Origin of the sequence: Shinella sp. 838 (genome assembly GCF_029623935.1) — a bacterium.
Taxonomy (GTDB): domain Bacteria; phylum Pseudomonadota; class Alphaproteobacteria; order Rhizobiales; family Rhizobiaceae; genus Shinella.
Window position 1 is genome coordinate 1 of sequence record NZ_JARSBQ010000004.1, and the last position, 56,547, is coordinate 56,547.

Below are 56,547 nucleotides of genomic sequence, written 5' to 3' on the forward strand. Positions count from 1 at the left end.
GACCGCCCTGCCGCCCCAGAACCGATCCTGGCCCCCAAGCCTCGCCGTCCTCCTCGTCATCGGAACCATAACCGGCGCAGCCATCGGCCTGACAATCGCAATCGCAAAGGGCATCTGGCGCGAAATCAAAAACGACAAAAATAATACAAATATCGCAGGGAATGTAAATTCCGGGAGCTTGGGCACAGCAACCTGAAAACTGGCTGCTCTCCTTTTCTGTTTGGCTAACGGATGCCGGAGTATTTTGACACGGCTTGTCATGCGTTTGTCCCGATTTAAAAGAGTGCGCCGGTCTGATTGCACGGTGTATGCGGCTGGATCGGAGATTTCACTTGACCTGCCAAAGTTTGCAACTATCAAGTGTTATATCATTTTTTTCATCAGCCTGAGATAAAGGAATCGTGTGAGCACAATCGATATATTAGTGCCTGCAAATGACGTTCGGCGCATCCATCTTCTTGTTGCCGATCGCCTTGCCGAGAAGGGCCACGATATTGTGCTCGCAGGGGTGGAAACACCCGATGAACCCCGCATGCTCAGCAATATTCTTAGGGCAGAAAGAAGAACATTGCGGATTCGCGGCAACGATCTTTTCGATGTCGTGTCCACTGTCGGACTGTCCTCCTCCCGTGCCGAGGCAGCGCTGCGGATAGATCTGACGGCGAGCGGGCGGAGTTTCGCATCGCCGACACTTGAACCGCGCTTCAACGGTTGTGCTTCCGTCGCGTCCGCCGCGAAAGCGTTGATGCAGGGATGTTTGCCCAGGATCGATATCGTTCTCAACGACGATGAGGCCATTGGTCATGCTGCGCCCATGGTCGACAGTCGCCTGTCGCTCGTCCGGGGGCTGGACGATGTTCTGGCGCGCATGCTTACCCTTTTGGTGGATGCGGCGGATCGCTACCTCAGGAGCGGGGCGCCGGCAGAAACACCCTACAAGCGCGTCACGCGATCGCCTCAGCCGACGGCCGGGCAGTTGCTCAATGCCTATATGTTCTCGATGATGCCGCGCCAGCTGGCGGGCGCGGCTCAGCGGGCACTGTTCAACATACACCGCTGGGATACGTACTATCGGTTCCACAAGGGTGTGCAGGTGGGCAGCACGGGGTCGTTGACGGGCGAGCCCTGGGCGATCCTGCCGGATGGCGGCAATCGCTTCTATGCCGATCCGTTCCCGTTCGACTGGAACGGGCGGCACTTCATTTTCGTGGAGGATTTTGCCGACGGGGATACGAAGGCCGTCATTTCCGTGGCGGAAGTGTTTCCCGATGGCAGGGCGAGCGTTCCGCGTACGGTCGTCGAGGAGCCGCATCATCTGTCTTACCCGCAGGTTTTCAGCCGCGACGGTGAAATCTGGATGCTGCCGGAGAGTGCGGCGGGCGGCGGTCTCGTTCTGTATCGTGCGGCATCGTTTCCGGACGGCTGGGTACGACACGCCGTCCTGATACCGGATCGTGCGCTTTTTGATGCGACGCTCCTGGAGCACGAGGGGCGCCTGTGGCTGTTCGCCAGTGAACGCGACACCTATGGGAGCGCTGCGGACACACTCGTGGTGTATTATGCGGACCGTCTGGATGGCGAATGGACGCCGCACCGCAGCAATCCGCTGCAGATAGACCGGGCCGCCGCCCGGCCCGGCGGGAGTTTTATCGGTGTCGGCAACCGCCTCGTATTGCCCTTGCAGGATGGAACGCAGGAATACGGCGCCGGCCTCGGGCTTGCCGATCTTCTCGAGCTGAACGAGGAGAGGGTGCGCCTTGCGGCCCCCGTTCCCATTCCGTCCCGTGACAAAGCGATTTCAAGAATACACACGCTCAACAGCAGCGAGCATCTCGAGGTGATCGACTGCAAGGTTCCACGGTTTCGCTGGAGCCTCAAGAGCCCGAGGCGCCTTGCTTCCCAGTGAAGCAAGGCGTTTTGTCAACCCGGAGATGGATGGCATCCGCTAAAGGACTTGCGCTGCTCATGCCAGGGTGCCCCGCTTCCGGGGCGAGGGGCTTTCTCTGCGCCTGTAATCTTCTGCGCCAGATTTTTGACGTTACAGGCCGCCACCCGACTGCGTGCCCTTGATGGCCGACCGGAGCCAGCCAAGCGTGCGATAGAGCAGCGAAACGGGCAGCGGGAAGGGCTTTCTCATCACGGCGGCCTTCTTGACATAGCGATCGATACGCCAGGTCGCCCAGGTGCCGGCCTTGAAATAGGCCATGTCGCCGCTGGTCAGCAGGCGCGCACTGCCGTCCTCGGCTGTCACGTGAACCTCGCCCTCGAGGATGACCACCATCTCGTCCCATCCGAAGAACCAGCGGAACTGGCCGGCCGTGCAATCCCAGACCGCCATCGTGGCATAGGTGTCCGCCGGCCGGGAGTGAAGCGCGGCGCGGGCAACGGGATTGCCTGCCATGACCCAGTCGGGGTTGATCGGGCGCGGCTCCATCGGCAATGCATTGGAGCTGGCCGCAACGAACACGTCCGGCTCGGCGCGGTCCAAAAACTGGCCTCTGTACATTCCTGCTGCAAGTGCTGCGGTGGCGGTGAAAATATGCCAGCTCATGGGGTCCCCTTCGTCTTACTTCAGCGGAGCATAACGCGGCCGGGTCAGCATGCCGTTTATGCGAAAGGTAAAGTTGTAATTGTTTTCACTTCAATGGCGAAAGCGCAGTCGCGGACGGGCCAAAGTTGAAGAATTGGCAAAGACAATGCGCGGTGAATGGCAAATGTCGCCGCGTCCGTTCACGTTCTCGTCATTTGCCGCTCAAGCCTTAATTGCAAGAAGGTGTGTTTACGCTTTCAGAAGGTGTCATCCCTAGAACGGTTCGACAGGAACGGATTTTCGATTGAGGAAATGCTGAAGCTTTGCGCCATTGACGAGGCTCGCCTGGAAGCGGCCGAGACCCTGCTCTCGAAGGGGTTCCCCTCCCGCTCTCGTGCTTTCTGGCGCAAGGGACTGCGCAGGCTTGCCGATCAGAACAGGGCGGCCGGCCAACCGTCGGTTGGCTTCTTTCTTCTGGCGGGGGAGACCCCTGTCGGCATCCTTCTGACGATCTCCCGATGGGATGCGCAGACAGGTCGAAGGATCGTGAATCTTTCGAGCTGGTACGTGGAAGAGAATCATCGCTGGTCCGCCACACGTCTGATCATGGCAGGTTTGGCCGACAAGGAAGCGATCTACACGGACCTGACGCCGACCCCCGCCGCCGTTGAAATAAACAACCGTTTCGGATTCCGATCGATAGGGTTCGATCTTTCCCTCGTCGTCCTTCCCTGGCTGGCGCTCGCTGGTCCAAGGCAGGGGCGGCTTCGACCGCTCGAAGCTGTTCCGGCAGGCGCGCTTGCCGAAACCCTGCTGCGGGATCTCAGAAACCATCTGGCCCTCGGATGCATCGTGGTCGCGGTCGAAGTCAACGGGCGTTACCATCCGATCGTGCTCAGCGTCACCTCGCGCAAGCGCATTCCGGTCGCGCGGGTTGTTTTTGCCGAAAACCAGGACATCGTCGCTGACAATCTCGGGGCGCTTGCACGCCTGCTTGTCCTGCGTGGGGTGCCGGTTCTCGCGCTCCAGGTCGAGGAAGGTCGCAACGTCCCGTATGCCTGGATCTGGAAACGCGGCCTTTGCTACCAAGTGAAGGGCGATTGGGACGACAGATTGATCGATGAGCTCTATTCCGAGCGCGTACTTCTGAAGATGTAGCCGGTGAGAGGCAAAGGAAGAGGAGACGGACGATGCAGAGTGCAGCAGTCCCCACAGACGACATCAGCGCCGAGATCCACGCCTATATCGATCGGCGTTTTCCGGCACTCGCGCCCGTTGCGCCAGACACGGCACTGCTTGACGGCGCGATCGACTCCCTTGGCTTTCTCGAGCTGATCATGTTCCTCGGCGAGCGCTTCGGGGTCTCCATGGAGGATGACGGGTTCGATTTCCAGGAGCTGGCGACACCCGCAAGCCTTGTGCGCTTCGTCTCGCAGGTTCGGGCGTGACGGGATCACCGGTTCTTCTTCATCACCTTCTTGTCCCGCATGCCGAGAGCGGCAGGCGTGCGCTGGTTCATGGCGAGAGGGAACTCGACTATCGCGCCTTCCACGAGGCTGTCGAGCGCTTTGCCGCGGCGCTGTTGCAAGTGGGCGTCGAGCGCGGGGACCGCGTCGCGATCTTCCTGCCGCGCGGTATCGAAGAATGTGTCTCCATCTTTGCGGCCAGCCGGGCTGCCGCCGTTTTCGTGCCGATCAATGCGCTGCTGCGCGGTCCGCAGATCAGCCATATCGTCGCCGATTGCGCGGCGCGTGTCGTCGTTACCAGCCGCGAGCTTGCGCCGATGGTCGCCGAAAGCCTGCATGGCGTTGCCGAAGCGCATATCCTGACCGTCGAGGAAATGGCGGAAGCCGCGCCTGTGGCTGTCCGTGAAAATGCCATCGGCGAGGATCTTGCAGCGATCCTCTATACATCGGGCTCTACCGGGCGGCCAAAGGGCGTGATGGTGTCGCACCGCAACCTTCTCGCCGGCGCGCGTATCGTGCGCACCTATCTCGGCATCACGCCGGAGGAGCGCATTCTTTCCATCCTGCCGTTCAGTTTCGATTATGGCCTCAACCAGCTCCTGACCGCGGTAGAGCAGGGGGCGACGACCGTCATCCTGACGTTCCGCTTCGGTGACGAGATCGTTCGCGCGTTGCGTGACCACAAGATCACCGCCCTTGCCGGCGTGCCGACCATCTGGGCGATCCTGACGAAGGCTGCGCCCCTCCTGCACAAGACCGCCTTGCCGGATTTGCGCTACATCACCAACTCTGGCGGGGCAGTGCCTTCGCAGACGGTCGCGGATCTGCGCAGGATGCTGCCGCAGACGAACGTCTTTCTGATGTATGGCCTCACCGAGGCTTTCCGCTCGACCTACCTGCCACCGGAAGAGCTGGACCGCCGCCCGACCTCGATCGGCAAGGCGATACCGGAATGCGAGATCTTCATCGTGACCGAGGATGGCCGCCGCGCGAGGCCGGGCGAGCCCGGCATCCTCGTGCATCGTGGACCGACCGTTTCGCTTGGTTACTGGAACCGGCCTGAGGAGACGGCCCGGGTGCTGCGGCAGAACCCGTTCCGCCCGCGGGATGAGGGCGGTGACATCGTCTGTTACTCCGGCGATCTGGCCGTAGAGGACGAGGACGGCTTCTTCTCCTTCATCGGCCGCAACGATGCGATGATCAAATCCTCGGGCTACCGCATCAGCCCGTCGGAGGTCGAGGAGGCGATCATGAGCACCGGGCGCTTCCGCCAGGTTGCCGTCATCGGCCTGCCGGATGATTTTGCCGGGCAGAAGCTCCATGCCGTGGGCGTGGCGCTGGAGCCGGATGTCAACGCGGCGTCGGTGTTGCAGGCGGTCGCGGGCAGGCTCGCGGCCTATATGGTGCCGCGAGGCCTCGAATTCGTCGAGGCTTTGCCGGTGACGCCGAACGGCAAGGTGGACTACCGGCAACTCGTCAGGGAGCGCACGGAAAATGGCTGATCCCGCGGTGAAGATGACGCGTCACGGCTACCCGCTTGCGACAGAGCTTTTCGAGGTGCGAGGCGACGACCTCCATGTCGGTGAGCTTTCCGTGCGCGAGATCGTCTCGCAGATGGGGTCGCCCGCCTATATCTATGACGGTGCGGTCATGCGCCGGGCCTATCGCCGGCTGGCCGCTGTACTCGACGGTTTTGCTGCCATCTACTACTCGGCCAAGGCCAATCCGGCCCGCAGCGTCATCCGTCTCTTCATCGAGGAGGGGGCGGGCGTCGAGATTGCCTCGATCGGCGAGTACCACGCGGCCATTGCCGCCGGTGCAAAGCCGGAGCGGATCCTCTTCGCCGGGCCCGGCAAGCGCCATGCGGAACTTGCGGCGGTTATCGACGGCGGGATTGGTGAAATCCACATCGAAGGGCATGACGAGATCGCGCGGCTCCGCGCGATCGGCCGGCCGGTCCGCGCCTCGCTGCGCATCAATCCGGTTCCAGCCGTTCAGGTGGGCGCCATGCGCATGGGCGGCAAGGCGACCGCCTTCGGCTTCGATGAGGAAGACCTCGATGCGGCGATCGCCGCCGTGCTTGCCGTGCCGAACATCGAACTCGTCGGCATCCATGTTTATGGCGGCACGCAGATCCTCGATGCGGCTGCGCTGATCGAAAGCTGGCGGCATGCCGTCACGCTGGCCGCGCGTGTTGCCCGCACGAGCGGGAGACCGCTTGCCACGATCGATCTCGGCGGCGGCCTCGGCATTCCCTATTATGATGGGGACAGGCCGCTCGATCTTGATGCCGTTGCCGCGGCCATTCCCGATCTGACGGAACTGATACGCTCCGAACCGCTGCTCGCTGGTGCGCGGGCCATCGTCGAGCCGGGGCGCTTCCTTGTTGGTACGGCGGGCCTCTATGTCAGTGAAATCAACGCCGTCAAGACGTCCCGCGGCGTGCGGTTCCTTGTCCTGGAAGGTGGCATGAACCACCATCTGGCGGCTTCCGGCAATCTCGGCCAGGTCATCAAGCGAAACTATCCTGTCGTTGCGCCTGCCCATATGGCGGCTGGACCGGATCTGCCCGCAACGGTGGTCGGCCCCCTTTGCACGCCACTCGATACGCTCGCGCGTGACACGGGGCTGCCGGCGCTTGCCGCCGGGGACCTCGTCGCCGTTCTGCAATCCGGCGCCTACGGCCTGACGGCGAGCCCGGGGCATTTCCTCTCCCATCCGGCGCCGGCGGAAGCGCTGGTGGAAAACGGCAGGATCGAACGCATCGCCCGCTAGAGTCCGTCAGCTTCATACTGACGGGCTCTAGCGTTCTTTGTTTTCATTTGCCTTTTCGGGAAAACCGGGTTCCACTTTTTCCTGACAAACTCTAGGGGCGCTACAGCTCTTCCAGCGTGTCGCCGAAGCGCTCGATGCCGCGCAGGCGTGTGCGGCCGGCGGGGCCGGCGCGCTCGATCGCGCGCGTCGTGATGAGGTGACAGACGGCCATGACCGAGACGTGGTTGAACAGCGGTCCCGGCGCGAGCGTGTGACAGCGAAAATGCCAGGTGGCACTCGCCCGATGGGTGACACCTTCATCGGTGAGGTAGAGCAGCTTGGCGCCGCTCTTTTCGATCGCGGTCAGGATGCTGTCCATCTGCGCCACACGGCGACGCAGGCCGAAGACGATGGCGACATCCTTCTCCGTCACGCTGACGAGGTGTTCGCCGAGCGTCTGGCCGGCACCGGGGATGGCGACGATGTTTTCCACCACCTGCGTCATCTGCCATTGCAGGTAATCGGCAAAGGCATGGCTGCTGCGAAAGCCGACCACCCAGGTCTTGCGCGCGGCCAGGATCGCGTCGGCGACGGCGTCCACCTGCGCATCGGTAATGCTCGAGAAGGTGCCTTCGAGATTGGCGATGCCCTGGGCGACATGAGCGCCAAGCGACTGCGCGCCTGCAGCATCCGTCGAGGTGGCGAGGAACAGGCGCGATCCGGTCTCGCGCTCGTCGCGCGCATGGCGGCGGGCTTCCTCGTAGTTCTCGTAGCCGAGCCGGCGGACGAATCGTGTCACGGTTGCATTCGAGACCTGGGCCAGCTTTGCGAGCTCCGATGCCGAATAGCTGGCAAGCTCTCCTGGAAAGTCACAGACGAAGTCGCCGAGTCGCCGCTCTGCCGGATGCAGGTCGTCAAGCGCATCACGCACGCGAAACAGGAACGAACGATCCGTAGAGCCCATCGGAGCCACCGCCTTTCACTTCGAAATCAAGCTTGTAACGGACTTGCAGGACTACGCAAGAATGCCGCTGGGGCCGGGACACAAAGTTTCTTGAAAAAATCATTTCTCGCATGTATTATAAGAAAATTGATTTTCATGCTGATGCCAAGAGGAGGAGACTATGGCAGCAGAAGGTATGGTGCAGTCCGGCAAATCATCGCCGGCCATTCGGCAACTGGAGGGCGCGCTCACCCGTATCGGAGTGACGCGTGCGCACAAGCAGATCATCGCGCTGGTGCTGATCGGCTGCCTGTTCGACAGTTTCGAACAGAACACGATCGGCGTATCCGGCCCGCTCCTGAAGGAGCATTGGGGGCTGACGGGTACGGATATCGGCTTCCTGAACACGATTACTTTTGGCAGCGCGGCCATCGGCCGCCTGCTTTCCGGTATCCTCGGCGATCGCTACGGCCGCCGTGTCATGCTCACTGTCAATCTCTTGCTGTTTTCGCTCGGCTCCCTAGCCTGCGCGCTGGCGCCGGACTTCATGTTCCTGTGCATCGCCCGGGCCATCGTCGGCTTCGGCGTCGGCGGCGAGATTTCCACCGCCGTCACCATGCTGTCGGAATTCTGCTCGCCGAAATTCCGCGGAACGGCGGCCGGGCTCGTCAATGTGGGCGCGGGCGGCTTCGGCAATTTCCTTGCCCCTGTTTATGGTCTGATGATCTTCAGCATCTTCCCGGGTGAGGATAGCTGGCGCTGGCTCTTCGCCTCGCTTGCGCTGCCGGCCCTGCTGGTCGTCTTCTACCGCCGCTATGTGCCGGAAACGCCGCGCTTCCTCACCTCGCAAGGGCGGATAGACGAGGCGAACAAGGTGCTCTCGGTGCTGGAATCCGGTTCGCTCCGGCCGAAGAACCTCGTGGTCCGCGAATATCTCTCGAAGGACAACGAGCAGGATGCGCCGCGCGCCAAGGGCGCCTGGAAGGAACTGTTCCGTGCACCCTTCCTCGGCCGCATCGTGCCGGTGTCCATCGCCATCCTGATGAGCTACGGCGCCCAGCTTTCCGTTCTGACCCTGATGCCCGTCATCTTCATCTCGATGGGCTATACGCTGCAGGGCAGCCTGCTCTACAGCATGATCATCCAGAGCGGCAGCGTCCTCGGTGCCATCGCGGCCTCGATGTTCGGCTACTACTTCCCGCGCAAGCGCGTCCTGACCGTCGGTGCGATCTGCGCCTGCCTTGCCGCGCTTTCCATCATGCAGTTCGGCACCACCATCTATCTGGTGCTGTTCTTCGGCGCGCTGTTCCAGTTCTTCGTGCTTCTCCTGAACACGTCCATCTGGATCTATGCGCCGGAACTCTTCCCGACCCGCATCCGCGCCTTCGGCGTCGCCTTCATCCTGGCGGCAGGCTCGGCTGCCGGATCCTTCGTGCCGACCATCTCGGGTGCGCTGTTCGACAGCTACGGCATGGGTGGGGTCTTCGGCCTCGCCGCCGCCATGTACGCCATCTTCGCCATCTGCATCCGCCTCGGGCCGGAAACCTATGGCATGTCGATGGAAGACATCACGCAGCGGGCGGACGCCACCACGGCAAGCGACAACCTCGTCGCAGAGCCCGCAAAAGCAGGAGCCTGACAAGAGCATGACCCCGCACATCCTGTTGATCAATCCCAACAGTTCCGAGGCCACCAGCGAGATGATGCACGCCATCGCGCTGGCCTCTTCGGCGGGCCGGCTGGTGGTGAAGACCGTCACCGCGCGCCGCGCGCCGGGCATGATCGTCACCCCCGAGCAACTGGCCGCCTCTGCCGCTGAAGTGGTGGAACTCGGCACCGCGCACGGGCGGGATTGTGCGGGGATCATCGTCAGCGCCTTCGGCGATCCCGGCCTTGCGGAGCTTCGTCGCAAGGTCGCGGTCCCGGTGGTGGGCATCTGCGAGGCCTCGATGATCGAGGCTTCGCGGGGCGGCCGGGCCTTCTCCGTAGCCACTTCGACGCCTGACCTGATCGAGGCCATCGGCCAGCGGGCGCACGATCTCGGTCTTGCCCATCTCTACAGGGGGATCCGCTGTACCGAGGGCGACCCCGTCGCGCTTGCATCCGATCCGAGCTTGCTCACCGAGGCGCTCTCCGGTGCGGTGCACGCGTGCATCTTCGAGGACGGAGCCGAAGCCGTCATCATCGGCGGCGGCCCGCTCGGCCAGGCGGCAGAAAAGCTGCGTCCGCGCTTCGATCAGCCCGTGCTCGGCCCGATCCCCTGTGCGGTCGAGCGCATCATCGGCCTCGTCAACGTGGCCAGCGATGCGCCTCAGGCGGCAGAGAGCTAAACTTCGACTGGCCGGGCATGCTCGGCCTTCGTGCCAAACACCCGGCGATACCGTTCGATTTCGGCGGGATCGCCGGTTGCTTTCAGCGGATTGTCCGAAAGCTTGACCGCCGGCCGGCCGTTGGCACTCGTCACCTTGCAGACGAGCGAGATCGGATCGAGCCCGCTGCCGCCATCCGGATCGCAGCCGCGGAAATCGTTGGTGAGATTGGTGCCCCAGCCAAAGCTCATGCGCACCCGCCCATGGAAATGCCGATAGGTTTCCTCGATCGTATCGACATCCATGCCATCGGAGAAGATCAGCAGCTTTTCCCGCGGATCGCGCCCCTTGTCCTGCCACCAGCGGATGATCTGCTCGCCGCCGGCGATCGGCGGGGCGCTGTCCGGCCGGAAACCGGTCCAGTCCGCCACCCAGTCCGGCGCCTCGGCCAGGAAGGCAGTGGTGCCGAAGGCGTCCGGCAGGGCGATGAGGAGATTGCCGTTGTAGTGCTGCCGCCACTCCTCCAGCACCTGGTAGGGCGCGGCGGCAAGCGCCTTATCATTCTCGGCCAGCGCGGCAGCGACCATCGGCAGTTCATGCGCATTGGTGCCGATGGCCTCGAGGTCCGCATCCATCGCGAGCAACACGTTGGATGTGCCGATGAAGCGCTCGCCAAGCCCTTCCTTCAGGGCCTCCACGCACCAGCGCTGCCACAGAAAACCGTGCCGGCGGCGCGTGCCGAAGTCGGAGATGACGAGATCCGGCAGATGCCGCAACCGCTCGACCTTCTCCCAGAGCCGGGCCTTGGCGCGGGCATAGAGCACGTCGAGCGCAAAAAGCCCCTTGTCGCGCATCGCCGCCCGGGATTTCAGCTCGTTGATGATGACGAGTGCCGGGATCTCCCACATGCTGGTATGGGTCCACGGCCCTTCGAAATGCAACTCGTACTGCCCGTCCACCTTGCGCAGCTCGTAGTCGGGCAGGCGGAAGGCGGCGAGCCAGGCGATGAAGTCCGGGCCGAACATGCGGGCCTTGCCGTAAAAACTGTTGCCCGCCAGCCAGATCAGTTCCTTCTTGGTGAAACGAAGCTCCCGGGCATGGTCAAGCTGTGCCCGCAGCTCCCCTTCGTCGATGACTTCGGCAAGCCGCACGGTTTTCGTCCGGTTGATCAGTGAAAAGGTCGCTTGGACATCCGGATGCAGCTGGCGGATCATCTGGAGCATCAGCAGCTTGTAGAAATCCGTGTCGAGCAGGCTGCGCACGATCGGGTCGAGCCGGAAATTATGGTCGTAGGTGCGGGTCGCGAAATCGGTGACGGCCATCCGGCTCCTCCTGAACGATGCTCGAGAGGGGTATAGCGCACCGCCAAACGCTTCGGAATGCTTCTCTGGCTTCAAGAGCAGTACGGGCAGCATCCGGGCTGATGTTTGGGGTCGGGAGTCTTGCGCACTCTCTTGGGGCATGGGTGACCTCGACACGAGGCCGCCACCCATATCGCCTGTAAATCCCCGATGCTCAGATGGAGATGACGGCTTCGGCACCGATGCCGCGGATCGTGCCGTGCGGTGTTGTCTCGGGGGACGTGCCGGCAGACGGAAGAAGGCGGATGCTTTTCACGTTGCCGGGGGCCAGATGGAACCAGTTGTCGGAAGGCCGGAAGCCGTCGATCTCGATGGCGACCGACTGGGCGAAACGATCGGCCGAGAGGTCGAGCAGCCAGCCATCCGTGTCCTGCCGGAGCGTCGCCGTCAGGCTGGCGGAAAAGAACGCCTCTGCCCGGCCGAGCGGAAAATGGAAGGCTTCCGCGGCCACCGTCCCGTCCGTATCGATGAGCCGGCCGACCGTGACGTCATGGGAGGGCGGGCCGAAGCGGAACGCGTAGGTCGTGTCGAAGAAGGCGCCGAAGAGCGCGGTTGCCGGCAGCGTTTCGGCGGAATGCGGGGCGAGCGCGATGTCTCTGCGACCGGAGACCACCGGCTGCCGTCCATGGCGCAGGCAGGAAAGCTCCAGCATCAGCCGCCGCTCCTCCGGGCCGTCGTTCCTTACATGGATGTCGAGGCCGTTGGTACCTTCGTCACAAAGCGTGATCTGCACGGGCCGGAAGGCGCGGCGCAGCGCATGCCAGGCGGATTTCGGCAGGCCGGTCGCATCGACGATACCCCAGCCGGCGCCGGGCAGTAGATCCTGGAACGTCCAGACGAGCGCGCCATTGCAGGTGGATTGCTCCCGCCGCCATTCGGCGAAGATCGCCTCCATCACTTCGCCGACGACGGCGCGGGAGAGATCGAGATAGCGGGCCGGGTCTTCGCGCCGCAGACGCGCCGGCTCGTGTCTGTAAAGTTGGGTGAGGTAATGGTCGCGCACATCCTCGAAATCCCAGGAGGCGCCGCGGTCGCGCGGCACGCGGGCCTTCCAGCGCGGATCGTGCACGGGGGGCACGGGCAGATGCGCGTCGAGCGTTGCCTGTTCCGGGACATTGGCGAAGGCGAGGCTTTCGGCGGAAAAATGCACGTTTGCGCGGCGCGCATCTTCCAGCGGCCGGCAATAGGCACCGACGCCGTAATAATGCGTGACGCCGGCACCGGGCGAAAAGGGCATCGCCCCGCCGCTCGGCGAGTTCTCGACATAGGGCACATCGGGACGATGGGCGGCAACGAGCGCGGGCAGGATATCGAGCGTCAGCGGCCCCGCCCAGGCCGCCTCCGGCAGGCCGAGCATCGCGGCCTGCTGGTCGATCTCGCTGCCGCCGCAGAGCACGGCAAGCGACGGCGAAGCGGCGGTGGCATCGAGGAACTGCGCGACTTCGGCCCTGACATTTTCGACGAAGGCCGGATCGTTTGCCGGGTAATCGAAATTGGCGAATTGGAAATCCTGCCAAACGAGAAGGCCGAGCTCGTCGCACAGCGCGAAGAAATCCGGCGTCTCGTAGGCCATGGTGCCGCCGATGCGCAGCATGTTCATGTTGGCCTCGGCCGCAAGCGTCAGCAGTGGTTCGTAGCGCGCGCGCGTGCCCGGCAGATCGACGATATCGGCATTGGTCCAGACCGCCCCGCGGCAGAAGATTTTCACGCCGTTGACATGGAGAGCAAAGTCGCGGCCATCGGCGCCGCGATCGATCTCGATGCGGCGGAAGCCGGTGCGGCCGAGTTTTTGGCGCGCACCGCCCACGACGAGGGTGATGTCGTGGAGAACCGGATTGCCATGGCTGCGCGGCCACCAGGCCTCGACATCGGGAATGGTGAGGCTGGCGCTAAAACTGTGCGTGCCGTTCGGGATTGCCTCGACGGCAACGCCTGCACATTCCACGATCGGCGCGACCGCACCCGGAAGCGCGAAGCCGATCTCCAGCTGGCCCTTGCCGTTTTCGTGAAGGCGTGCGGAGAGGCGGATTTCGGAGGCAAAGGCCGGGCTCGGCCGCGTGAGGCGCACGGGCCGCCAGGGGCCGGCGGTGTGGACTTCCGGGCACCAGCCCGGCATGCGGCCGAGCAGAGTGGTGCGCACGAGGCGCAAGCCCTGCGGCGTGATCATCTGCGGCCGCCAGCGGGCGCGGGGGCCGCGTTTTTCCAGATGCGGTTTCAGCGCGCGGAAGCAGAGAGCCAGGCGGTCGTTGCCGGTGAAGGTGACGGGCAGGCTGTGGCGCACGAACATGCTGTCGGAGGAGAGAACCAGCGTACCGTTCCACCAGACCTCGGCGATCGTCGCGAGCCCGTCGAACTGCAGCAGAGCCTCGCCGGGTGCTTCGCCGGAGAGATCGAGCGTGTACCAGGCGTCGAGATGGTCGAGCGGCTGCGGGGCGGTACGGTCGAAACGGCCGGCCCGTTCGAGTGCACCAGCAACGGTCCCGGGCACGGGAGCGTCGAGGAAATCGGAAAGGCTTTCCAGCGCCGCGGGATCAGCCGCAGCGTTGGCCACTGTCAGCGCCATCTGCCAGCCGGTGGAAAGCGCCTTTCCGGTTTCGGGCATTCCGTCTTCCTTCAGTCGATGCGGGTGGCCAGTTGAGCCATCAGACTATCCCACGCTTCGATCGCCGGATCGAGTGCCGTTGCCAGCGGATCGAACTTCCTGCGCGTCACGGCACGGGCAAGCTGGAACTGCACGGACTTCGCCGTTTCCGAAATTTTGCGCGCGGCCTCGGCCGCCTCGTTCAGGCTGCCATCCGGCGCGAGCCAGTCGAGATGGCTGCCGGCGAGTTCGAAATTCGCGCCGAGCTGGCGCAGCGTGTTGAAGGCGTATTTGTGGAAGAAGCCGAAGGGGCGATCGGCCACCGCTTCCACCTGGCCCGGAAAGGCCTTTGCGAAGGCCGCCACCGGATTTTCGGCGGGGCGGCGGGCGAAATGCACGGCGGCGAGGCGTTTTGCCTCGCGGCGCAGATGGGTCTCGTCCGGCCGCTTTTCCGGGAATTTGGCGAATTCCGTGTAGGGCAGGAAGGGCAGGTCGTCGGGGCCGTCGTTCAGATGAAACAGACCGTCGAAATCTGCGCCTTCCAGCCGGAAGAAGCCGGCATTGTGGAAGTAATCGAGCCGCTTTGCCTGAAGGTCCAGCCGGTTGATCGCCACCGTCGTCTTGCCGTGCTCCTGGCCGTAGGCGACGCCGCGCGTATCCGGCATGTAAAAACTGTCCATCTCGACAAGGCAGAGGCGGCCGCGCGCGATCTGCGTCGCGACGTGGCTTTCCACCGTGTCGAAAATGGCAAGTTCCGTGCAGCGGATGCCGTAGAGCGTTTCGAGGTCTTCCAGCGGCACCTTGAAGAATGTGAACTGGTCGCCCTCGAAATCCTGGGTCAGGGAGAAGCCGAGCATCGCCTCCGGGGCGCTCCCGAAGGCGTTCAGCACCTCGATCCAGAGATCGACGTAGCAGTTCGTCTCCGGCCACATGCGCTCCGCATCGTGCAGCGCGTGCGGCCGAAAGGTCTCGGGGTCTGCCCCGGGGAAGACGGCAGCCATGCTTAGTCCTGATATCCGAGCGTCTTGCGGACGTCGTCCGGCCAGGCGGCGATATCCATGCCGTGGCGGGCGAAGAGGGCAAGTGCGATGCGCTCCAGGCCAAAACCGACGCAGGCGGTGTGCGCGACGTCGCCGTTTTCGAGATTGAGCCCCCATTTCGCGCCAAAGGCGTCCTGGTGATAGTTGAAGCTCATGCAGGCGGTTGGCTTGGCGGTCGAGGTCACGGGGATGAGCAGCTCGAACTTCAGGTTCTGGTCGCGCTGGTTGTTGGCGAGCATGCGGCCGGCGCGGCCGAAGAACGGGTCGTTGGCCACATCCATCGTCACGTCGAGGCCGACTTTCGCCATCATCTCCAGGCCGCGGTCCATCCAGGTCTGGCGGAAGGTCGTCACATGCTCCTGCGTGCCCATGCAGACATATTCGCGCATGCGGAAAAGCTGCTGGCGGGCCGGGTCGTTGGAGGGCTCGTGGCGGAAGCAGTAGGACTGCAGATCGTAGAGGCCGCCCTTGGCCGGCAGGCGGCCGCGTTTGGCGATCGTCGGATAGAGCGGATAGCAGGCCGCCGGCGTTAGCACGATGTCGGTCGCCTTCTGGTCCTTGGTCCAGTCGCCGCCGACCTCCATGCATTGCAGGAGGCTCATGTGGTCGAGCTCTCCGCCGCAGAAGCTGTGCACGGTGCCGGCAAGCTGCGGAAAGCTCTTCATGTAGCCCGAGGTTTCGAAATGCGCGCGGTTCATGCCCGGCGGAAAGCGCATCGCCTCCGCGCCGTCGGCGCCGCCATAGGCGTCGATCAGCCGCTCGAAGCGGGCGATGACGTCCTCGAAGGCGCCGCTGCGGCCGTAAAGGCCTTCGACGCCGGTGTCGATGAGGAGGCCCGAATCGAAGAGCCGGTCGAGAAGGGAGGTCTGCATGTCCATGGTGTCACCCGATCAGGCTGGTGTCCTGCTTGTGCACAAGCAGGAGGTTCGACGTGTTGCCGAGGATGCGGTCGTTGGAGATCATGAGCTGGGCGGAATGCGCGTCGCGCAGATGCCGGCCGAGGCTGAAGGGCGTGCCGTTCTTGTAGCCCATGATGCCGCAGATCAGCATGGCCTGGTTGATGATGGTGAGGATCGTTTCGGAGGAGGCGATCTTCACATTGTTCATCGCCACGGCAAAGCCCATGGAGGAGAGGCGGTCCGGATCGGCCTTGGCCGCTTCATATTCCTTGAGGCCCGCAATTGTATTCGATTTGACGAGCTGGAGAAGATTCGAGGCTTCCGCAAGCCGCAACGCGCCGGGTGGTGTCACGCCGGGGCTTTTGCGCGCGGCGGCGCGCACGAAGGCCTGTGCACGGGCGACGGCGTTGACGGCGATGCCGTACCACACTGCGCTCCAAAGCAGGTGCGAGGTTGCGAGCATCGACTGGGCGGCGATCTCGGCAAAGGGTTTTGGAAGGATCTGCGCCTTCGGCGCTTCGCCCTTGAACAGCCAGCCGTCCGAGCAGGTGCCGCGCATCCCGAGCGTATCCCAGACATGGGTTTGCGCGAGCGTATACTGGTCCCTGGTGAAGACGGTCATCACCTGGTCGGTCGAGGCGGCGTCCGCATGGGCGCGCGAGGTGATGAGGATCGCGTCGGCATGGGCACCGTAGGAGATGACGGTGGCGTCCTTGGTAAGGCGGCAGGTGTCGCCGGTAATCTCGATGGCGCAGATGCTGTTGCGCAGGTTGCCGCCGATGCCGCCCTCGGTCGTTGCCGAGGCGAGTAGAAGCTGTTCGTCGGAAACGCGGCGCATGAAGCCCGAGTGCCAGGCATCACCCGCGCCGTGTGAGACGAGGCTCGACAGCTTGATATGGTGCATGGCGAAGACCATGGCGGCGGCCGAGCAGGTCTGGCCGAGCACCGAGCAGATTTCGGCGATTTCAGAGACGGAGGCGTCCTCGCCGCCGAGCGCGGCGGGAATCTGGATGGAAAGCAGCCGTTCGGCGATCATCGCATCGACGGCTTCCCGCGGGAAGCGGCCCTTGGCGTCCACGTCGTCGGCATGTGCTGCGGCCACGGCGGAGACGCGCTCGGCGCGTTCCGTCAGCCCCTTTCCGACGGTGAGTGTCATTCGGCGGCCTCCGTGCTCCCGACAAGGCCCGACACCGCCTTCGTGATCGCGTCGATGCTTTGGAAGGACTTGCGGTTGAGCAGGTTGTCGGGGAATTCGACGTCGAAGGCGTCTTCGATGCCGAGCATCACCTGCACGGAAGCAAAGGAGGAGAGGCCGGCTGCATAGAGATCGGCATCGTCCGCGAGCTGATCGACCGGCGTCGGCAGGCCACCGTGTTTCGCTAGGATATCACGAATCTTCTGCTTCATGGTCTTCTCCGTCGTTTTCATTGCCGGCCGGACAGCGGGCTCTTGGCTTATCGTTCCTCAAAGGCATAACCGACGGTTGATAAGATCGGCTGAAAGGACATGGATAAGATTTCGTGAAGCGGGTGGGATTGCTGGATTGAACCGAGGCGTACCATTGCGGTGCTTTGTGAAGAAGGTGGTAACAGTCCCGGTTTTTCAGGGCGTTGGAGGAAGTGTGTTATGTCCTGAAATGGTGCGTCCCGCCGGCGTAAAAACTCCGTTAGCCATAAACGCAGGACGTGTAGGATTGAATGACAAAGAGGGTTGAAGTGGCCGTTTCCGGCGGTTCGGGAAGAGCGGTTTGCGGTTGCCAACGACGATGCGACCCTTCGGTATCTGGATCGACATCGTCTTTCAGCGCCTGCGCCTGAAGCCGACGGCAGCCTTGAGCAGCCGGTCGTGGCGCTCCGGTTGAACTCTTGCCGGAGGTGCTCTTTCGGGATTGGGAGGCGGGATATGGGCGACCTCTGCCTCGTACAGTGAAGAAAAGCCGTTTCGGAGGACTACAAAAGTTGTCGCCTGAGCAGCGCCTCGAGCCAGTCGGCGAAGACCTGCAACCGACGGGAGAGGTGCTGGCGGTGCGGGTATAGCAGGGCCATCGGCATCGGCTCGGCGCGGTGATGGGGCATGATCTCGACCAGTTCTCCGGCTTCCAGGTGTCCTCTGACGTCATAGGCCGGTATCTGGATCAGTCCGAGGCCGGCGAGACAGCAGGCGATATAGGCCTCCGCACTGTTGACGGTGACGCGTCCCTGCATCTGCATCCTGTGCAGCGTCCCGTTTTCAAGCCATTCCCAGTCCTCGACCCGACCGCTGGAAGGCGAGGCGTAGTTGATCGCCCGGTGATCCCGGAGATCGTCTGGCGTGTGCGGCGTTCCGTGAAGCGCCAGATAGGCCGGGCTGGCGACGTTGATGAGCGGCAGTCTGCCGATCGGGCGTGCGATCAGGCCGGAATCACCGAGCGAACCGACGCGCAGAACGCAATCGACGCCGTCTTCGACGAGATTTACCGCGCGGTCGGTGACGCCGAGATCGATGTCGATCTCGGGATAGTCGTCAAGGAAGCCGGGCAGGGCCGGCGCGACGATCAGGCGTCCTATCCGGCCGGGCACGTCGATTCGCAGCTTTCCCGATGGCCGTGCGGATGTCTGGCGGAACAGGTTTTCCGTGTCCTCGACATCGGCGATGACGCGCTGGCAGCGTTCGTAGAAGGCCACGCCGTCCTGGGTCGGGGAGACCTTGCGCGTGGTGCGATAGAGCAGCCGCGCGCCGACGCGGCCCTCCAGTTCCTGAACGGCTGCCGATACGGAAGAACGGGCAATCCCCAGCGTATCGGCGGCGCGGGTGAAGCTTGCCTGCTCGACGACACGCGCGAAAATGCGGAACAGATCGATACGGTCCACGTGTTCTATCCACTCGATTGCACGGAATTTCTGACAAGTGATGTCAGAATGGCCGTCTTTATCGGCTGATCCTAGACGATATGTTCTTCCCAAGAAAGCGATCGCTCATGTGATCGCGGAACCGGCAAAGGAGGCCGCCCATGACCGACCACAGCATCAAAGGCAAAACCGTCATCATCGCCGGAGGCGCGAAGAACCTTGGCGGGCTGGTCGCCCGTGACCTCGCGGAGCATGGCGCGAAGGCGATCGCAATCCACTACAACAGCGCCGCCAGCAGGGCGGAGGCCGACGCCACCGTGGCCGCCGTCAAGGCCGCGGGCGCCGAGGCCGTCGCCTTCCAGGCCGACCTGACGACAGCCGGTGCCGTCGAAAAACTGTTCGTCGATGCGGTCGCTGCCATTGGCCGGCCGGATATCGCCATCAACACGGTCGGAAAGGTGCTGAAGAAGCCCATGCTCGAGATCAGCGAAGCCGAATATGACGAGATGAGCGCCGTCAACGCCAAAACGGCCTTCTTCTTCATCAAGGAAGCAGGCCGGCATCTCAACGACAATGGCAAGCTGGTGACGCTCGTCACGTCCCTGCTCGGCGCCTTCACGCCCTTTTATGCGAGCTATGCCGGCACCAAGGCGCCGGTCGAGCATTTCACGCGGGCCGCGTCCAAGGAGTTCGGTGAGCGCGGCATCTCGGTAACGGCGATCGGGCCGGGCCCGATGGATACACCCTTCTTCTATCCGGCCGAGGGAGCCGATGCGGTCGCCTATCACAAGACCGCCGCAGCCCTGTCGGGGTTTTCGAAAACCGGCCTCACCGATATCGAGGATATCGTCCCCTATATCCGCTTCATGGTTTCCGATGGCTGGTGGATGACCGGCCAGACCATCCTCGTCAACGGCGGCTACACGACGAAGTAGGGGCGAGGGGCGGCCTTCCTCCCACGGGATAGGCCGCCTTCTGTCCGCCGGGATGGTCGTGGCGGCGCATTCCGGTTTTCGGGATCACGCGAGGCTGCGGACGGGAGCGGTGCTCTCGCGGACGATGATCTCGACCGGCAGGATCGTCTCCGCGGGGATATCCTCCGCCTTCTCGCCATTCATGAGTTGCAGCAGCACGGTGGCCGCGGTCTGGCCGGCACTGTGCTGGAGGATGCGGACGGTCGTCAGCCGGGGGCGGATGAGGTCGAGAAACGGCATGTCGTTGAAGCCGGTGACGGAAACCTCGCGCGGGCAGTCGATGCCGCGCTCGCGCAACTCGTCGATCGCGCCCAGTGCAAGACGGTCGTTGGCGCACAGGACGGCCGTGAATTTCCGGCCCGGTACCAGGAGATCCCGGATGCAGCGTGCGCCCTCCTGCTCGTCGAAGCGCCGGGCGGTTGCCACGAGGTCGGGGCGGAACTCCAGTGAAAGGGCAGCAGCGGCGTTGCGGAAGGCGGCAAGGCGAAGCTGGCCGGTCGACAGGTCCTGCGGACCGGCGAGATGGGCAATGTCGCGATGGCCGAGATCGCGCAGGTGGCGCAGCATCTCGCAGATGCCGGCGTCCTCGTCGTTGATGATATAGGGAATCTGCGAGTTCTCGACCATGCGGTTCAGCGTCACCACCGGCAGGCCTTCGGCTGCGGCCCGCGCGATGGACGGATCGCTTCTCAACACGGCCGCGTGAATGATGCCATCGACGCCGCGGTCCCGCAGCACGTCGACAAGACGGCTTTCCCGATCCCGTTCACTATCGGTATTGACGATGATCGATGCGTAGCCCAGCGGCTCGAGAACGCTCTCGATACCGCGCAGGATAGGCGGAAAGATCACGTTGGTGATGTCGGGAATCATCACGCCGACGGTCATCGTGCGATTGGTCCGAAGCCCGGCGGCGATGCGGTTCGGCCGATATCCCAGGGCATCCGCCGCAGCCTGGATGCGGCTGGCAACCTCCTCCGTGATCGACTTGCGCTCCACAGGATCAAGCGCCCGGGAGACGGTGGATACGTGTACGCCTGTCTCCCGGGCGATATCCTTCAGCGTAACCCGTTTCTGCCGCATCTGATCCCCTCTGATTTTTCCATATTAGCAGATGACGGATGGCGCACGCAATCGTTTGCGAAAATCCTTGACCAAACGCAAGTGCCATGATACCTCATCTTCGCAATCGATTGCATGGACGCTTGGAGGAGAGTTCCTGCATCGGGCAGATACCGGTTCGTCGTAGAGGGCGGCCGGCAAAATACCCCTAATGATCCCGGACGGGGAATGCGGCAGCGTCCGCTGGGCTTCCTTTACCGGGCACGAAATTTAGCCGGGTTCCCCGCGGTGGGCGCCCGGTCGCGGATACAATCGATCGCTAACGGGAGGAAGGCGTATGAGATTGAATACATTGCTCGCGGCAACGGCCGCTGTGGCGATTACGGCCAGTGCGGCCCATGCGGAAAATCTGAGGATAGGCGCTTCGCTGCCGATTACCGGGGGACTCTCGGTCAGCGGCGAAAAACACAAACGGGGCTACGAGCTCTGCACGAAACTGATCAACGAAGCCGGCGGCATTCTCGGCCGGCAGGTCGAGCTGATCGTCAGCGACAACCGGTCCGATACGGCGACCGCGATCAACCAGTACGAACGTTTCATCAATGTCGATAAGGTCGAGGCGGTATATGGCACGTTTTCGAGCCGCCTGACCTTCCCGGTCGCCAGCATCCTTTCGAAATACAACATGGTGCACGCCATTCCCTCGGGCGGGGCGCTGCGCATCTACGAGCAGGGCTACAAGAACCTGTTCTACTTCCAGGTCAACGCCGCTGAATATACCGGCAAGGACGTGGCCGCGGTTATCAAGCAGCTCATTCCGGCCGGCGAAGCGCCGAAGAGCGTGGCCGTGGTTTCAGCGGACGACTTCTTCGCCAATGCCATCGAGGCGGGTCTGCTCGGGCAGAAGGTGAAGGACCCCGCGACCGACAAGGAGATCGCCGATCTGGCACCCGGTTACCTCGCGGATGCGGGTATCGAGGTCCTGATGAAGGAGAAGTGGCCGGAGGAAGGTTTCAACGACTGGCTGAACCTTGCCAATTCGGTCAAGCGCTCCGGTGCCGAGATGGTCATCGGCCTCACGGCATCGGCGGAAGAAGCGGTGCAGTTGACCCGCAGCCTCAAGACCGTCGGCGCCACCCCCAAGCTGGTCTATCTCAGCCAGGGAGCGCAGACGGAGTTCATCGAGGGCGTTGGCAAGGAAGCGGCCGATGGCGTGCTGATCCACACCACCTGGCACAAGGACGTGCCGTTCGAAAGCACGCTGGCCGGCAAGCCGTTCAACAACGCTGACTTCGTCAAGGCCTTCACCGCCGAATACAGTGTCGAACCGGACGAGGACAGCGCCATTCCGTTCGCCGTCTGCCAGGGTATCGAGCAGGCGATCCTCGGAGCGGGGACCACCGACAATGCCAAGATGGGCGAATGGCTGCATGCGCGCACCAAGGAGGACCCGGTCCGCACGGTGCTTGGCCGCTTCTCCTGGGATGACGTCGGCCTGCCGGTGGAGAAGTCCCACATCATGACGCAGTGGCAGGATGGCAGCCTGAAGTTCGTCTACCCGACTGGCGAATTCGAGGGCGTATCGCCGTTCAGCTATCCCAAGAACGGGTTCTGAGAAGACAGGCAGTGGAGGGGTGCCCGCCCGGGCATCCTTCCCATCGCCGGCCATTGTCAGCGCAACTGCGAAAGGTAGATGGCGCATGCTGGAAGTGAAGAACCTTTGTAAGCATTTCGGCGGCATCAAGGCTGTCGACGGTGCGACGTTCACGGTTGAGAAAGGCGCGATCACCGCCCTGATCGGACCGAACGGCGCCGGAAAGACGACGGCGTTCAACTGCATCAGCCGAACGGCGGCGCCGACATCCGGCGAGGTCTGGCTCGATGGCGAGCGGATCGACCACCTCCGGCCGCACAAGATCACGGCCAAGGGCCTCAGCCGGACGTTCCAGATCTCGCGCAACCTCGGCGACATGACGGTGATCGAGAATGTCATCGTTCAATCCCGGGTCGAGGGCCTGCGCGGCCTGTTCCGCCCCGCCATGTCGCGAGAGGAGAGGGACAAGGCGATGTCGATCCTCGATTTCCTCGGCATCACCCGCATCGCCCACGAGGATGGTCACAATCTCTCCTACGGGCAGAAGAAGCTCATGGACCTCGCCGCGCTTTTGATGTCCGACCCGAAGATCATCCTGCTCGACGAGCCGGCCGGCGGGGTCAACCCGTCGCTGATGGAAGAGATCGTCGGCCATATCCGCGCACTTAACGACAAGGGCCTGACGGTGCTGATCGTGGAGCACAACATGGACCTGATCATGCGCCTCTCGCACAAGGTCGTGGTCATGGCGCACGGCAAGGTCATCTGCGCCGGCACGCCCGACGTCGTGCGCAGGGATCCCCACGTGCTGGATGCCTATCTCGGCGGCGTCCTGGAAGATGAGGCTGCCTGATGACGAAACTTCTTGAGGTCACCAACATCACCGCCGGCTACGGCGACGGCCCCGCCATCATCGATGGGGCGCATCTGACCGTCGAGCCCGGCAAGGTCCATTGCATCATCGGCCCCAACGGTGCCGGCAAGTCGACGCTGCTCAAGGCGATCTGCGGCATGCTGTCGATCCGCAAGGGCGACGTTCTGTTCAAGGGCGAGCTGCTGAACGGGCTGCGTCCAGACCAGATCCTGCGCAAGGGCATCTGTTTCGTGCCGCAGGAACGGGCGCTGTTTGCGAAGATGACCGTGCGGGAGAACCTGCGCATGGGCGGTTTCATCCTTGACGACAAGAAGGAGCTGGAGCGCCGCATCGAAGGCATTCTCGAACGTTTCCCGATCCTTCGCGAGCGTGCCGACCAGCATGCCGGCACGATGTCCGGCGGCCAGCAGCAGACGCTCGCCATGGCCCGCACGCTCATCATCAAGCCGGACATCGTCATGCTGGACGAGCCGTCCCTCGGTCTTGCGCCGAAGGTCGTCCAGGAGATGTTCGACATCATGAAGATGATGTCGGCGGAAGGCGTCACCGTCCTCCTCGTCGAACAGAACGCGCTGATGGGGCTCAGGAACGCCGACTGGGGCGTGGTGCTCGATCTCGGCCGGACACTGTTCGAAGGCCCGGCCGCCACGGTGCTGGCCGATCCGCGCATCCAGGAACTCTACCTCGGCGGCAAGAAGGCCGCCTGACGAGGAACAGACATGGCAGAGATATTGCAGATACTGATCCTGGGCCTGGCGCTTGGCGGCGTCATCGCTCTCATGGGCTCCGGCCTGTCGCTTGTCTTCGGCGTGATGCGCATCGTCAATCTCGCCCATCCCGCGCTGATCATCGGCGGCGCCTACATCACCTACCTGGCGTTCAAGACGTTCGGTATCGACCCGATCGCGATGCTGCCCGTCGCGGCCGTTGCGATGGCGGCCGTCGGCGTGGTGCTCTACCGGCTGCTGTTCCAGCGAGAGACCAAGAGCGCCAAATACTCCGAGATGACCGTGCTGCTCACCTTCGCGCTGGCGATGATGGTGGAGGGGCTGCTTGGTGGCCTGTTCACAAACACGCAGCGGGTGACGTCGCCCGACTACGCCACCGCGGCGTTCTTCATCGGCGACGTCTTCATCCCCAAGGGGCAGCTCTATGCCGGCCTCGTCTCGCTGGCGATTATCGCGGCGCTGTCCCTGTTCCTCAAATATTCGCGGCTCGGTTATGCCATCCGTGCCACGACGCAGAATCGCGAGGCGGCCGAACTCCTCGGCGTCAACGTACAGTTCATCAGCGTGCTTGCCTTTGCCATCGGCATCGGTCTTGCGGGCGCTGCAGGATCGCTGGTCAGCTTCGTGTTCAGCTTCTTTCCGGCCAAGCACTGGGAGTGGATCGCCATGCTGATGTCGGTGGTCGTTCTCGGCGGCATGGGCAGCATTCTCGGCACGGTGGTCGGCGCGCTGGTCTTGTCCGTCATCGCCGCCTTTGTCGGCACCTGGATCGGGGCGACCTGGTCGACGCTGACCTTCTTCCTCGCCCTTTTCATCATTCTGCTGGTTCGGCCACAGGGCCTGTTCGGCGAAAAACCGGAGATGGCATGATGGCCGTTACCCTTCAGGATTCCAGCGCCAGCGCTGTCATCGAGGCGCGCCGCGCCCACAACGAGAAACTGTCGCGCAAGGCGGACCAGACCCGCGCGACCTGGTTCCCGCTCACCTTGCTTGCGCTGCTCGCCGCACTGCCGCTGCTGCAATTTACCGGGAACTACAATTACGTCTTGCACCTGGTGCTGTTCACCGCCTCCTACGTCGCCATGGCCTCGGGCTGGAACATCCTCGGTGGTTTTGCCGGTTACGTCTCGCTCGGCCACGCGGTGTTCTTCGGCGTCGGGGGGTATTTCTCCGGCATGCTTCTGGCGCGCTACGGCATTTCCACGCTGATCACCGCGCCGATTGCCGGCCTCGTTGCCGCAGCCCTCGGCTATGCCGTCGGCATGGTCACGCTCAAGGTACGCGGCCCGAGCTTCATCATCTCGTCGATCGCCCTTTTGATGATCGCCCGTATCCTGTTCGACAACTGGCACTTCATCGGCGGTGCCAACGGTCTCACCCTGCCGCCGAACGACCTGTCGGTGCAGTGGGCGAAGGTGCCGTACTACTATGCCATGCTGGCGATCGCGGCCTTCACCGTATGGTCGGCCTACAAGATCAAGCACTCCAAGTTCGGCCTTGGTCTGCGGGCTCTCTCCAAGGACGAGATCAAGGCGGAAAGCGCCGGCATCGACACGCGCTTCTACAAGGTTTCGGCTTTCGCGCTCTCGGCCTTCTTCGTCGGCATGGCGGGTGCGGTATGGGGCGAGTACCTCACCTATCTCCGGCCGAACATTTTCCTGCTCATCCTGATCTCGGCCAACATGGTGCTGATGTGCATCCTCGGCGGCAAGGGCACGATCGCCGGACCGGTGATCGGCGCGATCCTCATCGTCGCGCTTAACGAGCTCTTCGTCGCCACCATGGGGGCATCCGAAATCAACATCCTCGGCACCGGCCTGGTGATGGCGCTCGGCCTGATCTTCTTCCCGCTCGGACTGGTCGGGACCCTCGCCAGAAGCGGAAGGCTGCCGCGCGTCCTCAACTGGGACTAGCCGGGCACCGCACGGCCCGACATCAGAGAAGACGGCTCGTATCATCAACGAGAGGAAACCGACATGCCCGAATTCGTGCTTTACAACGCGCCGCAGTCCACATGCAGCCAGCGGGTTCGCTATGTCCTTCACGCCAAGGGCAAGGCCTTCGAGGAACACAAGCTCGATCTCTTCAAAGGGGATCAGCTGAAGCCGGAATATCTCGCGATCAACCCCAATGGCGTGGTCCCGACCCTGCTGCATGACGGTGCCCCGGTCACCGATTCCGCCGTCATCATGGAGTATCTGGAGGATATCCTCGGCGGCTTGGCACCGCTGAGGCCCGGCGATCCGCTCAAGGTGGCGGAGATGCGCGCGATGATGCGTTTCATCGACGAGGTGCCGACACCGGCGATCCGCGTGCCGTCGTACAATCTGGCTTTCCTGCCGCACTTCCAGGCGATGGGCGATGAAGAGTTCCAGGCGTTGTGCGACAGCAAACCCCTGCGCCGCGAGTTCCTCATGAAGATGGGGCGCACGGGGTTCCCGAAAGCCGAGATGGACGAGGCCCTGGCACGTCTGCAGCGCGGCATCGACCGCATGGCGGCCTGGCTTGCCGCCAGCGGCGGGCCCTGGCTGATGGGCGCGGACCTCAGCCTTGCCGACATCGCGATCATGCCCGTCATCGTGCGGATGGACGATATCCGGCTTTCCGGCACATGGCATGGCGCCCCGGCGATTGGCCGCTGGCTCGAGAGGATCCGGGAAACGCCCGCCTTTTCTGCGGCCTATTACCACGGGTCGTTGTTGACCGAAAAATACCCACACCTCAAGGCCGGCGCGAAGCAGCCCGAGCCCGTGAATGCCTGAACGCAGTGGAGGATCATCATGGACTATATCAGCAGCCCCCCCAAGCTCATCACGAAGGAAGCGGATGTCACACCCACGGTGCTTGCGGCGATGGCGAACACCGACAATCCGCGGCTGAAGGAAGTCATGACCGTGCTGGTGGAACACCTTCACCAGTTCATTCTCAAGACCCGCCCGACCGAGGAGGAGTTCGAATATGCGCTGCGTTGGATCGTCGAGATCGGTCAGCTGACGAACGAGTTCCACAACGAGGTGGTGCTTGCCGCGGACGTGGTCGGCGCATCGACGCTGATCGACCTCATCAACAATGACGGCATGCAGGGCGAGACGATGTCGGCGCTGCTCGGTCCGTTCTACCGCGGTGGCGCGCCAATCTGCACCAATGGCGACTGCATCGCGCGCTCGCAAACGCCCGGCGCCACGCTCTTCTTCTCCGGCAGGGTGATCGGGGTCGACGGCGCGCCGGTCGCCGGTGCCGTGCTCGATGTGTGGCAGGCGTCCCCCGTGGGTCTCTACGAGAACCAGGACGAGACCCAGGAGGACTGCAACCTTCGCGGCAAGTTCACGAGCGAGGCCGATGGGCGGTATCATTTCCGCTCGGTGAAGCCGGCAGGCTATCCGGTGCCGACGGACGGTCCCGTCGGTGTGCTGCTGCGAGCCCAGAAGCGCGAGCCGATGCGGCCGGCGCACGTTCATTTCATCGTTTCAGCGCCGGGGCACAAGACCCTGATCACGCAGATCTTTTCCGACACGCCCAAGGCACTGGCAGCCGATGTCGTGTTCGGTGCCAAGCAGCAGATCGTCGGCAACTTCGTCATGCATACCGAGCCGCATCCCGATTATCCGGACGCGAGCCTGCCCTTCTACACCTGTGAATACGATTTCAAGCTGGTGCCCGGTAAATCGACAATGCCTGTGCCGCCGATTTCGGGAAAGAAGAGCTGATCCATGGCCGCGCACAATTCCCATCAACCGCTTGAGGGCAAGGTGGCCGTCGTCGTCGGGGGCTCCGGCGGTATCGGCCGGGAGGCCTGCCGGATGCTCGCCGCCGCCGGTGCGGCCGTCGTCGTCGGCTACCGTTCGGGTAGGCAGAAGGCAGAGGAAATCGTCGCTGGACTTGCCGGCGAAGGCCATGTCGCGCTGCCGGTCTCGATCGAAGAAACCACGACGATCGAGGCGTTCCGGAATGCGGTGCTGGAGAGGCTTGGCCGAGTGGACATCCTCGTCAACACGGCTGGTGTCACGGAACCGGTGGCGCATGGCGATCTCGACGCCCTGACGGACGCGATGATCGACCGCATCTTTGTCAACAACTGGCGCGGCGTCTTCGCCACGATCCGCGCCTTCGCGCCGGCGCTGAAGGCGAGCGGTGACGGCCTGATCGTCAACGTCTCGTCGATCGCCGCCTTCACCGGCATCGGCTCGAATGTCGCCTATTGCGGCGCCAAGGCGGGCGTCGACATCATGGCGAATTCGCTCGGCCGGGCGCTTGCCCCCGAAATCCGCGTCATGGTGGTGTCGCCCGGCGCCGTCGACACGCAGTTCGTCCCGGGCCGCGGCAAGGAGTTTGCCGACAAGGTCGCCGCGACCACTCCGCTCAAGCGGATCACCAGCCCGGCGGACGTTGCCGAGGCGATCGTCTCCTGCGCCACGCATCTGAAGTTCTCGACCGGCAGCCGGATTGTCGTCGATGGAGGAAGGCACCTGTAATGCAGCCGAAAGTCATCATCACCTGTGCCGTGACCGGCAATCTGACGACCCGGGAGAACCATCCCGGCCTGCCGGTGACGCCGGAGGAGATTGCGAACGCCTGTCTCGAGGCGGCGGATGCCGGGGCGGCCATCGCCCACATCCATGTCCGCGATCCCGAAACGGCAAAACCGTCGATGGAGCTGAAGCACTACCGCGAGGTGGTCGAGCGGATCAGGGCGAAGAACAACGCGCTGATCCTCAACGTGACCACGGGACCGGGCGGGCGCTACCACCCGAGCGACGAGAACCCGGCGGTGGCCGGTCCGCGCACGACGCTGATGCGGCCGGAAAAGCGCGTCGAGCACATCACCGCGCTGAAGCCCGACATTGCCACGCTCGACCTCAACACCATGACCTTCGGCAACGAGGTGGTGATCAACACTCCCGCCAACGTCAAGATCATGGCCGAGATCATCAACGCGGCAGGCTCCAAGCCGGAGCTCGAAGTCTTCGACACCGGCCACATCGTGCTCGCGCAGGATCTGATGAAGGCGGGCGTGCTGACGTCGCCGGCGATGTTCACCATCGTCACCGGCGTCAAATACGGCTTCCCCTCCACGACAGACGTGATGGCCACCGCCGCGCGCATGCTGCCGCGCGATGCCGTCTGGACGGGCTTCGGCGTCGGCCGGATGTCGTTCCCGATGGCGATGCAGGCCTATCTGCTCGGCGGGCACGTCCGCGTCGGCCTCGAGGACAATTCCTACATCGCCAAGGGCGTGCTGGCGAAGGGCAATGGCGAACTGGTGGAGCGCGCCCGCGATCTGATCGAGAAACTCGGCGGGCAGATTGCCGGTCCGTCGGAAGCCAGGGAAATCTTGGGGCTTGCGGCCTGAGCGGCGCAGCTGGAGCAAAGGAGACGAAGACATGAACATTCAAGCAAGCGCCAAAGCCGGCAATGCCCTCAGGGTTTCCCAGAAATCGCCGGATCTCGATAATCTTCTGATCGATGTCGTCGAGGTGGCCGTACCGCGCCCGGGCCCCGGCCAGGTTCTGGTCGAGATCGTCGCGGCGGGTGTCAATCCCAGTGACGTCAAGGCTTCGCTCGGCCACATGCCGCACGCCATCTGGCCGCGCATACCCGGGCGCGACTTCGGCGGCATCGTGCGTGAGGGGCCGTCGCAGATGATCGGCATGGAGGTCTGGGGCGGCGGCGGCGAGCTCGGCATCAGCCAGGATGGCAGCCACGGCAAATGGATGGTGCTCGACCAGAAGGCCGTGCACGCCAAGCCGAAGACCTTTTCGATGGAGGAGGCGGGCTCGGTCGGCGTGCCCTTCATCACCGCCTATGAGGGCCTGCGCGAGGCGGGCGGCGCCCAGCCGACCGATGTCGTGCTCGTCTGCGGCGGTAATGGCAAGGTCGGGCAGGCCGCAATCCAGCTCGCCACCATGGCCGGGGCGAAGGTCTTCGCCGTCGAGTACAACGAACAGCCCTTGATGGGCCACACCAACGGCCCGGTCACGATGCTGAACAGCGCCGTCGACGATGTCGCGGCCATCGTTCGCGACATGACGGGCGGTCACGGCGCCGATATCGTCTTCAACACCGTCGGCAGCCCCTATTTCGAGATCGCCAACAAGGCGATGGCCAAGCAGGCGCGGCAGATCTTCATCTCGACCTTCGACCGCGCCGTGCCCTTCGACATCTTCAACTTCTTCCGCGGCCGCCACAAATATATAGGCATCGACACGCTGGCGCTGTCCTCCGTCGATGGCGCGCGGATATTCGACCGGCTGAAGCTGAAGTTCGAGGAGGGCCTGCTCAAGCCGTTCCCGATCAATCCCGACTGCTGCTACGACCTCAAGGACGCTGCGAAGGCCTACGCTTCAGTGCTGCGCGGGACGCCCGAGCGGGTCCTGCTCAAGCCGTAGGACGCATCATGCAGGTCACGCGCTACAGCGAGGCGAAGCCCTATGAGGCGGCCGAACACTACGACATGCACTGCCTGCGCCTGCAGGGCAAGGAGGCGACGGCGACGGACACGATCTGGATCGGCCTGTCGCATCTCCTGCCGGGCGGACGCACCTCGCTCAAGGCGGCGGCAGTGGAGAAGATCTACATCGTCGTTGCCGGCGAGGTCACGGTCGAAACCGCCGATACCGCCGTTACGCTCGGTGTGCTCGACAGCTGCCGGCTGGCGCCGGGCGAAGCGCGCGCACTCGTCAACCGCACCAATGCGCCGGCATCGATCCTTCTCGCAATGCCGACCTGAAGCCGAAGGGATGGGCCGGAAATCATGCACAATCCGACACTGTTCCGGCTGGGCGACCGGGCGCCCAGCCTGCCGGCAGACGGCGAATTCTACATTGCCCCGGGGCGCCGCCGTCATCGGCGACGTGCGCATCGCCCCGGGCGTCAGCATCTGGTTCAACGCTGTCCTGCGCGGCGACAACGAACCGATAACCCTCGGTGCCGGCTCGAATGCCCAGGACGGCTGCGTCATCCATACGGATCCGGGGTTTCCAGTCGCGATCGGCGAGGACGTCACCGTCGGCCACAATGCGATCGTGCATGGCTGCAGCATCGGCAGAGGAAGCCTGATCGGCATGGGTACGACCATCCTCAACGGCGCCCGCATCGGCGAGCGGTGCCTGGTCGGGGCGAATTCGCTCGTTCGCGAAGGCATGGTGGTGCCGGACGGATCGCTCGTCATCGGTGTTCCGGCCAAAATCGTCAGGACGCTCGATGGGGATGCGGCGGAGAACCTGTCACGCGGCGCGGAACGATACCGTGCGAAGGCAGACTCTTATTCCCGTGACCTTGAAATGTTCGACCCCTGAAAACGGATATGTTCGGCAACGCTGGAAGGACGAGAGAATGAGCGAGGCGGAAAACAGGTTGCTGAGTGTGGTGGAACATTGGCTGCCGCGCATGGAGGTCGCCGGCATACCGTCGGCAACGGCGAGGGCGGTGATCGACAGCGCGGGCGTCTGGGAGAACTGGCTCACCGCCTGGAGCGCCGAAGGCGACCGCCATGCCGCGATGGGCGAGGCGGCCCTTGCGCAGGGCCGCGAAGTCACTGCAGGCGAAGCCTTCGCCCGCGCCAGCCTGTTCTACCACTTCGGTCAGTTCATGGCTTTCGACGACCTTGATGCGAAGGAGCGCGTCGCGGCGCTGAAGGTGGCAACCTTCCGCAGGTCCGCACCGCTGCTGGAGCACCCCGGAGAACTGGTCGAGGTGCCGTTCGAGGGCGGTGTGCTGCGCAGCTATCTCCGCCGGCCGGCCGGAGCGGGACCGCATCCGCTGGCGCTGATCATCCCCGGCTCGGATTCGACCAAGGAGGAGTTCCCGGCCTTCGAACGGCACTTCCTCCTTCGCGGCGTGGCGACGCTGTCGCTTGACGGTCCGGGACAGGGCGAGGGGCGATCCCATGGCCACCTGCGCGCCGACATCGCGCCGGTGGTCGCTGCTACGATCAAGACGCTCGAGGGGCGGCCCGGCCTGACGGGTGCCGTCGGCCTCGTCGGCATGGCCTTTGGCGGCTTCCTCGCGTTGCGGGCGGCGGCCGCGCTGGAGGGGCTTGCCGCCGTCGTCTCCATCAACGGTTTTTACGATCTCGGGGCGCTCTGGCCAACGCTGCCGAAGGTCTATCAGGACAATATGACCTTTGCGCTGGGGGGCGGTGACGTCGTCGAAAGCGCACGTTGCTTCACCCTGTCGGGCATCAGGGGACCGGCAGTTCCCGCGCTCGTCCTGCATGGCGGTCGCGACAGGATCTTTCCGCCGTCGGAAGCGCAAAAATGTGCCGACATCTGCAGGGCGGGTGCGGAACTACACGTCTTTCCGACCGGAAACCATGTCTGCAACAACATTCCCTGGATGTATCGGCCCCTCGTTGCCGATTGGCTCGCGGAGCGGCTGAAAGTCTAGCGCTGCCGATTATGGCAGCGCATGCGCGAAGCTGACGGATTCGGGTGACAAGTCGATCGGACGGGGTGAGGTAGAAAATGTCCACTTGAAGCTGGACGATTGTCCACCACAAGCGGACACCACCGCCTGATCAGGTATCCAGGGTGCTGATACCAATTGAGGCACAGCGGAAGACCAAGCAGCCGACCGCTTAGCACTCAAGGGGAGCGACGATGATACACGCCGATGATGGGATCTTGTCCCAGGAACAGCGCCTGATGCGCGACAGCTGCCGATCGTTTGTCGACGATGTGGTGACGCCCTTCATCCGGTCGAACTGGCAACGCGAATGGGACATGAGTCCCGGCGAACGGTTGCCGGGCGCGATCCTCGAAGGCGCCGAGGCGATCGGCATCCGTACCCTTGGCGTGCCGGAGGCGTTCGGCGGCATCGATCTTGAGCGGGAGACCGAGGTACGGACCTTCGCCCTGATCTCCGAGGAAATCGCCCGCGGCGATTCCGGCCTCGCCGACAAGCTCGTGCAGAACTGGAAGGTTTCGATCGTCATCCGACAATTCGCTGCCAAGCACCTGCAGGAGAAGTGGTTTCCGCGCCTGCTGGAGGATCCGAAGTTCCTTCTGGCGCACTGCCTAACCGAACCGAGGGGCGCCTCCGACCGCTGGCTGCCCTACAATGTGCCGGAAGCCTCGATGCACACCAAGGCGGTGCTGGACGGTGACCACTGGGTCATCAACGGTCGCAAGCAGTTCATCTCGAACGGTTTCGACGCCAGTCTCTATGTCGTCTATGCCAACACCGATCCCTCCGTCGGCATGCTGCAGGGCACATCGAGCTTCCTGGTTCCCCGCGAAACGCCGGGCCTGACCGTCACCAAGTGCAACGAAACCATGGGCTGCCGGTTCATGAACAACGGCGAGCTGGTTTTCGAGGATTGCCGCATTCCGGCTGACCATCTGCTCGTCAAGAGCACGGCGCTGGCCTCTGCCGGCCAGTATTTCCGTGCCGGCAAGATCATCCAGGCCGCCAAGAACCTTGGGGTCGGCGTTGCCTGTTTCGAGCGCACGGCGGACTATGTCCAGAACTACGTCCAGGGCGGGCGCATCCTCATCAAACACCAGGCCGTGGCGTTGCGGCTTGCCGACATGGCAACGCGCATCGAAGCCGTCCGGTCACTGGTCGAGCGGGCGTCGAAGGCGGTGGACGAGGCGCATCCCGATGCCGACGTTCTCTGCAACATGGCCAAGGTCTATGCTTCGGAGGAGATCATGAAAGTCGCGACCCATGCGCTGGAGCTTCATGGCGGCAACGGTGCCATGCTGGAATTCGGCATTGAAAAGCTGTTCCGCGATGCGGCGATCTTCCTGCACATGGATGCGACGGTGGATGTCAGCCGCATGAAGATCATCAAGAACATGTTCCCCGCCACCGCCGGCAAATATGCCGGCCCGGAAACCTGAAGCGAAGCGGGCGAGGGGACAGGACGGTTCGCCTGCCCCAGCGCCTGTCAAAGGAGGAACGGAGATGAAGATACTGGTTGCCGTAAAGCGGGTCGCCGATCCCAACGTGAAGGTGCGTGCCCTGGCGGACGGCTCGGGCGTCGACCTTGCGAATGTCAAGATGACGATGAACCCGTTCGATGAGATTGCCGTCGAGGAGGCGGTCCGGTTGAAGGAGGCGGGTCAGGCGAGCGACGTCGTCGTCGTGTCGATCGGATCGGAAAAATCAGCCGAAACGCTGCGCACGGCCCTTGCGATGGGCGCGGACCGCGGCCTCCTGGTCCGCACGGACGCGGTGGTTGAACCGCTCGCCGTCGCCAAGATCCTGAAAGGCGTCGTGGAGGCCGAACGGCCGGATATCATCATCACCGGCAGGCAGGCGATCGACGACGACGCCAACCAGACCGGCCAGATGCTGTCGGCATTGCTGGGATGGGGGCAGGGGACATTTGCCTCGAAGATCGTCGTCGGCGACGGGACCATCGAGGTCACCCGCGAGGTCGATGGCGGCCTGCAGACGGTCAATCTGCCTCTGCCGGCGCTCGTCACCGCCGATCTCCGGCTGAACGAGCCGCGCTACGCCTCGCTGCCCAACATCATGAAAGCCAAGAAAAAGCCGATCGATGAACGCACGCCTGCGGATTATGGTGTGGCGATCGAGCCGCGCCTGACGGTCGTACGGGTCCACGAGCCGGCAACCCGCAAGGCCGGCATCAAGGTTGGATCGGTGGGTGAACTTGTTGCGCGCTTGCGCACGGAAGCAGGAGTTCTCGCATGACCATTCTCGTACTTGCAGAGCATCACGACACGCTGCTTGACGACGCGACCGGCAAGGCGGTCTCCGCCGCGGGAAGAATGGGGGGCGATGTCCACGTCCTGGTCGCAGGTGAGGGGTGCGGCGCGGCCGCCGAAGCAGCGGCCCGGCTGACCGGCGTCGCCAGGGTGCTCGTCGCGGACCACGCTGCCCTGTCGAACCGGCTTGCCGAGCCGGTGGCAGCGCTGATCGTCGGTCTCGCCGCCGGCTATGACGCCATCCTCGCCCCCTCCACCACCAGCGGCAAGAACATCCTGCCGCGCGTCGCTGCGCTGCTCGACGTGATGCAGATATCCGACGTCATTGCGGTCGACGGGCCGGACCTGTTCCAGCGCCCGATCTATGCTGGCAACGTCATCCAGACCGTCCGTTCCACGGACGCGAAGACGGTGCTGACCGTTCGCGCCTCGTCCTTTCCTGCTGCATCCATTGCAACTGCGGCGGTACCGATCGAAGCCGTTGCCATCCCGGCAAATCCGGGGCGGTCGTCGTTCGTCCGAAGCGAACTGTCGCGATCCGAGCGCCCGGAACTGGCGGGCGCGCGGACCGTTGTGTCGGGCGGGCGGGCGTTGGCGTCCGCTGAAAACTTCGAAACGGTGCTGGCCCCGCTGGCCGATGCGCTGGGGGCGGCGATCGGCGCGAGCCGCGCGGCCGTCGATGCCGGCTATGTCTCGAACGATCTCCAGGTCGGGCAGACGGGCAAGATCATCGCGCCCGACCTCTACATTGCCTGCGGCATTTCCGGTGCAATCCAGCACCTCGCCGGCATGAAGGATTCCAGGGTGATCGTTGCGATCAACAAGGACCCGGACGCGCCGATCTTCCAGGTTGCCGACTACGGTCTGGTCGCGGATCTGTTCGAAGCCGTGCCGGAGTTTCATGCCGCGGTTGCCGAGGGTGCAAAAACCTAGGCGACCGGAGACCACGTTTCTTGAGAGGATCGCAGGACAGGAGCGCACATGGCCAAGGGAAGCGGCAGGACGGAGCCACCGCAAGTGGACCCGGACGACGATCGGCAGGATCGGGGCGAGGTCGCCCCCTTCCGTTCCTATGCGCTCGACCGATCCGGCAGCCCGCGTTTCCACATCAGGCTCGTGGAGAACACCCAGCGGCTCTACCCCGCCCACAAGCACGATTATTTTCAGATTCTTTACTTCCTGTCGGATGCGCCGGCGATCCGGATCGGCCTGACGTCGCACAAGCCCAGAGCTGGTTCCATCTACTTCATCGCACCGATGGTGCCGCACCAGATCCGTTTCGACTATGCGACGCGCTGCGTCGTTGCCTATTTCGATCTCGATTTCCTGCGCCCCAACATCACGCGCTCCTACCCCGTGGCGGAGCTGGTGCGGCTGGCGCCGGAACTGACTCCCTTTGCGTGGCAGAACCATGTGAACTTCGATCTCGATACCGCACAGAGCGAACGAGCGGAGCGCGCAATCAGGTCGATGATCGACCAGCACGGGTCCGAGCGCATCGGGGCAGCGGAGATTGTGCGTGCCGAGCTGACGCTGATGCTTGCCACGCTGTGCCAGGATCACGAGGCCGAATTCGCCGAACTGTCGAGGACGCTGCCGGTGGTCGGTCGCGACAGCGGGCACATGCGCCGCATCGCCGAGTTCATAGGCGAAAACTATACACGTGGCCCGAGCCTCGATGAAGCGGCGGCCGCCGCACGTCTCTCCAAGAGCCGGCTGTGCGCTCTGATCCGCCAGTATACCGGCACCAGTTTCCAGGTGCTGATCCGCGAAATGCGGATCGAGGACGCCCGGGAGCGTCTGGTCCTCACCGACGATACGATCGGTCAGATCGCCTACCGCGTCGGGTACAACGACGAGAAGTATTTCCTTCGGGCGTTCAAGAGTTCGGCGGGGATGACGCCGACGGCCTACCGGCTGAAGCGGGCGAAGGAAGACCGCGCCGCGACTGCGGAGCGCAAACCATGAGCGCGCCCGTCTCCTTCCGGCTCAACGGATCGCCGGCGCAGGTTGATGAAACCGGTGAGGCGCCATTTCTCTTCGTGCTGCGCAACCAGCTTGATCTCAAGGCGACCCATTTCGGCTGTGGCCTGGAGCAGTGCGGGGCATGCGTGCTCAGCATTGACGGGCAGGCACGCTATTCCTGCACGCTGCCTGTGTCTGCCCTGGCCGGGGCTGACGTGACGACGCCCGAGGGATTGGCGAACGACCGTGTCGGCGCGATCCTGCTCGCGTCCTTCGAGGTGGAGCAGGCCGGCCAGTGCGGATACTGCATCTCCGGCATCCTGATGCGTCTCCATGCGCTGCTCAAAACGGAGCGCCGGCCGAGCCGGGACATGATCCTCGCGGCGCTCGACAAGCACCTGTGCCGCTGCGGAGCGCATGGCAGTATCCTGCGCGCGGCGGAGCGTGCCGTGGCCCGTCTCGGCGAGGCGGTGTGATGGCGGACAACGCGCTTCCCAAAAGCCTCCAGGACAATCCCGAACTGGGTCGCTGGGTCTCCTTCGATGAGCCGGGCGTTGTTGCCATCCGCTCGGGCAAGGTCGAACTCGGCCAGGGCATCCTCACGGCGCTTGCGCAGATTGCTGCCGATGAACTGGGTCTCCATCCAGGGCTGGTGAGGTTGGCCCCGTGCGATACCGATTGCTCGCCGGACGAGGGCATCACCGCCGGCAGCCAGTCTGTCGAGGTCTCCGGCGCCTCCATCCGCATCGCCATGGCGCAGGCGCGTGCAGCGCTGATCGATGCCGCTGCCGCCCGCCTTGGTGCGGATGCCGCCCGTCTCTCGTGTCACGATGGTGTCGTGCTTCTCGAGGGTGCACCGACGGGCCTCGATTTCTGGTCGGTCGCCGCCCTGGTTGATTGGAGGCAGCCCGTCAGTGGCAATGTGCCTGTCCAGCCCATTGCCGCGCGCTGCGCCGTGGGCGCCGACCACGCGCGCATCGATATGGCGGCAAAGCGCGGTGGTGCCGGCTTCATCCATGATCTTTCCCTGCCGGGGCTGCTGCATGCCAGGGTCATCCGGCAACCGTTCCGGCTCGCTCGCCTCGCCGATGTCGATGAGGCATGGCTGCAGCGCCGCTATCCCGGCATCGCGGTTCTGCGAAGGAACGACCTTTTCGCCCTCATCGGACCGGACGAATATGGTGTTCATGCCGCACATGCCGATGCGAGCAGGTTCACCACATGGGAAGAGGTGCCCGGCCGCTGGCGGCCGGCGGAAACCGCCGGGGAGGTTGTCACCCGGGTTGGATCGGCCCCGTCTTCTCGCGGGGCGGCGAGGCTTGACGAACGGTACTCGCGGGCACATGTGGCGCATGCATCGATCGGCCCGTCCTGCGCCCTTGCCCTGTTCGATGCCGGCCGGCTGACGGTGTGGAGCCATTCGCAGGGTATTTTTCCGCTTCGCGCGCAGATAGCCAGATGCCTCGGGCTCGCGCTGCCGGCGGTTCGGGTCGTCCATGCGCACGGCTCCGGCTGCTACGGCCACAACGGTGCCGACGACGCCGCGCTCGATGCGGCCATCATCGCACTGGAACGGCCGGGCCAGCCGGTGCGTATCCAGTGGTCACGGGAGGACGAGCTCGGACGCGGTCCGTTGGGGGCTGCCATGTCCGCGGCCGTCGAGGCGGAGATCGATGCCGCCGGCAGGGTTATGTCCTGGAACCTCTCGGTGGTGAGCGAACCGCATGCCCAGCGCCCGGGCTTCGGCGGCCATGTCAATCTCAGTTCGGCCGAGGCGCTCGACAGCGCCCATTTGCCGGGCAAGGTTGCGGACCTTCCCGCCGCTGCCGGTGGCGGTGCCGCGCGCAATGCCGTGGCGATCTATGACTTCCCGGGCCAGACCGTGACAGTCCGGCTCGATACGCGCAGCCGCATCCGCACCTCTTCGCTGCGTTCGCTCGGCGCCCATCTCAACGTCTTTGCCATCGAATCGGCGATGGACGAACTGGCGGATCTCGCCGGTGCCGACCCGCTGGATTTTCGGCTTCGCCATCTCAGCGACGAGCGCTGTCGCGCCGTGCTCGAAGGGGCGGCCGAAATGAGCGGCTGGCCCGGCAGCCATGGAGCCAGTGAGGGGCGGTCGCTTGGGATTGCCGCCGCCCGCTACAAGAACAAGGGCGCCTGGCTTGCTGCGGTTGCCGAGGTCTCGGTGGAAGAGGAGGTCAGGCTGGAGCGGTTGTGGCTTTGCGCCGATGTGGGGTTTGTGATCAACCCGGAGGGCGCGCGCAGCCAGATCGAGGGCGGCGCGATCCAGGCGGCGAGCTGGACCCTCAAGGAAGAGGTCAAGGTTGAGGGCGACCGGGTGCCGGCCTTGGACTGGAATGCCTATCCGATCCTGAAATTCTCGGAAGTTCCAGAGATCGAGACACGGTTCATCATCGATCCGATGCACCCGCCGCTCGGCGCGGGCGAGGCCGCACAGGGGCCGGTGGCCGCGGCCATCGGAAACGCGGCGTCCCGCGCGCTCGGGCTGAGGATGCGCGACCTGCCGCTGACGCGGGACCGACTGATCGAGGCGCTTATGAATGCCTGACCGCCAGCCGATGCGTTCCAGTTTTCCAGAACCCTGCAAAGCGAGTTGATCAGGCGAAGAGCGTGCGAAGGCACGGAGTTCGGCAGTTTCACCGCCGATCCGGCCCAGGAGCTTGTCATGGTGATCCGGCCCGAGCAAACCAACTCGGATCTGCCGCCGGTGGCGCTTGAAGGAAGCACAGTGGGCGATAGCAGGCATCAAGTATATCATTTCCTGAAGCTATGAACTGCATTTCATATATCTATTTGCGAAATGCATGGGCTTGGCGACATATCGTCCCCCAAGGGCGTCATTGCTCCGGCGGTGATCCTGCACCAACAAGGGGAACAATCATGTTGAAGTCCATTCTGTCCTATGCCGTGGCCGCAGGCCTTGCCTTCTCCGTTCTCGGAGCGCCGCTTGCCGCGCGTGCCGACGACCTTGAGACCATCAAGGCCGCGGGAGAGTTCAAGTTCGCCAACAGTGGCGCCTATCCGCCCTTCAGCTTCGTTGACGACAGCAACCAGACCGTTGGCTTCGACGTCGATATCGGCAACGAGATCGCCAAGCGCCTCGGCGTGAAGGGTGCCGGCGTCAGCACCGCCTGGGACGGCATCATCGCGGGCCTGCTTGCCGGTAAATACGACACCATCATCGGCAGCATGACCATTACCCCGGAGCGCGAGAAGGCCGTCGATTTCGTCGGCCCCTACTACAAGTCGGGGCGCGGCGTCTTCGTTTCGGACGGGTCCGAGATCAAGTCGATCGACGATCTCAAGGACAAGACGATCGGCGTGACGCTCGGCGAAACCCACGAGAAATGGGCACGCGAGCGCGGCGGCTGGGAAATCCGCACCTATAAGGGGCTGCCGGAGCTCTTCCTCGAACTCAAGGCCGGCCGCATTCAGGCGATGATCGTCGATGCGGTGCCGGTATCGATCGCGGTCAAGCAGACGGGCGACAAGGTCGTCAAGCTCGACGTGCCCGAGTTTGCCGGTACCGAGGACAAGATCGGCATCGCCATCCGCAAGGGCAATCCGGAGCTGAAGGCCGCCATGCAGAAGGCGCTGGACGACATGATGGCCGACGGTACCTATGAGGCCATCGCCATGAAGTGGATCGGCTCGGACATCCGCTGACCTCTTTCTGCCCGTCACAGGGCCGGTGCGGCAGGAAACTGCCGGCCGGCTGACCGATCGTCGAGGATCCGGCAATGGATATCGCTCTCATCGGCCGCATTGTCCCAGTCTTCGTCCAGGCGGCCTGGACGACCGTCGAGCTTTCCCTGCTGTCGCTTGCCATCGGGCTTACGGTGGCGGCGCTGATCGCGATGCTCCGCCTCTCGCATGTCGCGGCATTGCGTTTCGTCGGTGCGGCCTATGTCAGCGTGTTCAGGGGCACGCCGGCGCTCATCCAGATCTTTTTGCTCTATTTCGGCGGGCCCCAGGTCGGGATCCAGCTTGAACCTTTCGCGGCAGGGGCGATTGCGCTCGGGCTCAACATCGCAGCCTACATGGCGGAATCGATCCGCGGCGGCGTGCTGTCGGTCGATCGGGGACAGATGGAGGCGGCACGCTCGCTGGGTTTCGGCGAAGGGCAGTCCATGCGCTGGATCGTGTTGCCGCAGGCCGCCAAACTGATGATCCGCCCGCTTGGCGTCAATGCCGTGGCGCTGGTCAAGGGCACGGCGCTCGTCGCCACCATCTCGGTGGTGGAACTCACCTACACGGCGCAACGCTTCATCGGCTCCACCTACAAACCCTTTGAGATCTTCGCGGTGACGGCGGTTCTCTACATGATCATGGTCTACGGCCTGACGCTCGTCATCGACCGTCTCGACCGCGCCTATGCCGGGGAGGCGTGAAGATGCAGGGTCTCGATTTCAGTATCGTTCCTGAATATTGGCCGCTGATCGGCAAGGGCCTGTGGTGGACCGTCGTCATCTCCACCGCCTCCGCCGTGCTCAGCGTTCTCGCCGGCATCGGCTTCGCCCTTCTCGTGCTCTATGCCTCGCCGGTCGTTCGTTATCCCGTACGTCTCTTCATGTGGCTCTTCATGGGGACGCCGCTGCTGTTGCAGCTCTTCCTCATCTATTTCGGCCTCGTGCAAATCGGCATCGACATTCCCGCCATCTGGTCGGGCATCATCGCTCTCAGCCTGCATTTCGCCGTCTACAATGCCGACATCTTTCGCGCCGGCATCGTATCCCTCGACAAGGGACAGACGGAGGCGGCGCGCTCGCTCGGCTTCGGGGCCTGGCGGACGCGGATCTACATCGTCGTGCCGCAGGCGGTGCGCAACACGGTGCCGGCGGTCGGCAACATGATGATCGCGCTCTTGAAGGAGTCGTCGATCGTCTCGATGATCGGTATCGCCGAACTGGTGCACAGCGCCCAGCTCGTCATCAGCGAGACCTATCGGCCCTTCGAATTCTACCTGACGGCCGCCGCCCTCTACTACGGCCTCAATCTCATCCTCGAAGCGGTCCTGCGCGGGATCGAACGGAAAGTGGAGCTTTCGCGATGAACGATACCCGTCCGATGATCGAGGTGCGTGGCGCCCAAAAATTCTTCGGGCCGCTGGAGGTGCTGAAGGGCATCGATTTCAGCGTGGCGCGCGGCCAGATCGTCGCTGTCATCGGCCCGAGCGGTTCGGGCAAGAGCACGCTGCTCCGCTCGATCAACCATCTCGAAACGCTCGATGGCGGGGAGGTCTGGCTTGATGGTGTTCAGGTAAATCAAAAGCTTGATCGCCGTTCCTTCGAACGCCACATCAACAATGTGCGCCAGCAGATGGGCATGGTTTTCCAGCACTTCAATCTGTTCCCGCATCTGAGCGTTGCGGAGAACATCACCATCGCCCCGACCAAGCTGAAGGGCATGGCGAAAGCGGAGGCGAGGGCGCTTGCTCTGAAGATGCTCGACAAGGTCGGCCTTGCCGACAAGATCGATGCCTTTCCGGCACGCCTCTCGGGCGGGCAGAAACAGCGTGTGGCGATTGCCCGGGCGCTTGCCATGCAGCCGAAGGTCATGCTGTTCGACGAAGCGACCTCGGCGCTCGATCCGGAACTGGTGGACGAGGTCAACCTCGTCATGAAGCAGCTGGCGAGCGAGCACATGACCATGGTGATCGTCACCCACGAGATGCGTTTTGCCGCCGAAGTCGCCGACCGGGTGATCTTCATGGCCGATGGCGCGGTCGTGGAGGAGGACAGCCCGGCCGAGCTCTTCCGCAATCCGAAGCAGGAGCGCACCCGCAGCTTCCTGAAGAAATTCCTGGGCGGCTAGAGTTTTCCGGCCGCTGAAACCGCTTCCTTCTTTCATGGATCGATCATGAGCCAGCATCAGAATGCATCCGGCGAACGCCCGGCCTCCCACCTCTTCTACCAATCCCGCATGCGTCGGCCGCTCGCCGACCGGGCGGAGGGCATCTACATCTGGGACGAACACGGCCGAAAGGTCATCGACGGCTCGAGCGGCGCGATGGTCGTCAATATCGGCCATTCCAACCGCAACGTGCTCGATGCCATGAAGCGGCAGATGGACAAGGCGACCTTTGCCTACCGCCTGCATTTCGAGAACCAGCCGGCGGAAGATCTGGCGCGGCGCCTTTCCGGTTACATGCCCGAGGGGCTCGACCGGGTGTTCTTCGTCTCCGGCGGCTCGGAGGCGGTGGAATCCTGCCTGAAGCTCGCCCGGCAATGGGCGCTCGCCACCGACCAGCCGGAGCGCTGGAAAGTCATCTCGCGCTTCCCTTCCTATCACGGCTCGACCCTCGGTGCGCTCGCCGTCACCGGCTATGATGCGCTGAAGAAACCCTTCCTGCCGATGCTGCGCGACATGCCGCACATCAAGGCACCGACCGCCTATCTCGACCGCGACAACTTTTCCATGGAGGAACGCGGCATCCGTTATGCGGACATGCTGGAGGAAAAGATCCTCGAGGAGGGGGCGGAAAGCGTTCTCGCCTTCATCATGGAGCCGATCGGCGGTGCTTCCACCGGCGCGCTCGTCGCGCCCGACAGCTATTATCCGCGCATCCGCGAGATCTGCGACAAGTACGGCATCCTCCTGATCCACGACGAAGTGATGAGCGGAGCCGGCCGTACCGGCCGCTATCTCGGTGGTGACCACTGGAACTGCCGGCCGGACATCGTCGCGCTTTCCAAGGGACTAGGGGCCGGCTATTGCCCGCTCGGTGCGATGATCGCCCATTCCCGGCTGGTGAAGCCGGTGCTTGATCGCGGCGGTTTTGCCCATGGCTACACCTATGCCGGCAATCCGCTCGCCTGCGCGGCGGGGCTTGCCGTGCTCGACGAGATCGAGCGGCAGGATCTGCTCGGCAACGCCACCCGCATCGGCGATCTTCTCAAGGCCGAGCTGGAGTGTCTTGCCGAACGTTACCCGTTCATCGGCGACGTGCGCGGCAAGGGCCTGCTGCTCGCCGCCGAATTCGTGTCCGACCGTGCGACCATGACACCGCTGCCCAAGGCGCTCGATGCGCATCAGCGCGTCGTCGACATTGCCTATGAGCGCGGCCTCATCATCTATTCGCGCCGCACGCGCGGCGGCGTCGAGGGCGATCATTTCCTCGTCTGCCCGCCGATGATCACCACCGAGGCGCAGGTCGGCGAGATCGTGACGATCCTCGATGCGACGCTGGCGCAACTTTCCGGCGAGCTTTCGCTGCCAGTCACGAAGTAGGAGCCGGTCATGAAATCGGACAAGGTCATCATCACCTGCGCGGTGACGGGGTCGGTACACACGCCGTCCATGTCGCCGCATCTGCCCTACAGGCCGGAGGACATCGCCGCCGAAGCCATCGCAGCCGCAGAAGCGGGAGCATCGATCCTGCACCTGCACGCCCGCGACCCGGATGACGGCCGCCCGACGGCCGATCCCAAGGTCTTCATGCGCTTCCTGCCGGTCATCAGGCAGGCGAGCGATGCGGTCATCAACATCACCACCGGCGGCTCCTCCGTCATGGCGCTGGAGGACCGGTTGGCTGCAGCGCTCGCCGCCGAGCCGGAAATGTGCTCGCTCAACATGGGCTCGATGAATTTCGGCCTCTTCCCGATGCTCGACCGGCCGCGGGAGTGGAAACACGCCTGGGAGCCCGCGCTTCTGGAGGCGACGCGCGGCACGATCTTCCGCAACACCTTCGCCGATATCGAGACGGTCCTCAAACGTCTCGGGGAGGGGTGCGGTACGCGCTTCGAGTTCGAATGCTACGATGTCGGGCATCTCTACACGCTCGCCCATTTCCGCGATCGCGGGCTCATCCCCGGCACACCCTTCATGCAGTTCGTCTTCGGCGTGCTTGGCGGTATCGGCGCGGATCCGGAAAACCTCGTCCATATGAAGCGCATCGCCGACAAGCTGTTCGGCGATGACTACCGTTTCTCGGTGCTCGCCGCCGGGCGCAGGCAGATGCCGATGATAACGATGGCGGCGACCATGGGCGGCAGCGTGCGCGTCGGCCTGGAGGACAGTCTTTTCGATGGCCGTGCGCTTGCGACCTCGAACGCGGATCAGGTACGACGCATCCGCGCGATCCTCGAAGGTCTTTCGCTGGAGGTCGCAACGCCCGACGAGGCGCGCGCCATACTCGGTCTCAAGGGTGGCGACCGCGTCGCATTCTGAGGAGAAAACATGCAGGACGACATCACGATCCGGTTCGCCGTCGCCGATGACGCTGCGACCATCCACGCGGCGCTGAGGACCATGGCCATCGACATGGGCGCGGAGACGAAGTTCGTCTCGACGGTCGAGGACGTGTGCCGCCACGGTTTCGGCGAGGCGCCGGCCTTCGAGGTGCTGATCGCCGAGGTGGGGACGACGTTCGCCGGCCTGTGCCTGAGCTTCCCGAGCTTTTCCACCTGGATGGGCGAGCCCGGCCTCTATGTGCAGGACCTCTTCGTCGCGGATGCCTTTCGCGGACGGCGGATCGGCGAACGGCTTCTGCGCGCCACCGCGCAGAATGGCCGGGCGCACGGTGCGCGCTACATGCGCCTGTCGGTCGATGTGGACAATGGGCGTGCGCAGGCCGTCTACGATCGCCTCGGGATCCGCCATTCCCGCAGCGAGCAGATCCACATGATCAAGGGCGCGGATTTCGACAAATTCGCCGGTGAGGGAGATCCATGAAGACCTTTTTTGCGGAAGAACAGAAACGCCACGATCCGAGCTTCTTCCTCTCCAGCGGCGCGCCGCAGCCGAACCCGGAGCAACCGGAACGCGTCGAGCGCCTGCTCGCCGGCGCGCGGGCGGCAGGCACGGAGATCGTGCGGCCTGGGGATCATGGCCTCGCACCCGTTTCTGCTGTGCACACGCCGGAATATATCGACTTCCTGAGCCGCATCTACGAGCGCTGGCAGCGTATCGAGGGGGCTTCCGCGGAGGTCATCCCCAACATTCACCCGATCGCCCGCACGGGCAGCTATCCCGCCTCAGCGGTCGGGCAGGCCGGCTATCACATGGCCGATACGTCCTGCCCGATCTCCGAACACACCTTCGAGAGTGCGCGCTGGAGCGCGTCTACGGCCGTTTCCGCCGCCGAAGCGGTGATGGCCGGCGAGCGATGGTCCTACGCCCTCTGCCGCCCGCCGGGCCACCACGCCTTCCGGGACGTCGCCGGCGGGTTCTGTTTCTTCAACAATTCCGGCATCGCCGCGCAGCACCTGCTGCGGCAAGCTAAACGCGTCGCCATCCTCGACGTGGACCTGCACCACGGCAACGGCACGCAGGGCCTGTTCTACGAGCGCGCCGACGTGCTGACGGTCTCGATCCACGCCGATCCGGTGCGTTTCTACCCCTTCTTCTGGGGGCATGCCGACGAGCGGGGCGAAGGGCTAGGTCTCGGCTACAATTTCAACCTGCCGCTGCCGCGCAAGTCCGGCGACGACGTCTATCTGGAGGCGCTGGCCGCCGCCATCCGCCGCATCGGGGCCTTCGCGCCGAATGCGCTTGTCGTGGCGCTCGGTCTCGATGCCTTCGAAAAGGATCCGTTCGGTGGCCTCTCGGTCTCGACGCCGGGCTTTGCGCGCATCGCGGAGGCAATCGGGGCGCTGCATCTGCCGACCGTCGTCGTACAGGAGGGCGGCTATCTCTGCGGCGCACTTGGCGACAACCTGACGGCCTTTCTCACCGGTTTGGGTATGAAGAACGGTTAGGCGGGATAGGTTCGTTGCGCGAAGGGTATCGTGGCGATCGCCTGGCGCAGTTCGGCAAGCAGGATCGTCTCGGCCCGGCTGCGGCGGGCCGCGCCGTCATAGACGAGGTGAACGTCGATGACTGGCGGGTCCTGATAGGGCGGCAGGCGCCAGAGGCGGCCGACGCGCACATCTTCCTCCACCACATGGATCGGCAGAGGACCGAAGCCGAATCCGGCGATGATGAGCCGCTTGACCTCTTCCAGATGCGAGGAGGTGCCGACGGTCTGGCCCTCGAACCCTTCCTGCTGGCGCAGGAGCGCGACGGGCCAGAGTGCGCCGGACATCTGGTCCGTCTTGAAGGAGACGTAGGGCTCCTGGCGCAGCGCCTGCAACGGCAGGTCCTTGGCGCCGAACAGCGGGTGCCGTGCGCCGCAGAAATAACCGAAACTCTCCCGGTAGAGCACATCATATTCGAGTTTCGGATGCCGCTCCTGCATCAGGCAGATGCCGAAACCGGCGTCCCGGTTGAGCACCGCCGTCGTCACTTCCTGGCTGGAGGCGACGGAGAGCGACAGCGTGACCTGGGGAAATGTGGTGTGAAAACCGGCCAGCACCTCGTCGAGGAACGGGCAGACGACATGGCTCGCCAGCGCGATCTCGATATGACCGGTCAGGTCGCCGGGCTGCTCCTCCGTGTGCCGCGGCAGGCCGGAGACGATCTCGAACAGAGCGATGCATTCGCTGAACAGCCGCTGTCCGGCGGGCGTGACGGCGAAATGCGAGGCGTTCCGCTCGACCAGCCGGCAGCCCATATGGGTTTCCAGCCGCTTCAGGGCGTTGCTGACGGTCGGCTGCTTGAGGGAGAGTTTTTCACCCGCCGCGGTCAGGCCGCGTTCCTGCACGATGACCATGAAGGTCCTGAGCAGGTTCCAGTCGATTTCCCAGACGAAACGCCGTCTTTGCCGCGCCATGTGCATTCCCTGAAATTATGCTTCGGGCCGCGACTATTGCATGCGCCCATCGGGCGTCAAAGGTTTCAACGGACAAAGGAGATCCGCCGTGCCGCTTCTCACCTATCAGGGGGTCGTCTATCCCGCGCAATGCGATGCGATGGGGCACATGAACGTGCAATATTATATCGCCGCCTTCGACCAGGCGTTCTGGCATCTGATCGCCGCGGCCGGCTACTCGGCAACCTGGATCGCCGAGCGGCAGGAGGGCTGGGCGGACCGCCGCTACGAGATCGATTTCCGGCGGGAGCTGCCGGTCGGTAGCCTGTTCGAAATCCGCAGCGCCGTCGTCAAGGTCGGGCGCACCTCGCTCACCACCCGTCATAGGCTGCTGGACAAGGCGAACGGCCACCTTTGCGCCGAATTGCTGGCCGTCTCCGTCTATTTCGACCTTGCGCGCCGGGAATCGCGCGTCCTGCCGGAAACCATCGTGAGCGGCGTCCGCGGTCTTTTGGAGACGGACATGGATAGCACAGACGCCCTATGACGGCCTTGATGGAAGGCCGTGTCTTCAGCCGAAGCGCTGGAGCGCTGCGGTGAACAGATCCGTATCGACATTGCCGCCGGAGGTAACGGCAATCACGGTATCGCCCTTGATCGCAGCACCGTGGAAGAGCGCCGCCGCAAGGGCGACGGCCCCGCCGGGCTCCACGATGATCTTCAGCCGTTTGAAGGCGAGTGCCATCGCGCGAAGGACCTCCTCTTCCGTCACGGCAATGCCGGCTCCGGCGAGACGCTTCAGAATGGGGAAGGTGATCCTGCCGGGCTCCGGGGTGACGATCGCATCGCAGATCGAGCCCGACAGCGTGGCGTTCCGCACGACCTCTCCGGCCGCCAGCGAGCGTGCGGTGTCATCGAAATTCTCCGGTTCGCAGGTACGCACGGTAAAGCCCGGCGCGGTGGCCTCGAGCGCCAGGGCGATGCCTGAACTCAACCCGCCGCCGCCGCAGGGCACCAGCACGTCGGCTGCCGTTATGCCTTCCTCTTCCGCCTGTTCCGCGATTTCCAGGCCCGTCGTGCCCTGGCCGGCAATGACCAGCGGCTCGTCGAAGGGCCGGATCAGCGTCAGGCCGCGCTCCGCGGAAAGCCGCGCACCGATGGCGTCCCGGTCTTCCCTGTCGCGGTCGTAGAGAACGACCTCTGCCCCGAAGGCGCGGGTGTTGTCGATCTTCAGCCTCGGGGCATCCGAGGGCATGATGATGACGGACGGAACGCCGTGCCGCGTGGCGGCGAGAGCGACGCCCTGGGCATGATTTCCCGACGAGAAGGCGATCACCCCGCGCTTGCGCACGTCCGGCTCCAGCCCCGAAAGGGCGGACCAGCCGCCGCGAAACTTGAAGGAGCCGGTGTGCTGCAGGCATTCCGCCTTCACGAAGACACGTCGTCCGGCCATCTCATCCAGGAAGGGAGAGGATAGCAGGGGCGTCCGCCGGGCATGGCCCTGCAGGCGGGATCTGGCGGCGACGATCATTTCGATGGATGTCATTGAAGCAAGCCTTCAGCTGATGCGGTGCCTGTTTCATAGAGGGCCGCCGCGGCGTTGAGAACGCTCGTTCTTGTCATGGTGACAGGACCGGCCGGCGCCCGGTTGTTTCTATTCGATGCCCATTGCGCGCTTGTGTTCCGCGACCTCGGCCAACAACCAGTCCTGGAAAAGGCGCGTGCCGGGTTTGTTGCCGATGCTGCGCCGTTGCTGCAGGTAGTAGCCGGCCGGATAGGCATGGCGGGCGGCGAACGGGGCGACCAGCTTGCCCTGGCGCAAGAGATCCTGCGCCATGATCGTGTCGGCGAGCGCGATGCCCGCGCCGTTCATCGCCTCGCGCATGATCAGCGTGCAGTCATGCAGCGTCGAGCCTGACGGGGGACGGGCATCGGCGATACCCTCCCGCTCCAGCCATTGCTTCCAGCGCGTGGTCTCGCATTCGTGGATCAGGTGATGGTGCACCAGATCGGCGGGTGAGCGCAGCGGGATCGGGCCTTCGAGCACGGAGGGTGCACAGACCGGCGTCAGCAGCAGCGGCACCATCATCGTCAGGGCCGGGCCGGCCTTGTAGACGAACTCGTCGACGATGGCGAAATCGACATTGGTCCGCTTGCCGGAGGTGGAGATTTCGAGATCGACGGTCGGATGCTGGCGCCGGAAGACCGGCAGGCGATCCGCCAGCCAGAGATTGAGGAAGGTCGGCTCGCACATCAGCTTGACGCGCCGGGCCTTGCTGCCGCGCGGCTCGTCGTAGAAGCTGACATCCTCCGTCGCTCGCCAGATCGCCTCGAAGGCTTCCGAGAGGCTGCGCGCATAGTAGGACCCGCGCATGGTCGGCGTCACCTGCCGGAAGCCGCGCTCGAAGAGGTCCTGGCCAAGGGTCTTTTCCAGCGTGCGGATGTGCCGGCTGACGGCCGAGGGCGTCAGATGCAGTTCTTCCGCTGCATCCTTGATGCTGCCGAGGCGGGCGGCGGCCTCGAATGCGCGCATGCCGTTGAGGGAGGGTAATGCCATAAAATCAGCATGGATTATCACCTGAGTTTTTGTCAATCGATGTGGACGAAATTGACGCTTGAACCTTCACCCGTACCGATTTGAGATAGGGTCCTAAGTCGCCATGGGGAAACGGTAATTCGGCCTCTGGCACCATCTCGCCTTCAGCGGTGGTCGGCTTGTGGCGTAACCGTCATGGCCCGGGTCGGCAGCAAGCCGTTCCCGGGCAGGCGGTGTCGGCTGCGGCGATCACCGGCGCTGCAACAGGAAGTGCGCCCAGATGCCCCAATCGCCCGCACCGGTCTTCGACGCGGCAGACGATATATCCGTCGAAAGCTCCGTCATCGTGATCCTGCACGCAGCCGGGCAGGCACTCGGCGCGCGTGCAGCCGTGCTGGATGCGGCCATGGGCGGTATTCTCTCGCGGGCCTGTTCCGCTGAACCGGCGCTTTGCGAAAGCGGTGCCGTTGTCGATCTCGTTCCGCCACCCTCTGTATCGACGCGGCGTGTCATCGTCCTGTCCCTCGGCAAGGCGGAGAGCCTGACGGCGCTTGCCCTTTCGGCAGCCGGCGGGAAGCTTGCCGCGCATCTGGAAGAGAAGGACGAGGCCGAGGCGACGATCCTCCTCGACCGGATCGACGGCGCGCCGCTTTCAGCAGCGGAGATCCTGGCGCGCATCGCCCTCGGGCTGCGGCTGCGGCGCTACCGTTTCGACCTTCGCAACAGGAAGCCGGTGGCCGAGGTTGACACTGTCTGGCGGCTGCGGCTGGTCGGCGCACAAAAAGCTGCCCTGGATGCGGCGCTTGTCCGCGCCAATGCCGTGGCTGATGGCGTCGAATATGCCCGCACGCTGGTCAATCTGCCGCCGAACCATCTGCATCCCGACAGTTTTGCCGCGCATCTGGAGCCGCTGCGCGAGGCCGGCATCGACGTCGAAGTGCTCGATGCCGCCGCGCTGAAGGAACTTGGCGCAGACGCGCTGCTTGCGGTCGGCGCGGGGTCGGTGCGGCCACCGCGGCTCGCGGTGCTGCGCTATCGCGGCGAAGGCTCGGGCGACCAGCCGCTCGCCTTCGTCGGCAAGGGCGTCTGCTTCGATTCCGGCGGGCTCTGCATCAAGGGCGGCGCGCAGATGTTCGACATGAAGGCCGACATGGCCGGGGCGGCGGCGGTCGTCGGTCTGCTCCTGTCGCTCGCCCGGCAGAAGAGCCCGGTGCATGCCGTCGGTGTGCTCGGCATTGCCGAAAACCTCCCGTCCGGCCATTCGCTAAAGCCGCGCGAGATCATTCCCACCCTCTCCGGCCAGACCGTCGAAGTCTTCGACACGGACGCGGAGGGGCGCCTGATCCTCGCCGACTGTCTCTATTATACGGCGACGCGTTTCGAACCCTCCGTCATTGTCGATCTCGCGACGCTGACCTATTCGGTGATGCGCGGCCTCGGCTCGATCTTTGCCGGCCTGTTCAGCACCGACGACACGGTTGCCGCCGAGATGATCGCTGCCGGCGAAACGGTCGGCGAGCGTTTCTGGCGCATGCCGCTCGACCGGGCCTATGACGAGGGTCTTAAATCGCCATTGGCGGACCTGCGCCATCACGCCAAGGACATGGAAGATGGCGACGCGCCCTATGCAGCGGCTTTCCTGCGCCATTTCACCGAGGATCGCCCCTGGGTGCATCTCGACATCGCCGGCAAGGAACTGGCGGGCGAGGACCGGCCGCTCGGCCGGCAGGGGGCGACGGCCTTTGGCGTGCAGATGCTGGAAGAGTGGGTTCAGGTCGGCCGGAAAGGCGCCTGAATGTCCGGGAAAGGAATGGGAATGTCGTCGACGATCAACAGCACCGAGGGGCGAGCGCCGTTCAGGGGGTACGAAACCTGGTATCGCATCAGCGGTGACCTCGCTGGCGACAAGCTGCCAGTGGTGATCCTGCACGGCGGGCCGGGCGTCGCGCACAACTATGTCGACGCCTACAAGCTGCTTGCCCGCGACGGCCGGGCCGTCATCCACTACGACCAGCTCGGATGCGGCAACTCCACCCTCCTGCCGGAGAAGGGCGCGGACTTCTGGACGCCGCAGCTCTTCATCGACGAACTGGAAAACCTCGTCGACCACCTCGGCATCCGGGGTGGGTTCCATGTGCTCGGCCAGAGCTGGGGCGGCATGCTGGGCGCCGAATACGCCGTGCTGCGCCCGAAGGGGCTTGCCTCGCTGACCATTGCCAATTCACCCGCCTCCATGACGCTCTGGGTCGCGGAGGCGAACCGGCTGCGCGCCGACCTGCCTGGGGACGTGCAGGACACGTTGACGCGGCACGAGGCGGCGGGCACGACGGACCATCCTGATTACCAGGCGGCAACGATGGCCTTCTACGAACGGCATGTCTGTCGCGTCGTGCCGTTCCCGCCGGAGGTGACGGCGAGCTTCGAGCAGGCCGCGCGCAACCCGACCGTCTACACGCTGATGAACGGGCCGAACGAATTCCACGTCATCGGCACGCTGAAGACCTGGAGCATCATCGACCGCCTGCCGGCCATCGACACGCCGACGCTGATCCTCTCCGGGCGCCATGACGAAGCCACGCCTGCGACCGTGCAGCCCTTCAAGGACGGCATCAAGGGTGCGCGGTGGGAGATATTCGAGCATTCCAGCCACATGCCGCATGTCGAGGAACAGGACGACTGCATGCGGGTGGTGGGAGATTTTCTCAATCAGCATGACAGGTAGAAACAGAGAGAAAAGGGGATCGAACATGAAGAAACTGCTTCTGACGGCATCGGCCGTCGCACTCATCGCCGGCGCATCGCTGGCCCCGGCCAACGCCGAATACCTTCAGGAACACCGCGGTGGCACCATGCGGCTGCTCGCCCGCTCGGCGGCCGGTACGCTCGACCCGCACATCAACTACACCTCCCAGGGCTGGCAGATGTACCAGCCGATCTATGACGGCCTCGTCACCTTCCGCAAGGCCGAGGGCATGGACGGCTTCACCGTCGTTGCCGATCTCGCCGAGGCGCTGCCGGAGGTGAGCAACGACGGCAAGACCTTCGCCTTCAAGCTGCGCAAGGGCATCAAGTTCTCCACCGGCCAGGAAGTCGGCGTGAAGGATGTGGTCGCGTCGTTCCAGCGCATCTTCAAGGTCTCCGGCCCGACATCCGGCACCTTCTACGCAGGCATCGTCGGCGCCGACAAATGCCTTGCCGACACCAAGAGCTGCACGCTGGAAGGCGGCGTGGTGGGGGACGAAGCCGCCGGCACGATCACCATCAACCTGACGAAGCCGGACGCCGAATTCCTCTACAAGCTCGCCCTGCCGCATGCCGTGACGCTGCCGGCGGATACGCCCGCCGAGGACATGGGTCCCGTGCCGATCCCGAGCACCGGTCCCTATACGATCTCCGCCTTCGACCCCAACAAGGGCATGACCGTCACGCGCAACCCGCACTTCAAGCAGTGGAGCGAGGACGCCCAGCCCGACGGTTATCCCGATGTCGTGCAGTACGATTTCGGCCTTTCCGAGGAGGCGGCGGTGACGGCGATCCAGAACGGCGAGGCCGACTGGATGTTCGATTCCCTGCCGAGCGACCGTCTTGCCGAAGTCGGCACCAAATATATGGAGCAGCTGCACATCGCGCCGCTTTCGGCCTGGTGGTACGCGCCGCTCAACACGCGCCTTGCCCCCTTCGACAATCTGAAGGCCCGCCAGGCCGTTTCCTTCGCGATCGACCGCAACACGCTGGTAAAACTCTTTGGCGGCAAGGTTCTCGCTTCGCCGGTCTGCCAGATCCTGCCGCCGGACTTCCCCGGCCATGTGGACTATTGCCCCTACACGAAGGATCCGGGCGCGAAGTGGTCGGCACCTGATGTCGAGAAGGCCAAGCAGCTTGTCGAGGAGTCGGGCACCAAGGGCCAGAAGGTCACCGTCATCGTCGAGGACACGGCCGTTTCGCGCTCCATCGGCGTCTATCTGCAGAGCGTCCTGACCAGCATCGGCTACGTTGCCGACGTCAAGCCGATCTCCGCCAACATCCAGTTCACCTATATCCAGAACACCAACAACAAGGTGCAGATGTCGGTGAGCCAGTGGTATAAGGACTACCCGGCGGCATCCAATTTCCTGAACATCCTGTTCGGCTGCGCCTCCTTCCGCGAAGGCTCGGATGCCTCGATCAATATCGCGGGCTTCTGCAACAAGGATATCGATGCCAAGATGCAGAAGGCGATGGACCTCGGCGTCACCGACCAGGCGGCCGCCGATGCGCTGTGGAGCGAGATCGACAAGGAAGTCACCGACCAGGCGCCGGCCATCGGTCTCTTCACGCCGAAGCGGCTCGATTTCGTCAGCAAGCGCGTTGGTAACTTCAAGTTCAACCGCCAGTTCGACTGGATGATCACCCAGTCGTGGGTACAGTAAGACCCGGCGGAGGAAAGCTGCGTGTCGAATGAAGTCGTTGCCGTGCAGCGCGGGACGCGAGGGCCTTGGGCCCTCGCTTTCGTGCGTTTGAGGCGCAACAGGGCCGCCATCGCGTCCCTGACGGTGTTTCTGCTCATCGTCCTTTCCTGTCTCAGCGCGCCGCTCTATGCGCGTTGGGCGGGCGTGGATCCGTTCACCTCGACGCTCGATGCCGTCATCATGGTCGACGGCGTCGAGGTTCCGGTCATGGAGGCCTCGACGGAGGGGCTCGGCCTCGGCTATACGCCGATCGGCCCCACCTGGGAGCTCGGCAACTACTTCCTTGGCGCGGACAGCCAGGGCCGTGACGTCATGGCGCGCCTGCTCTACGGCGGGCTCAACTCGCTGATGATCGCGGCGGCCGCCACGGTCTTCACGCTGATCGTCGGAACGGCAGCCGGGCTCGTTGCCGGCTATTTCGGTGGCGTCACCGACACGATCCTGTCGCGCCTGCTCGACATCCTCTGGGCCTTCCCGATCTATCTGCTGGCGATCTCTCTTTCCATCGTGACCATCACCGCCGGCATCTCGATCGGACCGATCCTCATTGAGTCCGGGTCGCTGTGGTTACCGGTCATCATCATCGGCATCGTCTATGTGCCCTATGTGGCCCGTCCCATCCGCGGCCAGGTGCTTTCGCTGCGCAACAGCGAATTCGTGCTTGCCGCCATCAATCTCGGCGTGCCCGGCTGGCGCATCCTGCTGCGCGACATCCAGCCGAACATCACGACCACGCTCATCGTCTTCGTGCCGCTGATGATGGCGCTGAACATGCTGACGGAATCGGCGCTCTCGTTCCTGTCGATCGGCGTGCAGCCGCCAGCGGCAAGCTGGGGCACCATCATCCAGGACGGGCAGGCGCTGCTCTATACCCGCCCGCTCGTGGCGCTTGCGCCGGGCCTTACGATTGCCCTGTCCGTCATGGTTCTCAACGTTTTCGGCGACGGCCTGCGCGATGCGCTGGATCCGCGCTCGAAGGTCCGGCTGGGGCGCACCTGATGATCTACGCCATCCTTCGCCGCTTCGGTCAGATGCTGTTCGTGATGTTCGGCATCTCGGTCATCGTCTTCCTGATCTTCTTCGCCACGCCCGGTTCCGATCCCGCTGCACGCATTGCCGGCCGTAATGCCTCACCCGAGGTGCTGGAAGCGGTGCGCCATTCCTTCGGTTTCGACCGGCCGCTCTACGTGCAGTACGGCCTGATGATGCAGAAGATCTTCATCACCGGCGACCTTACCTCCTTCGTCAACCGCGGCTGGAAGGTCGTTCCCGCCGTCTTCGACGCCATCCCCGTCACGCTGTCGCTGGTCTTCGGCGCGGCCTTCCTCTGGGTGGTCGTCTCCGTCGCCATCGGCGTCATCGCCGCGGCGACACGCGACAGCTGGCTCGACAAGCTCCTGATGGCGCTCGGTCTCATCGGCATCTCCATGCCGGTGTACTGGCTGGGCGAGGTGATGAACCTCATCACCCAGAGCCGCTATCACGATACCTGGCTGTTCTCCTGGGTGCCGCCGCTCGGCTACAAGCCGCTGACGAGCGATCCGAAGGGCTGGTTCCTCACCCTCGTCATTCCGTGGATCACGCTCGCCGTGCTCTATATCGGTATCTATGGGCGCGTGCTGCGCGCGGCGATCATCGAATCCATGCAGGAGGATTTCGTCCGCACCGCCCGGGCCAAGGGTCTGTCGGAGACGCGCATCCTGCTGCGCCACGGGCTGCGGACCTCGCTGATCTCCTTCGTCACCCTGTTCGGCCTCGATTTCGGCGCGCTGGTCGGCGGTTCGGCGCTTCTCACCGAAGTGGTCTTCGGCCTCAACGGCATTGGCAAGCTCACCTATGACGCGATGCAGAATCTCGACCTGCCGATGATCATGGCGACGGTGATGTATGCCTCGATGTTCGTGGTCATCGCCAATGCGGTGGTCGATTTCGTCTATATCCTTCTCGATCCCCGCGTGAGGACGTCATGATGCTTTCCGTGCGCGACCTCAGGGTGTCGTTCCGCACCGAAGACGGCCTGGTGCGGGCCATCGACGGCGTTTCCTTCGATCTCGACGAGGGCGAGATTCTCGGCGTCGTCGGCGAATCGGGTTCGGGCAAAACCGTCTCGCTTCTGGCGGTGATGGGGCTCATCACCGATCCCAACGCCACGATCGAAGGCTCCATCCGCTACAAGGGCCGCGAGCTTGTCGGCCTGCCGGCGCGAGAACTCCGGCGCCTGCGCGGCCGGGAGATCGCCATGATCTTCCAGGATCCGATGACCGCTCTGACGCCGGTCTATACGATCGGCTGGCAGATAGCCGAGCAGATCCGCGCCCACGAGGCGAT

Annotated in this window: 55 protein-coding genes and 1 pseudogene (1 of these 56 only partly in view); 43 read left to right on the forward strand and 13 right to left on the reverse strand. The window is 64.0% G+C overall.

Features of this window, described 5'->3' with window-relative positions:
• Positions 1-196 (forward strand): annotated as a pseudogene (locus P9A16_RS14560) (hypothetical protein); the annotation flags it as partial.
• A gap of 207 nt (positions 197-403) precedes the next feature.
• On the forward strand, positions 404-1,906 hold the full coding sequence (locus P9A16_RS14565; protein WP_024271652.1) for a glucosamine inositolphosphorylceramide transferase family protein: 1,503 nt from the start codon (positions 404-406) through the stop codon (positions 1,904-1,906).
• 132 nt (positions 1,907-2,038) lie between these two features.
• On the opposite strand, the gene P9A16_RS14570 is transcribed toward P9A16_RS14565, so the two are convergent.
• Positions 2,039-2,551 carry a cupin domain-containing protein gene (locus P9A16_RS14570; protein WP_023512105.1) on the reverse strand — a complete coding sequence of 171 codons (513 nt, stop codon included), beginning with the start codon at positions 2,549-2,551 and terminating at the stop codon, positions 2,039-2,041.
• Positions 2,552-2,707: 156 nt separating this feature from the next.
• On the opposite strand from P9A16_RS14570, the gene P9A16_RS14575 reads away from it, so the two are divergent.
• From P9A16_RS14575 to P9A16_RS14590, 4 genes are read left to right on the forward strand one after another with little or no spacing between them, the layout of a single operon-like run.
• Positions 2,708-3,688, forward strand: coding sequence for a hypothetical protein (locus P9A16_RS14575; protein ID WP_023512104.1), 981 nt, complete (start codon positions 2,708-2,710; stop codon positions 3,686-3,688).
• Positions 3,689-3,720: 32 nt separating this feature from the next.
• Entirely contained in the window at positions 3,721-3,978 is a 258-nt protein-coding gene (locus P9A16_RS14580) for an acyl carrier protein (protein WP_023512103.1), read from the forward strand.
• A complete protein-coding gene (locus P9A16_RS14585; RefSeq protein ID WP_023512102.1) occupies positions 3,975-5,498 on the forward strand; it encodes an AMP-binding protein in 1,524 nt (507 codons plus the stop codon). The genes P9A16_RS14580 and P9A16_RS14585 overlap by 4 nt, the downstream gene beginning before the upstream one ends.
• Positions 5,491-6,771: a type III PLP-dependent enzyme gene (locus P9A16_RS14590; protein ID WP_278025741.1), complete on the forward strand. Its 1,281-nt coding sequence runs from the start codon at positions 5,491-5,493 to the stop codon at positions 6,769-6,771. Before P9A16_RS14585 ends, P9A16_RS14590 begins: the two co-directional genes overlap by 8 nt.
• A 100-nt stretch (positions 6,772-6,871) precedes the next feature.
• Here the strand turns inward: P9A16_RS14590 and P9A16_RS14595 are convergent, their stop codons facing one another.
• On the reverse strand, positions 6,872-7,714 hold the full coding sequence (locus P9A16_RS14595; RefSeq protein WP_023512100.1) for a MurR/RpiR family transcriptional regulator: 843 nt from the start codon (positions 7,712-7,714) through the stop codon (positions 6,872-6,874).
• A gap of 160 nt (positions 7,715-7,874) precedes the next feature.
• Between P9A16_RS14595 and P9A16_RS14600 the strand changes: the two genes are divergently transcribed.
• Complete coding sequence (locus tag P9A16_RS14600; RefSeq protein WP_278025742.1) at positions 7,875-9,332, forward strand: MFS transporter; 1,458 nt, start codon at positions 7,875-7,877, stop codon at positions 9,330-9,332.
• Positions 9,333-9,339: 7 nt separating this feature from the next.
• Positions 9,340-10,023, forward strand: a complete 684-nt coding sequence (locus P9A16_RS14605) for an aspartate/glutamate racemase family protein (RefSeq protein WP_023512098.1) — start codon at positions 9,340-9,342, stop codon at positions 10,021-10,023.
• Here P9A16_RS14605 and pncB read toward each other — a convergent pair.
• From pncB to P9A16_RS14640, 7 genes are all read right to left on the reverse strand, one after another.
• Positions 10,020-11,324, reverse strand: coding sequence for a nicotinate phosphoribosyltransferase (pncB, locus tag P9A16_RS14610; RefSeq protein WP_023512097.1), 1,305 nt, complete (start codon positions 11,322-11,324; stop codon positions 10,020-10,022). The genes P9A16_RS14605 and pncB overlap by 4 nt on opposite strands.
• 193 nt (positions 11,325-11,517) lie before the next feature.
• Positions 11,518-13,965: a beta-mannosidase gene (locus P9A16_RS14615; protein WP_023512096.1), complete on the reverse strand. Its 2,448-nt coding sequence runs from the start codon at positions 13,963-13,965 to the stop codon at positions 11,518-11,520.
• Between the two features lie 11 nt (positions 13,966-13,976).
• On the reverse strand, positions 13,977-14,945 hold the full coding sequence (locus P9A16_RS14620) for a DUF1839 family protein (RefSeq protein ID WP_023512095.1): 969 nt from the start codon (positions 14,943-14,945) through the stop codon (positions 13,977-13,979).
• Between the two features lie 2 nt (positions 14,946-14,947).
• On the reverse strand, positions 14,948-15,862 hold the full coding sequence (locus tag P9A16_RS14625) for an amino acid--[acyl-carrier-protein] ligase (protein WP_278025743.1): 915 nt from the start codon (positions 15,860-15,862) through the stop codon (positions 14,948-14,950).
• 4 nt (positions 15,863-15,866) lie between these two features.
• A complete protein-coding gene (locus P9A16_RS14630) occupies positions 15,867-17,039 on the reverse strand; it encodes an acyl-CoA dehydrogenase family protein (RefSeq protein WP_023512093.1) in 1,173 nt (390 codons plus the stop codon).
• Complete coding sequence (locus tag P9A16_RS14635) at positions 17,036-17,290, reverse strand: acyl carrier protein (protein ID WP_023512092.1); 255 nt, start codon at positions 17,288-17,290, stop codon at positions 17,036-17,038. Before P9A16_RS14635 ends, P9A16_RS14630 begins: the two co-directional genes overlap by 4 nt.
• A gap of 542 nt (positions 17,291-17,832) precedes the next feature.
• Complete coding sequence (locus tag P9A16_RS14640) at positions 17,833-18,732, reverse strand: LysR family transcriptional regulator (RefSeq protein WP_023512126.1); 900 nt, start codon at positions 18,730-18,732, stop codon at positions 17,833-17,835.
• Between the two features lie 140 nt (positions 18,733-18,872).
• On the opposite strand from P9A16_RS14640, the gene P9A16_RS14645 reads away from it, so the two are divergent.
• Positions 18,873-19,646: an SDR family oxidoreductase gene (locus P9A16_RS14645; protein ID WP_023512127.1), complete on the forward strand. Its 774-nt coding sequence runs from the start codon at positions 18,873-18,875 to the stop codon at positions 19,644-19,646.
• 84 nt (positions 19,647-19,730) lie between these two features.
• On the opposite strand, the gene P9A16_RS14650 is transcribed toward P9A16_RS14645, so the two are convergent.
• A complete protein-coding gene (locus P9A16_RS14650) occupies positions 19,731-20,768 on the reverse strand; it encodes a LacI family DNA-binding transcriptional regulator (RefSeq protein ID WP_023512128.1) in 1,038 nt (345 codons plus the stop codon).
• 316 nt (positions 20,769-21,084) lie between these two features.
• Here P9A16_RS14650 and P9A16_RS14655 point away from each other — a divergent pair, with 316 nt between their 5' ends.
• The 27 genes from P9A16_RS14655 to P9A16_RS14785 all read left to right on the forward strand — a co-directional run bounded on the left by P9A16_RS14655 (position 21,085) and on the right by P9A16_RS14785 (position 46,303).
• The gene (locus tag P9A16_RS14655) at positions 21,085-22,362 is read left to right on the forward strand and encodes an amino acid ABC transporter substrate-binding protein (protein WP_023512129.1); all 1,278 of its coding nucleotides are present in this window, start codon (positions 21,085-21,087) and stop codon (positions 22,360-22,362) included.
• Between the two features lie 85 nt (positions 22,363-22,447).
• Entirely contained in the window at positions 22,448-23,194 is a 747-nt protein-coding gene (locus P9A16_RS14660; RefSeq protein WP_023512130.1) for an ABC transporter ATP-binding protein, read from the forward strand.
• On the forward strand, positions 23,194-23,922 hold the full coding sequence (locus P9A16_RS14665; protein ID WP_023512131.1) for an ABC transporter ATP-binding protein: 729 nt from the start codon (positions 23,194-23,196) through the stop codon (positions 23,920-23,922). The genes P9A16_RS14660 and P9A16_RS14665 overlap by 1 nt, the downstream gene beginning before the upstream one ends.
• A gap of 12 nt (positions 23,923-23,934) precedes the next feature.
• Complete coding sequence (locus P9A16_RS14670; RefSeq protein WP_023512132.1) at positions 23,935-24,813, forward strand: branched-chain amino acid ABC transporter permease; 879 nt, start codon at positions 23,935-23,937, stop codon at positions 24,811-24,813.
• The gene (locus P9A16_RS14675) at positions 24,810-25,856 is read left to right on the forward strand and encodes a branched-chain amino acid ABC transporter permease (protein WP_051758831.1); all 1,047 of its coding nucleotides are present in this window, start codon (positions 24,810-24,812) and stop codon (positions 25,854-25,856) included. The genes P9A16_RS14670 and P9A16_RS14675 overlap by 4 nt, the downstream gene beginning before the upstream one ends.
• A 63-nt stretch (positions 25,857-25,919) precedes the next feature.
• A complete protein-coding gene (locus P9A16_RS14680; protein ID WP_023512134.1) occupies positions 25,920-26,705 on the forward strand; it encodes a glutathione S-transferase family protein in 786 nt (261 codons plus the stop codon).
• 18 nt (positions 26,706-26,723) lie between these two features.
• Positions 26,724-27,650 (forward strand): dioxygenase family protein, encoded by a 927-nt coding sequence (locus P9A16_RS14685; RefSeq protein WP_023512135.1) that lies wholly within the window; start codon positions 26,724-26,726, stop codon positions 27,648-27,650.
• A gap of 3 nt (positions 27,651-27,653) precedes the next feature.
• Complete coding sequence (locus P9A16_RS14690) at positions 27,654-28,415, forward strand: SDR family NAD(P)-dependent oxidoreductase (RefSeq protein WP_023512136.1); 762 nt, start codon at positions 27,654-27,656, stop codon at positions 28,413-28,415.
• Positions 28,415-29,293 carry a 3-keto-5-aminohexanoate cleavage protein gene (locus P9A16_RS14695; protein ID WP_023512137.1) on the forward strand — a complete coding sequence of 293 codons (879 nt, stop codon included), beginning with the start codon at positions 28,415-28,417 and terminating at the stop codon, positions 29,291-29,293. The genes P9A16_RS14690 and P9A16_RS14695 overlap by 1 nt, the downstream gene beginning before the upstream one ends.
• A gap of 31 nt (positions 29,294-29,324) precedes the next feature.
• Positions 29,325-30,329 carry a quinone oxidoreductase family protein gene (locus P9A16_RS14700; protein ID WP_023512138.1) on the forward strand — a complete coding sequence of 335 codons (1,005 nt, stop codon included), beginning with the start codon at positions 29,325-29,327 and terminating at the stop codon, positions 30,327-30,329.
• Positions 30,330-30,337: 8 nt separating this feature from the next.
• A complete protein-coding gene (locus tag P9A16_RS14705) occupies positions 30,338-30,670 on the forward strand; it encodes a cupin domain-containing protein (RefSeq protein ID WP_130514246.1) in 333 nt (110 codons plus the stop codon).
• A 94-nt stretch (positions 30,671-30,764) separates the two neighbouring features.
• The gene (locus P9A16_RS14710) at positions 30,765-31,238 is read left to right on the forward strand and encodes a gamma carbonic anhydrase family protein (protein WP_443021663.1); all 474 of its coding nucleotides are present in this window, start codon (positions 30,765-30,767) and stop codon (positions 31,236-31,238) included.
• 37 nt (positions 31,239-31,275) lie between these two features.
• On the forward strand, positions 31,276-32,328 hold the full coding sequence (locus P9A16_RS14715) for an alpha/beta hydrolase family protein (RefSeq protein ID WP_023512141.1): 1,053 nt from the start codon (positions 31,276-31,278) through the stop codon (positions 32,326-32,328).
• Between the two features lie 257 nt (positions 32,329-32,585).
• Positions 32,586-33,785 carry an acyl-CoA dehydrogenase family protein gene (locus P9A16_RS14720; protein ID WP_197032974.1) on the forward strand — a complete coding sequence of 400 codons (1,200 nt, stop codon included), beginning with the start codon at positions 32,586-32,588 and terminating at the stop codon, positions 33,783-33,785.
• Between the two features lie 64 nt (positions 33,786-33,849).
• Positions 33,850-34,602, forward strand: coding sequence for an electron transfer flavoprotein subunit beta/FixA family protein (locus tag P9A16_RS14725; RefSeq protein WP_023512143.1), 753 nt, complete (start codon positions 33,850-33,852; stop codon positions 34,600-34,602).
• A complete protein-coding gene (locus tag P9A16_RS14730) occupies positions 34,599-35,549 on the forward strand; it encodes an electron transfer flavoprotein subunit alpha/FixB family protein (RefSeq protein ID WP_024271650.1) in 951 nt (316 codons plus the stop codon). The genes P9A16_RS14725 and P9A16_RS14730 overlap by 4 nt, the downstream gene beginning before the upstream one ends.
• A 48-nt stretch (positions 35,550-35,597) precedes the next feature.
• Entirely contained in the window at positions 35,598-36,584 is a 987-nt protein-coding gene (locus P9A16_RS14735; protein ID WP_023516436.1) for a helix-turn-helix transcriptional regulator, read from the forward strand.
• Positions 36,581-37,057 carry a (2Fe-2S)-binding protein gene (locus P9A16_RS14740; protein WP_023516437.1) on the forward strand — a complete coding sequence of 159 codons (477 nt, stop codon included), beginning with the start codon at positions 36,581-36,583 and terminating at the stop codon, positions 37,055-37,057. The genes P9A16_RS14735 and P9A16_RS14740 overlap by 4 nt, the downstream gene beginning before the upstream one ends.
• Positions 37,057-39,153: a molybdopterin cofactor-binding domain-containing protein gene (locus tag P9A16_RS14745; protein ID WP_024271649.1), complete on the forward strand. Its 2,097-nt coding sequence runs from the start codon at positions 37,057-37,059 to the stop codon at positions 39,151-39,153. The genes P9A16_RS14740 and P9A16_RS14745 overlap by 1 nt, the downstream gene beginning before the upstream one ends.
• A 332-nt stretch (positions 39,154-39,485) precedes the next feature.
• The gene (locus P9A16_RS14750) at positions 39,486-40,271 is read left to right on the forward strand and encodes an ABC transporter substrate-binding protein (RefSeq protein ID WP_023516439.1); all 786 of its coding nucleotides are present in this window, start codon (positions 39,486-39,488) and stop codon (positions 40,269-40,271) included.
• Between the two features lie 74 nt (positions 40,272-40,345).
• Positions 40,346-40,996 (forward strand): amino acid ABC transporter permease, encoded by a 651-nt coding sequence (locus tag P9A16_RS14755; RefSeq protein ID WP_023516440.1) that lies wholly within the window; start codon positions 40,346-40,348, stop codon positions 40,994-40,996.
• 2 nt (positions 40,997-40,998) lie between these two features.
• Positions 40,999-41,658, forward strand: coding sequence for an amino acid ABC transporter permease (locus P9A16_RS14760; RefSeq protein WP_023516441.1), 660 nt, complete (start codon positions 40,999-41,001; stop codon positions 41,656-41,658).
• The gene (locus tag P9A16_RS14765) at positions 41,655-42,419 is read left to right on the forward strand and encodes an amino acid ABC transporter ATP-binding protein (RefSeq protein WP_023516442.1); all 765 of its coding nucleotides are present in this window, start codon (positions 41,655-41,657) and stop codon (positions 42,417-42,419) included. Before P9A16_RS14760 ends, P9A16_RS14765 begins: the two co-directional genes overlap by 4 nt.
• A gap of 45 nt (positions 42,420-42,464) precedes the next feature.
• Entirely contained in the window at positions 42,465-43,835 is a 1,371-nt protein-coding gene (locus P9A16_RS14770) for an aminotransferase family protein (protein WP_023516443.1), read from the forward strand.
• Between the two features lie 9 nt (positions 43,836-43,844).
• Positions 43,845-44,774: a 3-keto-5-aminohexanoate cleavage protein gene (locus P9A16_RS14775; RefSeq protein WP_023516444.1), complete on the forward strand. Its 930-nt coding sequence runs from the start codon at positions 43,845-43,847 to the stop codon at positions 44,772-44,774.
• Between the two features lie 9 nt (positions 44,775-44,783).
• Positions 44,784-45,278 (forward strand): GNAT family N-acetyltransferase, encoded by a 495-nt coding sequence (locus tag P9A16_RS14780; RefSeq protein WP_023516445.1) that lies wholly within the window; start codon positions 44,784-44,786, stop codon positions 45,276-45,278.
• Positions 45,275-46,303, forward strand: coding sequence for a histone deacetylase family protein (locus P9A16_RS14785; RefSeq protein WP_278025744.1), 1,029 nt, complete (start codon positions 45,275-45,277; stop codon positions 46,301-46,303). Before P9A16_RS14780 ends, P9A16_RS14785 begins: the two co-directional genes overlap by 4 nt.
• Here the strand turns inward: P9A16_RS14785 and P9A16_RS14790 are convergent.
• A complete protein-coding gene (locus tag P9A16_RS14790) occupies positions 46,300-47,256 on the reverse strand; it encodes a LysR family transcriptional regulator (protein WP_278025745.1) in 957 nt (318 codons plus the stop codon). The genes P9A16_RS14785 and P9A16_RS14790 overlap by 4 nt on opposite strands.
• Positions 47,257-47,344: 88 nt before the next feature.
• Between P9A16_RS14790 and P9A16_RS14795 the strand changes: the two genes are divergently transcribed.
• Positions 47,345-47,782, forward strand: coding sequence for an acyl-CoA thioesterase (locus P9A16_RS14795; RefSeq protein WP_024271648.1), 438 nt, complete (start codon positions 47,345-47,347; stop codon positions 47,780-47,782).
• 24 nt (positions 47,783-47,806) lie between these two features.
• Here the strand turns inward: P9A16_RS14795 and P9A16_RS14800 are convergent, their stop codons facing one another.
• Both P9A16_RS14800 and P9A16_RS14805 read right to left on the reverse strand, forming a co-directional pair.
• A complete protein-coding gene (locus P9A16_RS14800; protein WP_023514496.1) occupies positions 47,807-48,781 on the reverse strand; it encodes a threonine ammonia-lyase in 975 nt (324 codons plus the stop codon).
• Between the two features lie 108 nt (positions 48,782-48,889).
• The gene (locus P9A16_RS14805) at positions 48,890-49,792 is read right to left on the reverse strand and encodes a LysR family transcriptional regulator (protein ID WP_023514497.1); all 903 of its coding nucleotides are present in this window, start codon (positions 49,790-49,792) and stop codon (positions 48,890-48,892) included.
• Between the two features lie 259 nt (positions 49,793-50,051).
• Between P9A16_RS14805 and P9A16_RS14810 the strand changes: the two genes are divergently transcribed.
• The 6 genes in view from P9A16_RS14810 to P9A16_RS14835 are tightly spaced (at most 25 nt apart) and all read left to right on the forward strand, a layout consistent with a single transcriptional unit that may run on beyond the window.
• On the forward strand, positions 50,052-51,566 hold the full coding sequence (locus P9A16_RS14810) for a leucyl aminopeptidase (RefSeq protein ID WP_023514498.1): 1,515 nt from the start codon (positions 50,052-50,054) through the stop codon (positions 51,564-51,566).
• A gap of 21 nt (positions 51,567-51,587) precedes the next feature.
• Positions 51,588-52,493 (forward strand): proline iminopeptidase-family hydrolase, encoded by a 906-nt coding sequence (locus tag P9A16_RS14815; RefSeq protein ID WP_023514499.1) that lies wholly within the window; start codon positions 51,588-51,590, stop codon positions 52,491-52,493.
• Positions 52,494-52,518: 25 nt separating this feature from the next.
• Positions 52,519-54,180 (forward strand): ABC transporter substrate-binding protein, encoded by a 1,662-nt coding sequence (locus P9A16_RS14820; RefSeq protein ID WP_278025746.1) that lies wholly within the window; start codon positions 52,519-52,521, stop codon positions 54,178-54,180.
• A 21-nt stretch (positions 54,181-54,201) separates the two neighbouring features.
• Complete coding sequence (locus P9A16_RS14825) at positions 54,202-55,218, forward strand: ABC transporter permease (RefSeq protein ID WP_023514501.1); 1,017 nt, start codon at positions 54,202-54,204, stop codon at positions 55,216-55,218.
• Positions 55,218-56,189: an ABC transporter permease gene (locus tag P9A16_RS14830; protein ID WP_023514502.1), complete on the forward strand. Its 972-nt coding sequence runs from the start codon at positions 55,218-55,220 to the stop codon at positions 56,187-56,189. The genes P9A16_RS14825 and P9A16_RS14830 overlap by 1 nt, the downstream gene beginning before the upstream one ends.
• A protein-coding gene (locus P9A16_RS14835; protein ID WP_278025747.1) for an ABC transporter ATP-binding protein crosses the window boundary here: on the forward strand, positions 56,186-56,547 show its start. It continues 598 nt past the right edge of the window; 362 of the gene's 960 nt are visible here — the first part of the coding sequence; its start codon is at positions 56,186-56,188; its stop codon lies off the right edge, out of view. The genes P9A16_RS14830 and P9A16_RS14835 overlap by 4 nt, the downstream gene beginning before the upstream one ends.

Bases quoted from the DNA above. Each gene is read 5' to 3' on its own strand.
- P9A16_RS14570 (WP_023512105.1), bottom strand. From the start codon at position 2,551: ATGAGCTGGCATATTTTCACCGCCACCGCAGCACTTGCAGCAGGAATG.
- P9A16_RS14575 (WP_023512104.1), top strand. From the start codon at position 2,708: ATGGCAAATGTCGCCGCGTCCGTTCACGTTCTCGTCATTTGCCGCTCA.
- P9A16_RS14580 (WP_023512103.1), top strand. From the start codon at position 3,721: ATGCAGAGTGCAGCAGTCCCCACAGACGACATCAGCGCCGAGATCCAC.
- P9A16_RS14590 (WP_278025741.1), top strand. From the start codon at position 5,491: ATGGCTGATCCCGCGGTGAAGATGACGCGTCACGGCTACCCGCTTGCG.
- P9A16_RS14595 (WP_023512100.1), bottom strand. From the start codon at position 7,714: ATGGGCTCTACGGATCGTTCGTTCCTGTTTCGCGTGCGTGATGCGCTT.
- P9A16_RS14600 (WP_278025742.1), top strand. From the start codon at position 7,875: ATGGCAGCAGAAGGTATGGTGCAGTCCGGCAAATCATCGCCGGCCATT.
- P9A16_RS14605 (WP_023512098.1), top strand. From the start codon at position 9,340: ATGACCCCGCACATCCTGTTGATCAATCCCAACAGTTCCGAGGCCACC.
- pncB (WP_023512097.1), bottom strand. From the start codon at position 11,324: ATGGCCGTCACCGATTTCGCGACCCGCACCTACGACCATAATTTCCGG.
- P9A16_RS14615 (WP_023512096.1), bottom strand. From the start codon at position 13,965: ATGCCCGAAACCGGAAAGGCGCTTTCCACCGGCTGGCAGATGGCGCTG.
- P9A16_RS14620 (WP_023512095.1), bottom strand. From the start codon at position 14,945: ATGGCTGCCGTCTTCCCCGGGGCAGACCCCGAGACCTTTCGGCCGCAC.
- P9A16_RS14625 (WP_278025743.1), bottom strand. From the start codon at position 15,862: ATGGACATGCAGACCTCCCTTCTCGACCGGCTCTTCGATTCGGGCCTC.
- P9A16_RS14630 (WP_023512093.1), bottom strand. From the start codon at position 17,039: ATGACACTCACCGTCGGAAAGGGGCTGACGGAACGCGCCGAGCGCGTC.
- P9A16_RS14635 (WP_023512092.1), bottom strand. From the start codon at position 17,290: ATGAAGCAGAAGATTCGTGATATCCTAGCGAAACACGGTGGCCTGCCG.
- P9A16_RS14645 (WP_023512127.1), top strand. From the start codon at position 18,873: ATGACCGACCACAGCATCAAAGGCAAAACCGTCATCATCGCCGGAGGC.
- P9A16_RS14650 (WP_023512128.1), bottom strand. From the start codon at position 20,768: ATGCGGCAGAAACGGGTTACGCTGAAGGATATCGCCCGGGAGACAGGC.
- P9A16_RS14655 (WP_023512129.1), top strand. From the start codon at position 21,085: ATGAGATTGAATACATTGCTCGCGGCAACGGCCGCTGTGGCGATTACG.
- P9A16_RS14660 (WP_023512130.1), top strand. From the start codon at position 22,448: ATGCTGGAAGTGAAGAACCTTTGTAAGCATTTCGGCGGCATCAAGGCT.
- P9A16_RS14665 (WP_023512131.1), top strand. From the start codon at position 23,194: ATGACGAAACTTCTTGAGGTCACCAACATCACCGCCGGCTACGGCGAC.
- P9A16_RS14670 (WP_023512132.1), top strand. From the start codon at position 23,935: ATGGCAGAGATATTGCAGATACTGATCCTGGGCCTGGCGCTTGGCGGC.
- P9A16_RS14675 (WP_051758831.1), top strand. From the start codon at position 24,810: ATGATGGCCGTTACCCTTCAGGATTCCAGCGCCAGCGCTGTCATCGAG.
- P9A16_RS14680 (WP_023512134.1), top strand. From the start codon at position 25,920: ATGCCCGAATTCGTGCTTTACAACGCGCCGCAGTCCACATGCAGCCAG.
- P9A16_RS14685 (WP_023512135.1), top strand. From the start codon at position 26,724: ATGGACTATATCAGCAGCCCCCCCAAGCTCATCACGAAGGAAGCGGAT.
- P9A16_RS14690 (WP_023512136.1), top strand. From the start codon at position 27,654: ATGGCCGCGCACAATTCCCATCAACCGCTTGAGGGCAAGGTGGCCGTC.
- P9A16_RS14695 (WP_023512137.1), top strand. From the start codon at position 28,415: ATGCAGCCGAAAGTCATCATCACCTGTGCCGTGACCGGCAATCTGACG.
- P9A16_RS14700 (WP_023512138.1), top strand. From the start codon at position 29,325: ATGAACATTCAAGCAAGCGCCAAAGCCGGCAATGCCCTCAGGGTTTCC.
- P9A16_RS14705 (WP_130514246.1), top strand. From the start codon at position 30,338: ATGCAGGTCACGCGCTACAGCGAGGCGAAGCCCTATGAGGCGGCCGAA.
- P9A16_RS14715 (WP_023512141.1), top strand. From the start codon at position 31,276: ATGAGCGAGGCGGAAAACAGGTTGCTGAGTGTGGTGGAACATTGGCTG.
- P9A16_RS14720 (WP_197032974.1), top strand. From the start codon at position 32,586: ATGCGCGACAGCTGCCGATCGTTTGTCGACGATGTGGTGACGCCCTTC.
- P9A16_RS14725 (WP_023512143.1), top strand. From the start codon at position 33,850: ATGAAGATACTGGTTGCCGTAAAGCGGGTCGCCGATCCCAACGTGAAG.
- P9A16_RS14730 (WP_024271650.1), top strand. From the start codon at position 34,599: ATGACCATTCTCGTACTTGCAGAGCATCACGACACGCTGCTTGACGAC.
- P9A16_RS14735 (WP_023516436.1), top strand. From the start codon at position 35,598: ATGGCCAAGGGAAGCGGCAGGACGGAGCCACCGCAAGTGGACCCGGAC.
- P9A16_RS14740 (WP_023516437.1), top strand. From the start codon at position 36,581: ATGAGCGCGCCCGTCTCCTTCCGGCTCAACGGATCGCCGGCGCAGGTT.
- P9A16_RS14745 (WP_024271649.1), top strand. From the start codon at position 37,057: ATGGCGGACAACGCGCTTCCCAAAAGCCTCCAGGACAATCCCGAACTG.
- P9A16_RS14750 (WP_023516439.1), top strand. From the start codon at position 39,486: ATGTTGAAGTCCATTCTGTCCTATGCCGTGGCCGCAGGCCTTGCCTTC.
- P9A16_RS14755 (WP_023516440.1), top strand. From the start codon at position 40,346: ATGGATATCGCTCTCATCGGCCGCATTGTCCCAGTCTTCGTCCAGGCG.
- P9A16_RS14760 (WP_023516441.1), top strand. From the start codon at position 40,999: ATGCAGGGTCTCGATTTCAGTATCGTTCCTGAATATTGGCCGCTGATC.
- P9A16_RS14765 (WP_023516442.1), top strand. From the start codon at position 41,655: ATGAACGATACCCGTCCGATGATCGAGGTGCGTGGCGCCCAAAAATTC.
- P9A16_RS14770 (WP_023516443.1), top strand. From the start codon at position 42,465: ATGAGCCAGCATCAGAATGCATCCGGCGAACGCCCGGCCTCCCACCTC.
- P9A16_RS14775 (WP_023516444.1), top strand. From the start codon at position 43,845: ATGAAATCGGACAAGGTCATCATCACCTGCGCGGTGACGGGGTCGGTA.
- P9A16_RS14780 (WP_023516445.1), top strand. From the start codon at position 44,784: ATGCAGGACGACATCACGATCCGGTTCGCCGTCGCCGATGACGCTGCG.
- P9A16_RS14785 (WP_278025744.1), top strand. From the start codon at position 45,275: ATGAAGACCTTTTTTGCGGAAGAACAGAAACGCCACGATCCGAGCTTC.
- P9A16_RS14790 (WP_278025745.1), bottom strand. From the start codon at position 47,256: ATGGCGCGGCAAAGACGGCGTTTCGTCTGGGAAATCGACTGGAACCTG.
- P9A16_RS14800 (WP_023514496.1), bottom strand. From the start codon at position 48,781: ATGACATCCATCGAAATGATCGTCGCCGCCAGATCCCGCCTGCAGGGC.
- P9A16_RS14805 (WP_023514497.1), bottom strand. From the start codon at position 49,792: ATGGCATTACCCTCCCTCAACGGCATGCGCGCATTCGAGGCCGCCGCC.
- P9A16_RS14810 (WP_023514498.1), top strand. From the start codon at position 50,052: ATGCCCCAATCGCCCGCACCGGTCTTCGACGCGGCAGACGATATATCC.
- P9A16_RS14815 (WP_023514499.1), top strand. From the start codon at position 51,588: ATGTCGTCGACGATCAACAGCACCGAGGGGCGAGCGCCGTTCAGGGGG.
- P9A16_RS14820 (WP_278025746.1), top strand. From the start codon at position 52,519: ATGAAGAAACTGCTTCTGACGGCATCGGCCGTCGCACTCATCGCCGGC.
- P9A16_RS14830 (WP_023514502.1), top strand. From the start codon at position 55,218: ATGATCTACGCCATCCTTCGCCGCTTCGGTCAGATGCTGTTCGTGATG.